The organism is Kitasatospora sp. SC0581 (assembly GCF_048159585.1).
Taxonomy (GTDB): domain Bacteria; phylum Actinomycetota; class Actinomycetes; order Streptomycetales; family Streptomycetaceae; genus Kitasatospora.
In genome coordinates, this window is sequence record NZ_JBLRWA010000010.1 from 164,763 (window position 1) to 221,348 (window position 56,586).

The following is a 56,586-nucleotide window of genomic DNA, read 5'->3' on the forward strand; positions in this document are numbered from 1 at the left end:
CCAGCCGGTGCCGTTCGACGACGGTTGTGAACTCCTCGGGTATCTGTCGCTCATCGACGACACCAGCCAGCGCCATGTCGCCCGTGGGGCCCATGCCGTAGGTCTGCAGCTTTGACCAGCCAAGTTCGCGCGCTGCCTTGCGCATTGCCGATCGGATGAGGGGGACGCCGCCGAGTTCCTCGGCCTCCTGGGCGGTCAGGCGCAGCTCGTACGACCCGCCGTAGCCGCCGGCATCTGCCGGGCACGTGCGGCGCAGGAGGGGGATCAGGACAGCGACCAGCTTCTGGTGCAGCGGGTCATTCGTATAGGAAGCCATGTCGGGAGCGTAGCCGCGGCCTCTGACACGGCGAGTCTCGTCGGCGGTGGGTCGCGCTCGCCGGACGGAAGTCATACACGGCCGATAATGTCATGATTTGTAATATTTAAGAAAAGATCTTCCCAGGTGCAGGCGTGGGTGGTGGTGAGGGGGAGGGAGAGGGGGAGGACGGGCATCCGGGGGTCATGCCGGTCCGTTGACCAGTTGACAGGTGTGGCGTCAGGGCTGATCGGCAACAGGGGGCCGTCCGGGGACTTCCGGCTCGCTCTCCGGGCGAATCCCGCCCGGGTGCTCGCCATCGAAGTCCCCTGGGGCGCAGGCTGCTTCCGTGACCGCGTCGCACGGGCGCGGTGCGAGCGGAAGGACTCACATGACGAGCACGCGCGGCCGCATCGCCGCTCTGCTGGGCGCCGTCGCGGTGGTCGCCGGCACCACCCTGGCCACCCCCGCCACCCCCGCAGCCGCCACGGACAGGCCAGGCGGCGGGATCACCGGGCAGGCACCCTGCCCGGACGCGCCCGAGTTCACCTGCGGGACCCTCACCGTCCCGCTGGACCACAGCGGCGCCGTCCCCGGCACCCTCGACCTCGCCGTGGCCGTCGGCGGCAACACCAAGGCCCCCAAGGGCGACCTGCTGTTCCTCTCCGGCGGCCCCGGCCAGGCCAGCGTCCCGACGGTGCGGCAGATGGCGGGCAAGCTGGAGCCCGTCCTCAAGGACTACCGCCTGGTCATGTACGACCAGCGCGGCACCGGCCGGGGCGCGCTCCAGTGCCCCGGCCTCCAGGAGGACATGGGCTCCTCCGACCTCGCCGTGCCGCGCCGGCAGTCGATCGCCGACTGCGCCGCCGCCCTCGGACCGAACGCCCGCTTCTACAGCACCGCCGACACCGTCGCCGACATCGACCTGCTGCGCCGCGCCCTCGGTGCCCGGCGCCTCACCCTGGACGGCGTCTCGTACGGCACCATCGTCGCCGAGCGGTACGCGTTCGCCCACCCGTCCCGGGTGGCCCGCCTGGTGCTGGACTCGGTGGCGCCGCCAGGGGGTTTCGACCCCCTCGACCTGGCCGCGATGCCCGCGACCGCCCGGGTGCTGCGGGCCGCCTGCCAGGCCACCGGCTGCACCACCGACCCGGCCGCCGACCTCGCCGCCACCGTCCGCCGGTACGGCAACGGGGCGCAGGTCCTGAGCGCGCTCACCGGCTTCGAGTTCATCGACCCGGACTTCGGCGGGGTCCCGGAGGCGCTTCACGAGGCCGCCGCCGGGCAGCCCGCCAAGCTCCAGGACCTCTTCGACCTCGTCCACCAGGTGGTCGACGCCGCCCCGGCCGAGGACCTCAGCCAGGGCCTGCACTCCGCCACCATCTGCGCCGACGCGCGCTTCCCGTGGGGCGGCACCGACACCCCGGTCGAGGGCCGGGCGGCCGCGCTGGAGCGCACCCGGCAGCGGCTGACCGCCGAGCAGACCTGGCCGTACGACCCGGCGACCGCGACCGGGCTCGGCAGCCTCCTGGTCTGCCTGGACTGGCCGCGCGAGCCGGTGCCGCCGCTCCCGCCGGCGCACCGCAAGCTGCCGAACGTGCCGGTGCTGCTGCTCGGCGGCGACCGCGACATCGCCACGCCGTACGAACTGCTCTACGAACAGGCGAAGTTGGCGCACGACCCGCAGATCGTGATCGTCCCCGGGGCGGCGCACTCGGTGCAGAACCGGGCGGCGAACCCGGCCGGGCGGCAGGCGGTGTACGACTTCCTGCTGAAGTAGCCGAAGCAGCGGGGGAACGGAAAGCCCGGGGCCCGGACCGCAGCCACCGCGGTCCGGGCCCCGTCGGCGTCCGCGGGCCGCGCTACCTATGCCCGGACGCCTACGGTCCGGCCAGGTCGCCGACTTAGGTCACCGGCGCCGGTTCCCCATGCAGTCGGATGACCGATGCGTCCTTTCTGCCCTCGCCGCCACAGTGGTGCTGCTCCGCGAACGAACGTCGGAGCGCCCCCTGGGCAGTTGAAGAGCAGAGGAGACCATCATGATGAACCTGCGGCGACTGGCGACGAGGCTCGCGGTGGGTGCCGCCACGGTGGCCGGGGTGCTCGCCGCCACGACGACGACGGCGAGCGCCGACATCCTCACCTCGATCGAGACCGGTCCCGGCAAGTGCCCCGCCAACTGGGTGTGCCTGTGGAGCGAGAACAACTACATCGTGGGGAACCCGAAGGGCGGGGTCGACTACGGGGCCGTGGGCGCGAACGAGAACATCGCGGACCTGGCGTCGTTCAAGTTCGAGAGCAAGCTCTGGCGCTGGAAGGGCATGGCGGACGAGGCCTCCTCGGTCGTGAACAACACCGGGAGCAGCATCTGCTTCTACGAGCACAGCAACTACGGCGGCCTGGAGTTCAAGATCGGCCCCCGGGAGAAGTGGGCCTCCGTCCCGTCGTGGATCAACGACAAGATCAGCTCCTTCAAGTTCTGCTGACCTGCCCCCTCCCTTCCTCCCTTCCTCCCTTCCCTCCTTCTCCTTTCCTCGACCTGAACGGATCGTCATGAAGCTCTCCAGGAACCTGGCCAAGCTGGGCCTGTCCGCCGCCGCCGCCGTCGGCCTGATCGTGACCGGGGCGACCTCCGCGAGCGCCACCAACGTCTACGACATCGGCCACGGGGCCGGGTCGTGCCCCGACGGCTACGTCTGCCTGTGGTCGGAGGCCAACTTCATCCGGGGCGGGACCATCAACGACGCGAAGTTCGGCTCCTTCGCGTCGAACCAGGACACCGGCGACATGGGCAAGCTCCAGAAGCGCAGCTCCGGTGGGGACAAGGGCATGCAGGACATCACCTCGTCGGTGCTGAACAACACCGGGAGCAGCATCTGCTTCTACGAGAACAACTGGTACACCGGCCTGGAGTTCAAGATCGGCCCCGGGGAGCACTGGCCCTACATCCCGTCGTGGATCAACGACAAGATCAGCTCCTTCAAGTACTGCTGACCCCTCATCGCCTCGACCCCCACCTCGACTCCCCACCTCGACCTGAACGGATCGTCATGAAGCTTTCCCAGAAGATGACCAGGCTCGGCCTGTGCGCGGCCGCCGCCGTCGGACTGGTCGTGACCGTGTCGGGCTCCGCCAGCGCCAACACGATCCTCGGCATCGGTCAGGGCGCCGGCGCGTGCCCCACCAACTACGTCTGCCTGTGGACCGAGAACAGCTACGTCGGCAACACGGGCTCCACCGGCAAGTTCGCGGCGATCGCCTCGGACCAGAACATCAGCGACATGGGCAAGCTGGAACGGAAGAACGGCCTGTGGACGGGGATGCAGGACGTCACGTCGTCGGTGGTGAACAACACCGGGAGCAGCATCTGCTTCTACGAGAACAACGACTACGGCGGCCTGGAGTTCAGGATCGGCCCCTGGGAACGGTGGCCCTCCCTCCCGTCGTGGATCAACGACAAGATCAGCTCCTTCAAGTACTGCTGATCCGCCGCAGGACCCGGCCGACCCCCGCGGCCGTGTGAAACCGTAGGCCCGGACCGCGTCCACCGCGGTCCGGGCCTACGGTCCGGAGCGGGATCCCTCAGTCCGCCGGTGGCCGCTCGGTCAGCTTCTGCTGCCGCCTGGCCTGCTTGGCGGCCTTGCGGTCGGCCTTGGTCATCGCGCCGGAATCCGTGCCGGCGGGGGCGTCGACGGCCGCCGGGGCGGCACCGGAGGGGCTCGCCGGTTGCGCCGGGGGCTCGGCCTTGGACTTGCGCAGACCCTTGGCGACCCTCTCCAGGGTCCGTCCGATCTCCCGGAGGCGCTCCCACTCCGCGGGCTCGAAATCGCCCGTGTGGTCCTTCCGGTAGCGGCCCAGTTCCTGCGTGAACTGGGCCGCTTTCTTCAGGCCGTGGTGGATGAGCTCGTCGTTGTCCGCGTTCTCGGCCAGTACGTCCGCCAGTTCCCCCTCGGCGGTGATCTGCGAGTGGAGGGTCAGCAGGTCACGGGCGTCCCTCTGCCGCTTCTCCGCCAGGACCTCTCCCTCCTTCTCCTTGCGCATGGCGAAGGCGGTCACCTTGTCCGTGAACAGGCGCAGCGGCGCCACGACCGTCAGGGGGACCCGGGCGGAGCTCTCGTGCACCTGCATGTCCCGCGTCTCCGTGGGCACTTTGCCCAGCGTGACGCTGACCTCGGCCCCGCCGAACGTGCCCTTCACCGTCGTGCCGTTGGCGTCCGTGCCCGCTTCGTCCTGCAGCAGGGCTTCGAGGTACGCGATGACCTGCCGGCGCAGCTCCGGGTCCTGGCCCTCGGGGTCGGCGATGTGGAGCCGCAGATCGAGGTCCTGGACGGGCCGTGCGGCCTTCAGCGCGGCCACCCCGCCTCCGCCGCCGATGCTCAGGTGCAGCCCGCTGACACCCAGCCGGTCCTTGACGTCGTCGTTGATGACCCGTTCCAACGTGGCCGCGACGCCCAGCCGGAACTCGGATTCGGCGTCGGTGTCCGATCCGCCTTCGGCGCGCTGGACGGCGGCCGGAGGACGGGCCGGGACGTGGCCGACGGTGTGTCGGTGCTGTTCGGGCCGGGCCTGGGAGTGGCCGACCTGGGAGTGGCCGGTCTGGGAGTGGCCGGTCTGGCGGAGCATCTGGACGACCGCGGCGTTGCCGACCGTGGCCTGGAGGCCGAGCAGCCGCGTGGGCGGGGCGGGGCTGGGCTTGCGGGCGGGGGTACGGCGGCCTGTCTCGGTGGCTCTGGTGGTCTCGTGATCGTGCAAGGAAGGCTCTCCACGGGCGCGGGGCGGTCGACTCCTCCTTGATACTGGGCGGGGGCGAACCAGTGCCAGGTACGGGCGGGCAGCAAAGGTTGCCCGGGCGGGCAACGCGCCGGTACGTGCGCGAACTCGCCTGCGGGGCAGGTGGCCACGACTCCGCCGAACAGTGGGCCCGGACCGCGTCCGGCGCGGTCCGGGCCCACGGCTGTTCACGAGCCGGCGGTGGCCGCCTCCAGGGTGGTGGCCATCACCGGGCTGGTGAAGGTGTTCGTCGCGTCGCCCGTGGAGGGGTGGTACGAGCCCCACTTGAGGTAGTTCCGGTCGCCGTCCCAGGTGGTGCCCTTGAACGTGCCCGAGCCCGTGGTGAGCGTCTGCTTCACGCCGTCGAACCAGAAGTCGATGGTGCCGTCCGTGCGGCCCAGGCGGATCTTCAGCGCGTACGAGTGCCAGGTGTTGTTGGCCGTCTGCGCGGTCCACAGGGAGTGCGCCACGTGGGCGGTGTCCCACTCCTGGAGGCGGACGCGCCCGTTGACGATGTCGATCTCGATCGGGTGGTTGGCGGTGTCGGTGCTCGGCGAGCACTTCAGCTGGAAGACGTACCGGCTGTTGGTGTCCTTGATGTCCACCTTGGACGACCAGCCCAGGTAGAAGGTGTCGCCCTCCTTCAGGTCCGGGCTGAGCGTCTCGCAGCGCTCCTCGCCGGCGGCCTGGAAGGCCCGCCACACGCTGCCCTTGGCGGGGTCCTTCACCACGCCGAAGTTGTTCGCCGCGCACTGGACGGCCTTGAACGAGGACGGGCCCGTGCTGGTGCTCGGCGTCCACAGGACCTTGCCCGCGTCGGCGGCGGGGCTGCTGGCGGAGGCCTGGCCGCAGGTGAGCGCCAGCGTGGCGAGGGCGGCGGCCGCGGTGGCGGCCTTGCGGCGGTGGGTCAGAGGGGACATGCCTCTCCCGGGGGGATGAGTGGCCGATACGAGCGAGCAGTGATTCGACCAGCAACCGGCCCGCCCGGCCAGACGAAACGGCCGACGGAAGTGCTTTTCGGTCACTTCCGCCGGCCGTCCTCCGGGGTGAACCCGGCCCCGCTCCCGTCCGTTACGGGGTGCGCGGTGCCCCGGTTCCCCCGGCGCCCTCAGCGCCTTCCGCGTTCTCGTCGTACGAGGAGGTGCCCTCGTCCAGCAGCGGCTCCTGCGTCTTGAGGTGCGCCGGCGCCAGCGCCCGCAGCGCGTGGTAGCCGGTGATGACGACCAGCGTGCCGAGCGCGATGCCGCTGATGCTGAAGGTGTCGGTGAACTTCAGCGACACGTTGCCGATGCCGATGATGATGCCCGCCGCGGCCGGCACCAGGTTCAGCGGGTTGCGCAGGTCCACCTGGGACTTGGTCCAGATCTGCGCGCCGAGCAGGCCGATCATGCCGTACAGGATCACGGTGATCCCGCCGAGCACCCCGCCGGGGATCGCGGCCACGATCGCGCCGAACTTCGGGCACAGGCCGAACAGCAGGGCGAAGCCGGCGGCGCACCAGTAGGCGGCCGTCGAGTAGACCCGGGTGGCGGCCATGACGCCGATGTTCTCCGAGTACGTGGTGTTCGGCGGGCCGCCGACCGCGGTGGAGAGCATGGAGGCGACGCCGTCCGCCGAGATCGCGGTGCCCAGCTTGTCGTCCAGGTTGGAGCCGGTCATCTCGCCGACCGCCTTGACGTGCCCGGCGTTCTCGGCGACCAGCGCGATCACCACGGGCAGCGCCACCAGGATCGCCGACCACTGGAAGGACGGGCCGTGGAAGGTCGGCAGGCCGATCCAGTCCGCCTTGCCGACGCCCGACAGGTCCAGGCGCCAGTGGTCGGTCATGTGCCCGCCGCCGTCCACCGAGTGGATCTTCCCGAAGACCTGGTCGAACAGCCAGGAGATCCCGTACCCGAACAGCAGCCCCAGGAAGATCGCCACCCGCGACCAGAAGCCGCGCAGGCACACCACGGCCAGACCGGTGAACAGCATCACCAGCAGCGCCGTCCACTGGTCCTGCGGCCAGTACGTCGAGGCGGTCACCGGGGCGAGGTTGAAGCCGATCAGCATGACCACCGCGCCGGTGACGATCGGCGGCATCGCGGCGTGGATGATCCGCGCCCCGAACCGCTGGACCGCCACCCCGACCAGGAACAGCACCACGCCCACCACGAACACCGCGCCGGTCACCGTCGCGCTGGTGCCGCCCTGCGCCCGGATCACCGCCGCCACGCCCACGAAGGACAGCGAGCAGCCCAGGTAGCTGGGCACCCGGCCCTTGGTGGCCAGCAGGAAGATCACGGTCGCCACGCCGGACATCATGATCGCGAGGTTCGGGTCGAGCCCCATCAGCACGGGCGCCACGAAGCTCGCCCCGAACATCGCCACCACGTGCTGGGCGCCCAGCCCTACCGTGCGGGGCCAGGAGAGCCGTTCGTCGGGACGGACCACCGCCCCCGGCGCGGGCGTACGCCCGTCACCGTGCAGCTTCCAGCGCACGCCGAGATCCATGGGTGTTTCGCTTTCTCTGTACTTCCGAGGAACTGTCCGCACCATTGTGGTGGCCGCCGGGTGCCCTGGCGATCACCCGGCCCGCGCGTGAGCTGCGCGGACGTGTGGTAACAGCCGTCGGAGTCGGTTCCTCCGCTTGGTCCTGGCCCGCCCGGCGCGGGCGGTTCGTCCGGCCCGCCGGGCTCGGCTTCCGAGGGCTCAGCGCGGCCGGCGCTCCCACTCGCTGCCGCCCAACGGGTAGTCGTAGCCCGGCCGCCCGGTGGCCCCGCTGGTACGGAACGGCGTGTTGCCCGCGGCGACGCGCATCGTGCCCTTGCGCCCGCCGCTGGACCAGTCCAGGGTCAGCTCCCAGCGCACGTCGTGCGCCCGGGTGTGCGCGGTGACGTAGAAGACCTCGGGATCGGACTCGCTGACCTTGCGCGGGAAGGAGCGCTGCCCGCCCCGGGCGGTGACCGTCGGACTGCCGCTGTCCAGGTCGATGTCGAAGGAGGCGCTCTCCACCCCGCCGCCGCAGCCCACCCCCATCGCGTAGTCGTTCCAGGGGAGCGGCGCGCCCTTGGTCACGACCCGTACGTGCAGCGCCTCCAGGACGACGGTGTCCTTCCCGGTGCCCTGGACGGTCAGCGCGACCCGCTGCTCCCCGGAGGCGACCGCGCCGTACGCGGCGGCCCAGCGCGGCGCCTCCGGCTCGTTGGCGGGCGGGCCGACCTGCTGGGGCGGGCTGTCGACGAGGAAGTGCTGGTAGCACGGGTTCTCGTAGACGTAGGGGCGGGTCGCGATCCTCAGCGGCGCCGGGTCGGTGGTGGCGGTGGGGGAGGCGCTCGCGGAGACGCCCGGGCCGGCCTCACCGGCCCCGCCCGGGTCGGAGCTGGTGAGGCCGGAACCGGCCGCGGTGCCGGGAACGGAGTCGGAGGACGAGGGGGAGACGGAGGGCGCCTGGCCCGCGCCGCCTGGGGGAGTGGACGCGGAGGCCCCCGGCGTCGAGGGCCCGGCACTGCCCGGCTGCCCGGTGTCGGTGGCGGCCGCCTCGGCGGCGCCGGCCGGGCGCTGGTCGGCGGCCGCCTCCGCGCTCCCACCGTTGGCCCCGTTCCCGTGCCCGCCGGAGGGGACGAGGCTGAACGCCACCGCCCCCAGCACGGCCGCCGCGGTGACGGCGGCCAGCAGCACCCGGCGCCGGCCCCGCCCCGGCGCGGGGCCCCCGGCCGGCACGCCGACGGCGACCGGCTCGTCCTCCTCGCCGTCCGGCGGCCCGTCCGGCGTCGGCTCGGACGGCGCCGGCCCGGACGGCGCCGGCCCGGTGTCCGCCTCCCGTACGGGCTCCGGGACGGGAGCGGGTACGGCCGCAGGTACGGCGGCGGCCGCGGGAGCGGAAACCCCCGCCTCCTGCCCCGGCCGGGCCCGGCGCGCCCCGTCGGCCAGGATCCAGCGCCGGTGCAGCTCCATCAGCTCCTGCGGCGTCGCCCGGCAGAGCCGCGCCAGGCGGTCCAGCGGCGCGAACTCGGGCGGCACCACGGCGCCGATGCAGTAGCGGTGCAGCGTCGAGGTGCTCAGGTGCAGGCGCTTGGCGAGCGTCCCGTAGCTGAGCCCCGAACGCTCCTTCAGTTCCCCCAGCAGTGCCGCGAGATCGTCCGCCGCCGGGCTCCCCGTCGCGTGCGGCATTCCCATCGTCCAACCCCCATGTCTCATCCCCGTGTTCCAGGGCCCCGGCATCCCCCCTGCTCAGGGCCCCTCCCAGTGTCCCAGCGTCCCTGACCGGCCGTCGACCGTGGCGGCTGGGACGGGCCACCGGGCAGGCTCCGGTCATCCAAGCACCACACCGAACGATCTTCGAAGAGGCCACGCCCACATGCTCGGCATCCGCACCGCCCGTACCTCCCGCACCCGCCTCCTGGCCGCCGTCGCGACCGCCGCGCTCGCCGCGCTCACCCTGACGGCGTGCAACGACGACGCGGGGGACGCGGGCGGCAAGGGGACCTCCGCGAACTCCCCGGCGCCCACCGCCCCGCCCGCCGCGAGCGCCCCCGCCCCGGCGGCCCCCGCCCCTGCCCCCGCACCCGCCACCGGCGCCCCGGCCCAGACCGGCTCGCCCGCCTCCGCCAAGCCCTCCGCGAAGGCGCCCGCCGCCCCGAAGCCGCCGAGCCCCGCGGACGGCAAGGCCGTCACCTGCGAGGGTTCCGTCACCAAGACCGTCGCGGCTCCGCTGACCCGCCCGGTCAACCATCTGCTGCTGACCGTCACCAACACCGGCAGCGCCCCCTGCTACCTCTACGGCTACCCGGCCGTGCGCTTCGGCGAGGCCCAGTCGGTGCCGCCGGTCATCGAGGACTCCAAGCCGCAGGCCGTCGTCACGCTCAAGCCCGGCGAGTCCGGCTACGCCTCGGTGAACCTGTCCGCCACCGATGGCAGCGGCGCCCACGGCCGCACCGAGACCTCGCTGGCCGTCTACTTCCACGGCCCCTCCGGCAACGAGAGCGTCGGCGCGGGAAGCAACCCTTCGCTGCCCGCCAAGGGTCTGTACATCGACGACTCGCTCAAGGTCGGCTACTGGCAGCAGTCCATGGACGACGCCGTCACCTCGTAGTCCCCGGACCAGGCGGGGCGGGGCCGGTGCCCGCCGCCCCGCCGTCCGCGGTGCGCCGCCCCGCCCGTTCGTGGGCGACGCTCCGCGACCGACGGATCGCGTGCTGTCATATGCTTGTCATATACATCTGATCCAAGGGGGGTGCGTGGAGTTCCGACTGCTGGGCTCGGTGACCGTGGTGGCCGCGGACGGCCGCGAGCTTCCGGCCGGATCGGCCAAGCGCCGCAGCCTGCTGGCCATGCTCCTGCTGAACCCCGGAGCACCGGTCACGGTCGAACGGCTCACCGAGACCCTCTGGGACGAGGAACCGCCCCGGCACTCGCGCACCGTCATCCACAACCACGTCTCCGGGCTGCGCTCCCTGCTCACCGCCCACGACGCCCCCGCCGCCGGCGTCGAACTCGTCACCGACAACGGCGCCTACCGGCTGCGGACACCCGACCAGGCCGTGGACACCATACGGTTCGACCGCCTGGTGGCCCGCGCCCGCTCCCTGGACGACGCCGCCCGGGCCGCCGCCGACCTGCGCGAGGCACTCGCCCTGTGGCGGGGCCCCGCCCTGGCCGGCACCACCGCCGGCCTGCCGCTGCAGTCCGCCGCCCGGGCCCTGGAGGAACGGCGACTGGCCGCCGTCGAGGACCTGGCCCGCGCCCACGGCCGGCTCGGCGACCACTGCGCGGCCGCCGGCCTGCTGCACACCGAGGCCACCGCCGACCCGCTGCGCGAACCGCTGGTCGCCCACCTCATGCACGCGCTCGGCCGCGCGGGGCGCCGCTCCGAGGCCCTCGACTGGTTCCACCGCACCCGCCGGGCCCTCGCCGAGGAACTCGGCATCGACCCCGGACCGGAACTCACCGACGCCTACGCCCGCCTGCTGCGCACCGACACCCCGCCGAGCCGCCCCGACGCCGCCCCGCGCCCCGCCCTGCCGCCGGGCCGCTCCGACCGGGTGCCGCCCGCCCGGCACCCGAGCGACCAGGAACCGCCGGACCGCCTGGCCTTCGACCGGCAGGCCTTCGACCCCGTGCCGCCCACGCGGGTCCCCACCGTCGGCGGCCTGGCCTCCGTCCCCGACCAGCGGCCCGCACCCGCACCCGCCCCCGCACCCGCCCCCGTACCGGTCACCGCCCGCCCCCCGGCAGCACCCGCCGCCACTGCCGCGCAGCACACCCCCTGGCCCTTCCCCCGCCGCCCGCGCGGCTTCGCCGGCCGGGAGGACGAACTGGCCGCGCTCGACCGGGCCACCGCCGCCCCCGGCGCCGTCGCCCTGCTCACCGGCGGCGCCGGCGTCGGCAAGACCACCCTCGCCCTGTCCTGGGCGCACCGCCGCCACCAGGACTTCCCCGACGGCCGGCTCTTCGTCGACCTGTGCGGCCACAGCCCGCTGCCCGAGCGCGACACCGCCGCCGTCCTGCGCGAACTGCTGCTCGCCCTGGGCCTGCCCGTCGAGCGGATGCCCGCCACCGCCGAGGCGATGGGCGCCCGCTACCGCGAACTGACCGCCGGGCGCCGGATGCTGATCGTCCTGGACAACGCCCGCCGCTCCGACCAGGTGCGCCCGCTGCTGCCCGACGGCGACGACTGCGTCACCCTGGTCACCAGCCGCGACCGGCTCGGCGGCCTGGTCGCCTCCGACGCCGCCCGCCCCGTGCCGCTCGCCGAACTCTCCTCCCCGCAGGCCGTCACCCTGCTCGCCGCGACCCTCGGCCCCGACCTGGTCGCCGCCGAACCCGAGGCCGCCGCCCGCCTGGCCGACCTGTGCGACGGCCTGCCGCTGGCCCTGCGGCTGGCCGCCGCCCGCCTGGCCACCGGCCCGGCCCGCGCGCTGGCCGCCCTCGCCGACGAACTCGCCGACGAGCAGGACCGCCTGGACCTCCTCGACGTCGAGGACACCAGCGTCGCCGCCGCGCTCGCCCTGACCGTCCAGCACCTGGGCGAACCCGCCCGCCGGACGTTCCGCAGCCTCGGCGCCCACACCGGCGCCACCCTCGACAGCCGCACCGCCGCCGCCCTGGCCGGCTGCCGCCCCGACGAGGCCGCCGCCGCCCTGGCCCAACTGGCCACCGCCCACCTGATCGTGCAGATCGGCCGGGACGCCTACACCCTGCACGACCTGGTCCGCCTCTACGCCCGCAGCCTGCCCGGCGACACCGACACCCAGGTGCTGCCCCGCCTGCTCGACCACCTGCTCAACACCCTCCTCACCGCCTGCGCCGCCGCCGAACCGGGCAGCGAACCGTGCTGCGCCCTGCCGCCCGGCACCCGCCGCCCCGCCGAGGTCCGCCCCTTCCCCGACCGGGCGAGCGCCCTCGCCTGGTACGCCGCCGAACGCGACACCCTGCGCGGCGCCGTCGAGGCGGCCGTCGCCGCCGGACTGCACGACCGCGCCTGGCGCCTGGTGCTGCTCCAGTGGCCGCTGATCGTCTGGCAGGTCCGGGACGGCTGGGCACCGCTGCTCGAACACGGCCTGGCCGCCGCCGAGGCCGACCGCGACCCCGGCGCCCAGTCCCGCGCCCGGGCCCTGCTCGGCTGGGTCCTGCTGGAGGAGGGCCGCCCCGACCAGGCCCTCGACCACCTGGAACGCGCCCCCGACCTCGCCGCCCGGGCCGGCGACGGCTGCGCCCAGGCCGTCGCCCTGGTCAACCACGCCGTCGCGCTCGCCCGCCACGGCGACCACGCCGGCCGGGCCCGGGTGCACGGCCTGCTGCTGAAGGCCCTGTCCCTGGCCGAACGGGCCGGCCGCGCCGACCTCGTCGGCCTCGCCCGCCAGCACCTGGCCCACGAGTGCCTGGCCGCCGGCGCCCACGAGGAGGCCGCCCAGCACGCCGCCCGCGGCCTGGCCGTCGCCGAACCGCCCTTCCCGGTCACCCGCCGGGTGGTCCTGCAGACCCTCTACGGCCGCGCCCTGGCCGCCACCGGCCACCCCGAGGAGGCCGCCCGCCACCTCGGCGCCGCGCTGCGCACCGCCCGCGCCCACCAGTACGGGGAGGGCGAGTCGGAGGCGGGCGCCGCGCTGCGCGCCCTGTCGGACGGCGGCGCCGCGGTGGCCGGCGCCGTCGCGCCCGCCGCCGCGCCGCCCGCCGCCGTCGCGCCCGGCACGGCCGTGCCCGCCACCGCCCCCGGCGGCCCGGCGTACGCGCGGCCGTCGACCTACCCGCGCTGACCGGACCCGCGCTGACCGGACCCGCGCCGACCGGACCCACCGCCGGCGGCCGGGCACCCCCGCGCAGCACTGGCGGGCCCGCCCGAAGGGAAGGATGGACACAACGGGGGAAGCCCGGGCAGCGGGCGAAGCCGGCACACCACCTGCCCGAGGGGGATGCGCGATGACCACGCCGCCGGAGCCGAACCGTCGGTCCGAACTGCTGGAGCTGTACCTGCTCGCCGTGGAGATGGCCGACCGGGTCTCGGCCCGCCGGGGCAGCGCCAACACCTTCTTCCTGTCCGTGCAGACCGCGCTGGTCACCCTGATCGGCTTCGGCATACCGAAGTTGTCCGAGTCCCCGTGGTGGGTGCCGACCGCCGTCGCGCTGGCCGGCATCACCCTGTCCGGCGCCTGGTGGATGCAGCTGCGCAGCTACCGGGACCTCAACGGCGCCAAGTTCCAGGTCATCAACAGCCTGGAGGAGAAGCTGTCCGCGCGGATCTACACCGACGAGTGGGACGCCCTCAGGAACACCGCGGCGGCCGGCCGGCGCCACCGGCACTACACCGAACTCGGCACCACGGAACGGCTCGTGCCGATGATATTCGCGGCGGCCCATCTGATCCTGCTCACCGGCACGCTCGTCAGCGGCACACTGGCCGTATGAGCCACCTCGACCCCATCGCCGACCTGATCCGCTCCTGCCTGCCCACGGAGGCCAGACCCCCCGAGGGCGCCGACGACCTGTTCCGCCTCTACGCCGTGCTGCTCCAGGCCAAGGGCGAGCAGGTCACCGACGAGGACGTCCACAACGCCTGGACGGCCTGGACCCAGACCACCGACGACACCCACCGGGCCCTGGTGCCCTTCCACGACCTCGACGCCCGCACCCGCGCCCTGGACGCCCCGTACACCCTCGCCATCCGCACCGCCGCCCGCCGGCTCCACCGCCCCGCCACGGCCTGAGGACGGCCGCGGCCCGAGGACGGCCGCAGCCGGGGGACGGCGACGGGCCCGCGGCGGGGGAGCGGCCCCGGCCGCGGGCCCGGCACCGTACGCGGGATCAGGCGCCGGGCATGCCGGGGGCGGCGGCCGCCAGCTCGTCGACGGTGCCGGACATGACGGTGCGCAGGTGGCGGGTGAGGTGCTCGGCGGGCCAGTGCCACCAGGCGAGGTCCAGCAGGCGGGCGATGTCGGCCTCGTCGTACCGCAGCCGGATCACCTTGGCCGGGTTGCCGCCGGCGACGGCGTAGTCGGGGATGTCGGAGGTGACGACGGATCCGGCGGCGACGACGGCGCCGTGGCCGATGCGCACCCCGGGCATGACGGTGACGCGGTAGCCGAGCCACACGTCGTGGCCGACGACGGTGTCGCCGCGCCCGGGCAGGCCGGTGATCAGGTCGAGGTGCTCGGCCCAGGAGCCGCCCATGATGGGGAAGGGGAAGGTGGAGGGCCCGTCCATCCGGTGGTTGGCGCCGTTCATGACGAACCGCACCCCGGTGGCGAAGGCGCAGAACCTCCCGATGACGAGCTTCTCCGGCCCGTAGTGGTAGAGCACGTTGCGGGTCTGGAAGGCCGTCGGGTCGTCCGGGTCGTCGTAGTACGAGTACTCGCCGACCTCGATCAGCGGCGAGGTGAGCAGCGGCTTGAGGAGCACCACCCGCGGCTGTTCGGGGAAGGGGTGCAGCACGGTCGGGTCGGGCACGGCGGGGATCACCAGGGGGCACCGCTCTCGTGTTGACGGGACATCAGGGGTTCCATGATCCATCGGACGGCGCGGCGGTCCGGCGGTTTTCCCCGCACCGGCCGCCTTCCTTGATCAAATGACGTCAAGTTGTCTGTACAGCTCGGAGCCTCCTGACGGTCATCGGCCGGTCATCGGACACCACGGCCGCGTCCACTTCGGTCTCGTACACATAACGGGTCCGGTCCGAACCGCGCGGCCGGCCCCCGTACCGAACACTCGCGGTCCGTCAGCAAGGAGCCCCACCCCCATGAGTCCGAAGCCCGAACTGTCGCGCCGCAGCGTCCTCGGCGGCGCGGCGGCGGCCGCGGTGCTGTCCGCCCTCCCCATCAGCGTCCAGCAGGCCCTCGCCGCACCGGCCCGGCCCGGACGGCTGGCGGACATCCAGCACGTCGTGGTGTTCATGCAGGAGAACCGCGCCTTCGACCACTACTTCGGCACCCTGGCGGGCGTGCGCGGCTTCGGCGACCGCACCGCCGTACGCGGCGTCGACGGCCGCTCGGTGTTCCACCAGCCCGACCCCGGCCGCAAGGAGGGCTACCTGCTGCCCTTCGCGATGAACGCCGCCCACACCAGCGCCTACCAGCAGGGCGCGCCGTCCTTCGGCTACGGCGACTCGATGAGCGCCTGGAACGACGGGCGCGCCGACGGCTCCGTCACCCGCCGCTCCTCCGGCTGGCTCGGCCAGGGCTACTACGAGCCCGCCGACATGCCCTTCTACCACGCCCTCGCCTCGGTGTTCACGGTCTGCGACGCCTACTACTCCTCGACGCAGTGCAACACCAACACCAACCGCGACCACGCGATGACCGGCACCAGCGGCGGCACCGTGCGGGACACCCCGGTGACCGACAACACCGAGATCCCCGGCGGCTACGAGTGGACCACCTACGCCGAGCGCCTGGAGAAGGCCGGCGTCAGCTGGAGGACCTACCAGGCCCTCGACAACTTCGACGACAACGCCCTCGCCTGGTTCACCCCCTTCGTCAAGGCCAAGCCCGGCGAGCCGCTGTACGAGCGCGGCATGCGCGCCGTCGGCGACCCGGCCAAGGCGAAGGACCCGTTCGCCATGGGCGACGCCCTCGTCGAGGCCTTCACCGCCGACGTCCAGGCCGACCGCCTCCCGCAGGTCTCCTGGATCGTCGCCCCCGCCGCCCTGTCCGAGCACGCCAACTACGCGCCGCCGAACGGCGAACACCTCACCGCCCGGCTGCTCTCCGCGCTCGCCGCCAAGCCCGAGGTGTTCCAGAAGACCGTCTTCATCCTCAACTACGACGAGCACGGCGGCTTCTTCGACCACCAGCTGCCGCCCGTCCCGCCGCTGGCCGACGGCCGCGGCAAGTCCAACGTCCCGGTCGACGGCGAGGTCGTCGTCCGCGTCGCCAAGGGCGGCTCCACCTACCACCGGGTGGTGGGCCAGGACGGGAAGTACCGGGTCAAGGCCGCCGACGGCACCCTCGGCTGGTCCGCCACCCTCCCCGCCGGCGAGACCCTGGTCTCCGGCCCCTACCCGATGGGCCTGGGCGTCCGGGTGCCGATGGTCGTCGTCTCCCCGTGGACCCGCGGCGGCGTCGTCGACTCCACCGTCTACGACCACACCTCCGTCCTGCGCTTCCTGGAACAGCGCTTCGGCGTGCAGGAACCCAACATCAGCCCCTGGCGGCGCGCCGTCTGCGGCGACCTCACCAACGTCTTCGACTTCTCCGGCCGCAACCCCGCCTGGCCGCAGCTGCCCGACACCAGCGGCAACCGCCGGAAGGTCGACGACACCGGCAAGCTCCCCGCCCCCACCGTGCCCAGCCCGCAGACCTTCCCCCTGCAGCAGCGCGGCACCCGCTCCTCCCGCCCCGCCCCCTACAACCTGCTGGTCAAGCCCCGCCTCAAGGGCGACGAACTCACCCTCGACTTCGTCAACCAGGGCCGCCAGGGCGCCGTCTTCGCCGTCTACCCCGCCCCCGGCGAGGCCCCCAAGCACTACACCGTCGCCGCCAGGAGCCGCCTGTCCGACGTCTGGAAGGTCGGCCCGGCCGGCTACGACCTGCGCGTCCACGGCCCCGACGGCGCCCTGTGGCACCTGCGCGGCGACACCGCCTCCGGCTACGAGGTCTCGCTCTCCGAGGAGGGCGGCGGCAAGGTCCTGGAGGTCGACGTCATCAACCGCTCGCGCACCGCCCAGACCTTCCTCGTCGGCGACCTCGCCTACGGCGACGGCCTGCGCGAGGTCCGGGTCGCGGCCGGCGACGACCGCACCGTCAACCTCAAGGTCGGCCCCGAGGGCTGGTACGACGTCGCCGTCGCCGTCCAGGGCGACCTCGCCTTCCGCCGCCGCATCGCCGGCCGCTTCCCCTGGGACGACCGCACCGTCACCGACCCCGCCCTCGGCCTGGCCGACCCCCTCACCGTCGACCTCGCCCTCGGCGCCGCCTCCACCACCATCGACGAACCCGTCCTGCTGCCCGGCCGCCCCGCCACCGTCACCGCCACCCTCACCGCCACCACCGCCCTCACCCGCCTGGAGACCCAGCCGCTGCTCCCGCCCGGCTGGACGGCCACCACCGTCACCGCCGCACCCGACAAGCTCGCCGCCGGCGCCACCGCCACCGCCGTCTGGCAGGTCACCCCGCCCGCCCAACTGCCCGCCGGCGCCACCCACCGCCTGCTGGTCACCGCCCGCGCCCAGGCCGACGGCCGCCTCGCCCTCGCCGACGGCGAACTCGCCGCCCGCCCCGCCCCGGCGATGACCGGCCACCTCCTCGACGAGGACTTCGAATCCCTCGCCGGCGCCCTCAAGCCGGAGTCCGGCCTGCTCGGCTGGACCGCCCAGGCCCCCAAGGGCTGGACGGTGGTCAACGCCCCCGCCATGCCCCAGGGCACCGTCCGCCTCCAGGGCTGGACCTTCCACACCAAGCGCGAATGGGCCGCCCTCGGCGCCCAGGACCGCGGCAACTTCACCCGCGCCCTGGGCGTCGTCGCCGTCGCCGACCCCGACGACTGGGACGACACCGGCTCGCCCTCCCGCAAGGGCGTCTTCGACTCCACCCTGGTCTCGCCCGCCGTCGCCATCCCGGCCGGCACCGACACCCTCCACCTCGCCTTCGACTCCCACTACCGCCAGGAGGCCCCGCAGAAGGCCTCCGTCACCGCCGTCTTCGACAACGGCACCGAGACCCGCCTGCTCGCCTACAGCTCCGACGCCACCGGCAACGACAACGCCGGCAAGGACGTCCAGAACACCCGGATCACCCGCAGCCTCGCCGTCCCCGCCGGAGCCCGCTCGGTGACCCTCAGGTTCCGCATGTACGACGCCGGCAACAACTGGTACTGGGCCGTCGACCACATCCGCCTCGACACCCGCCCCGTCACCGACTGACCCCGCCGGCCCCTCCAGCCCTACCGGGCCCGCCCGAGCCACCGCGCCCGGGCGGGCCCGACCCGTACCGGCGGCCCCGCGTGCCAGGTAGAACTACTGCCACGACCCCAGGGGAGGAAACCGAAGGTGACCGACACGACGACCCCGGCCGGCCGGGCCGCCCGACTCCACGACCGCTACCCGAGCCTCGACGAACTCACCGCCACCGCCCACCAGTTGGCCGCCCACCGGCCCGACCGCTGCCAGGTGCGCACCGTCGGCACCTCCCGCGCCGGACGCCCCCTGACCCTGCTGACCGTCGGCCCCGCCCCGCACGGAACCGGCCGCGCCCCGCACAACCTCCTCGTCGTCGCCGGCGCCCACGCCGACGAGTTCGCCGCCCGCGCCGCCGTCGACGACCTCGCCCACCACGCCCTCACGGCCCAACACCCGTACCTCGCCTGGCACTTCCTGCTCTGCCTCGACCCCGACGGCGCCCACCTCGCCGACGGCAGCCGCCACGCCCGCACCCTGCCCGACTACTTCGACCACTACTACCGCCCCGCCGCCGAGGAACAGCCCGAATGGGCCCCCGCCGCCGGCGCCGACCTCCCCGAGAGCCGCACCCTCCTCGACCTCATCGACGAACTGCGCCCCACCCTCCAGTTCTCCCTCCACAGCACCGACGTCGGCGGCACCTTCCTCCAGGCCACCAGCGACCCCGCCGCCCTCGCCCACCCCTTCGCCCGCTCCGCCGCCCACCACGGCATCCCCGTCGAGACCGGCAACTTCGACACCTTCCGCCTGCACGAATCCGGCCCCGGCGTCTACCTCATGACCCCCCACCACATCGACCGGCAGGAGACCACCACCGGCGTCCTCACCCCCCACCACGGCGCCGACGAAGCCCGGGCCGGCACCTGGTTCGCCCCCCAGCGCCACGGCGGCCAGACCGTCCTCGTTGAAGTCCCCGCCTTCACCAGCGCCCACCTCGGCGACAGCCGCCCCGCCACCGGCGTCCGCCTGTACCTGCGCACCTGCGCCGACCGCCTGCGCCACCGCGGCACACTCCTCACCGCACTCCTCGACGCCGCCCTGCCCTACGTGCGAAACCCCGACACCCCCCTGCTGCGCGCCGCCCGCACCCCGCTCACCGCCCTGCGTCAACTCGCCGACGCATGGGACCCGGACGGCCACGGACAGGAGCTCCTGCAGACCCCGATCACCCGCGCCCGCCTCACCGGCATCGACCTGTGGGCCCACCGCGTCCCGGTCCGCGCCGCCGCCCTGCTGCGCCGCGCCGTCCGCGTCGCCGGCGCCCCCGCCGCACCCCAGGCCGCCCGCCTCGACCACCTCCTGCGCGACTGGTGCGCCCAGTACCAGCGGACCTTCCAGCCCGTCTGGCTCCCCGTCGCCCGCCAGGCCGCCCACCAGGCCGCCACCGTCCGCGCCGCCGTCGCCCTGCGCCACCCGGCGAGTTAGGCGTTGGTGCCCTCGGTGTCGATGTGCGGCAGCACCCGGTCCAGGAACCGCGGCGTCCACCAGGCCGCCGAGCCCAGCAGCGTCATCACCGCCGGCACCAGCAGCAGCCGCACCACCGTCGCGTCCACCAGCACGCTCACCGCCAGGCCCAGCCCCATCATCTTGATGACCACGTTGTCGCTGACGACGAACGCCGCGAACACGCTCACCATGATCAGCGCCGCGCAGGTGATCACCCGCGCGGTGATCTCCAGCGCGTGCGCCACCGCGTCCCGGCTGTGCCCGGTGCGCAGCCAGGCCTCGTGCACCCGGGAGAGCAGGAAGATCTCGTAGTCCATGCTCAGCCCGAAGACGATCGCGAACATCATCATCGGCACGTAGCTCTCGATCGGGACCTTCCCCGCCACCCCCAGCGCCGGCCCGCCCCAGCCCCACTGGAACACCGCCACCACCACCCCGTACGAGGCCGCGATCGACAGCAGGTTGAGCACCGCCGCCTTGACCGCGACCAGCACGCCGCGGAAGACCAGCAGGATGATCAGGAAGGCCAGCCCGACCACCACCGCGATGATCGGCACCAGCCGGCTCGACACGATGTCCAGGAAGTCGACCTGCGCCGCGGTGTTGCCGGTCACGTACGTCCGCGCGCCGCTGCCGGCCACCGCGCCGGGCAGCACCGTGTCCGCCAGCCGGTTCACCAGGTCGGTGGTCGCCCGGTCCTGCGGGGCGCCCGCCGGGACGACGGTGGCGAACAGCACCGCCCCGTCCGGGCTGGTCTGAAGAGGGGTGCTGCTCGCGGCGCCGGGCAGGCCGGTGAGCGCCCGCTGCACCGAGGCCTGCACCCCCGCCCGCGCGTCGGCGGGCACCGCGCCCTGGTCGACCACCACCGTCAGCGGCGCGTTCGAACCCGGCCCGAAGGCCTGCGACATCAGGTCGTAGGCCCGCCGGTCGGTGAAGTCCGTGGAGTCCGCGCCGTCGCCGATGTGGCCCAGCTGGATGGAGAACAGCGGGACGGACAGCACCGCCAGCACCACCACCCCGGCCACCAGGTACCACCACGGCCGCGCCTCCACCCGCCGGGCGTAGCGGTGCCACGCCCCGCCCCGCCCGTCCCCGCCCTGCCCGTCCCCGCCCGCCTCGGCGACCGGACGGCGCACCGCGAACCGGTCCATCCGGCGCCCGATCAGCCCCATCAGCGCCGGCAGCAGGGTCAGCGCCCCCAGCACCGCCGACACCACCGTGACAGCCGCCGCCGCCCCCAGCTTGGCGATGAAGGAGATCCCCGACACCGACAGCCCGGACAGCGCGATGACCACCGTGCAGCCGGAGACCAGCACCGCCCGCCCACTGGTGGCCACCGCCTGCCCGGCCGAGGCCACCGGATCCACCCCGTCCATCAGGTTCTGCCGGTGACGGGTCAGCAGGAACAGCGCGTAGTCGATCCCCACCCCGATGCCGATCATCGTCGCCAGCGTCGGCGCCACGGTCGCGAACGTCGACAGCGCCGCCACCAGCCCCAGCACCCCCAGCCCGACCACCACCGCGACCAGCGCCGTCAGCAGCGGCAGCCCCGCCGCGATCGCACTGCCGAACCCCACCAGCAGCACCACCACCGCCACCGCGAAACCGATCACCTCACTGGACCGGTCGTCCGCCGCCGGCCGGGCCAGCTCGCCCAGCGGCCCCCCGTACTCCACCTGCACCCCGGCCGCCCGCAGCGGCGCCACCGCCGCGTCCACCCCCGGCAGGTAGTCCTTGCCCAGCAGCGTCGGATTGGTGTCGAACCGCACGGTCAGGTACCCGGTCAGCCCGTCGGCGGACAGCGGCCCGCCCGGCACCGGGCCCTGCCCCGGCGGCGGCAGCGGACTCTGCACCGACAGCACGTGCGGCAGCTGCTGCAGCGCCGCCACCGCCTCGGCGATCTGCGGCTGGAAGCCCGTCAGCTGCGCCGCGTCGTGCAGCACCACCTGGGAACTGGTGCCCGCCGCGGCCGGCTCGTGCGCCTGCAACACGCTCCGGCCCTGCTGCGCCTGGGTGCCGGGCAGCGAGAAGTCGTCCGAGTAGGAGCCGCCGACGGCCCGGTTGGCGGCCTGGACGCCGGCCAGGGCGACGAGCCACAGCAGGACGACGGTCAGCCAGTGGCGCGCGCACCACTCGCCCAGGCGGCGCAGCGCCGAGCGCCGGGCCGGTGGCGCGGCGGCCGAGGGGGCGGGGCGGGCGGACGGCGGCATGGAAGGCTCCCGGGTCTCCTGCACGGCGGTGCGCCGATTCGGCGCAGTGTCCCCGACGGCCCGCGGCCCGCCACGGGTACCGGCGGGTAGTCGCCCCTACGGCCCCGGGGGCCCGGGGCCGACGGCCCGACGGTCCCGCGACCTGCGGCCCCAACCCGAAACCCCCGACGGCGTCGGCCCGTGGGACCGCGCCGCCGGGCGTAGGGGCGGCCGGCCCCTGGTCAGGGCCGGGCGGCGGCCCCGCCGAGCCCCGGGGCCGGCACGGGCGCGGCGGCGCCGACCAGGACGACGAGTTCGTGGCCGCCCGGGTTGGTCTGCAGGGGTAGGGTGCGCCAGTTGTTGGCGAGCCAGACGTTGCCGGACGGGTCGATCCGCAGGCCGGTGTTGCGCTCCAGCCCGTCGCTCGGGTAGCCGGTGTCGGGCGGGGACAGCGGCTGGCCGGTGGTGAAGCCGGGCGGGCAGGCGGTGAGGTCGACGCCGCACAGCCGGGCGACGCGGTGGCCGCCGAAGTTGGCGATCCAGACGGTGTCCTCGCCGTCGACGGCGACGCCCCAGGGCAGGAACAGGCCGCCGCCGGTGAAGGGTTCGGGGGCCGGGGTGCCGTCGGAGCGGATCAGGGTGACGGAGGCGCCCGGGCGCGGGCCCGTGTCGCCCGCGACGGCGGCGTCCGCGAGGTCCCCGGGGGTGGTGTCGCCGCAGGGCACCGGCAGGATGCCGCTGTTGGCGACCCAGGCGTTGCCCCGGCTGTCGGTGGCGATGCCGAGCGGGCGGCGCAGCCCGCCGCCGGTCACCGCCCGCTCCAGGGTGCCGTCGGGGCCCAGGACCTGCACGCTGTCGCTGCCGTTGCCGCTGACCCACAGCCGCCCCGCCGGGTCGACGGCGGCGCCGAAGGGCTTGTGCAGCGCGGGGGTGGGGACCTCCCGGGCGCGGGTGGCGTCGCCGTCGGGGACGCGGGTCACGCTGTCCGCGCCGCAGCCGGCCGCCCACACGGTGCCGGAGCGGTCGGCGGCCAGGCCCTGGGGCTGGACGATGCCGTCGGCGCGCCAGCCCTCGGGCGGGGAGAGCGGGGTGCCGTCCGGGGCGAACTGCGAGAGGCTGCGCTCCAGCGGGGCCGGGTCGATCGGGCAACCCCGGCCCTGGAAGCCGAAGTTGGCGACCCAGGCGGAGCCCCGGGCGTCGACGGTGACGCCGAACCCGGCGCCGTACAGGCCGCCGCCCCGGTAGGGGGCGCCGGGGGCGTCCCGGCCGTCCGGGGTGAACTTCAGGACGGTGTCGCCGCCGCAGACCGGCACGGTGGGGTCGGCGCCGTAGCGGTAGTTGTTGCTGACCCAGGCGTTGCCGTCGGCGTCGAAGGCGATGTTGCCGGGGCCGTCGAGCTCGTGGCCGTTGCCGTCGTAGCGCAGGGCCACGGTCCAGGCCTCGGGGGCGGCGGGCAGGGCGGGCCGGTAGCGGGGGGCGGTGGCGGCGAGGGCGAACAGCTCGGCGGCGTTGTGGCCCGGGTCGTGGGCGATGTCCACGGCGGCCCGCAGGGTGTCGCGGGGCCGCTCCCGGCCGGGGCGCCGGGCCAGGTCCAGCAGCCGGTCGCAGGAGTCGCCGCTGACGCCGTCGACGCAGGCGGCGAGCAGGTTGGCGAGGGTGTTGAACTCGGCCAGGGTCGAGGTGAGCGCGCCGTTGGGCGGGGCGGCGAGCGGGGCGGCGATGCCTCCGGTGCCGGTGTCGGCCAGATTGTGGGCGACGGCGGCGGCGTTGCGCAGCCCGGGGTCGGGGCCGGCCACGCCGTCCGGGCCGGTGAAGCGGGCCAGGGCGTAGGCGACGGCCACGGTGGTGCGCTCGTTGACGACGAGTTCGGGCGGCGCCCCGGCCCCGCTCAGGACGGCGGCGAGCACCGCCGGCCCGCCGGCGCCGCGCGCGCCCCCGGGCCCGGGCAGGCCGGCCAGCACGTACAGCACGGCGCGCGGGTCCTCGGGGCGGCGGTAGTCCAGGACGAAGCGCCCGTCCCGCGCGCTGCGGGTGCGGGCCAGCACCCGGGGCGCGGCGCCCGCGCCGTCCCCGGCCTGGTAGAGCGTCACCTCGGCGCCGCCCAGCGGGGTGTCGCCGCTGCGCACCACCCCGCACTGGCCGGTGGGGGCGGCGGCCGTGGCGTGGGAGGGTCCGGCGGCGAGCTGGGCCAGGAGGGCGGCGGTCAGCAGGACGCCGCGGCGTCGGCGCATGGGGGCTCCGTTTCGGCGGTAGGGGGACGAACGGCGGTTCGTCCCCCTACCTGCCACACCGGCCGGCCGCCCGGGCGCATCCGGCGGCGGGACGCGGCGGAAATTGCCCGGTACGGGCGAGCCGGCGCGGGGCCCGTCCCCGGCTCAGCCGCGCCGGCCGGCCGCCGGGGCGGAGGGGACGGCGGCGGGGGCGGCGAAGCGGGGCAGGACCTCCTCGGCGAGCTCCTGGAGCAGCTCGTCGACGGGGCGGTCGTTGGGGCGCAGGTTGAAGGAGACGTGGGCGACGCCGAGTTCGGCCATCAGCTCCAGGTGCTCGATCAGGGCGGTGCGTCCGGTGCTGAGGCCGAGCCGGATGGGGCGTGGCGCGGCGGCCGGGTCCTCGGCGAGGGTGAGGACCATCGGCGTCAGGTAGGGCTTGTCGCCGGCGAGGTCGCGCCACTGGCGCAGCCGCGTGCGCAGCGCGTCCGGGTCGCGGGGGTAGTTGAGGGAGGCGTCGGCGTGCTCGGCGATCCACTCGGGGCTCTGCTGGGCGCCGCCGGCGACGGCGATCGGGATGCCCCCGGGGTGGACGGGCCGGGGCAGGACCTCCAGCTGCTGCTCGGCGCCGAGGCCCGCGGCGGGCAGTTCCAGCGGGCCGGGGCGCCAGGCGGCGCGCAGCGTCTCGACGCCGGTGCGGAAGGCGGCGCCACGGCCGTGGAAGTCGCGGTCGAACAGCGGGTACTCGACGGGGCGGTCGCCGCTGGCCAGGCCGAGCAGCAGGCGCCCGCCGGAGAGCACGTCGACGGTGGCGGCGGCCTTGGCGACGAGCAGCGGCTCGCGCAGCGGCAGGACGACCGCGCCGGTGGCGAGGACCGCGTCGCGGGTGAGGGCGGCGAGGTGGCCGAGGTGGGTGAAGGTCTCGAAGACGCTGCCGGCGTCGCCGAACCGGACGGGGTCGTAGAGCGGGACGTCGCGCACCCACAGGGCGGCGAAGCCGAGGCGGTCGGCGAGGGCGGCGAGGCGGGCGTGCCCGGCGAGGTCGGGGACGCCGAAGGGGCGGCCGGCCGCGCGGTCGGCCCGGCCGCGGTCCTGGCCCCAGTCGTTGTCCAGGGGCAGTTCCAGGCCGATGGTCAGCCGGCCGTTGGCGGGGGCCAGTCGGGCGAGTGCGGGGTGGGACGGGGCCATGGCGGGTCCTTCACAAAAGATCCCGCCCCGGGCGGCGGTGCGACCGCCCGGGACGGGAGAGTGGGGCGGGGTCAGCTCGCGTTGAACTGGTCCGGGTGCGGGCCGGTGCGCAGGTCGCGGTCGCCGGCGGCGATCGCGGCCATGTCCTGCTCGGTCAGCTCGAAGTCGAAGACGTCGAGGTTCTGCCGGATGCGGGCCGGGGTGACCGACTTGGGGATGACGATGTTGCCGAGCTGCAGGTGCCAGCGCAGGACGACCTGGGCGGGGGACTTGCCGGTGCGGGCGGCGATCGCGGTGATCGCCGGGTCGTCCAGGACGGCGCCCTGGGCGAGCGGGCTCCAGGCCTCGGTGGCGATGCCGTGCTCGGCGTGGAAGGCGCGCAGCTCGGCCTGCTGGAGGCCGGGGTGCAGCTCGACCTGGTTGACGGCGGGCACCAGCGCGCTGGTGTCCAGCAGGCGCTGGAGGTGGGCGGGCTGGAAGTTGGACACGCCGGCGGCGCGGATGCGGCCCTCCTCGACGAGGCGCTCCAGGGCGCGCCAGGTGTCGAGGTAGAGGTCGCGGGCCGGGGTGGGCCAGTGGATGAGGTAGAGGTCGACGTGGTCCAGGCCGAGCTTGGCGAGGCTGGCGTCGAAGGCGCGCAGGGTGGCGTCGTAGCCCTGGTCGGCGTTCCACAGCTTGGTGGTGACGAACAGGTCCTCGCGGGCCACGCCGGAGGCGGCCAGGGCGCGGCCGACGCCGGTCTCGTTGCCGTAGATGGCGGCGGTGTCGATGCTGCGGTAGCCGGCCTCCAGGGCGGCGGCGACGGCGGCGGTGGTCTGGTCGTCGGGGACCTGGAAGACGCCGAAGCCGAGCTGGGGGATCTCGACGCCGTTGTTCAGCTTCACGGTGGGGACGGTGGGGGTGGTCATGTGCTGTCTCCTTCAGGCGGTGCGGTCGGTGAGGGTGTAGTGGACGGTCTGGGCGCTGATGAGGCCGTCGCGGAAGACGAAGGTGTCGACGCCGTCGGCGACCTCGTGCTCGGCGGTGCGGGCGCTCCAGCGCAGGAGCAGGACCTCGCCGGCGAAGCTCGGGGTGAGCTGCCAGTCGGCGTCCGGCAGGTCGGCCAGCAGGCGGCCGATGGCCTGGCGGACGCCGGCCCGGCCGTGGAAGGTCCCGGCCGGGGTGATGGCGACGGCGTCCTCGGTGTAGTTGCCGCTGACCAGGTCGAGGTCGCCGGTGCCCAGGCGTTCGCCGTGGTCGGCGAAGACCTCCCGGGGGCTGCGGGCGGCGGTGCTCACCGGGCGAGCCGGGCGAGCCGGTCGAGGGCGGCGGTGGCGAAGGAGTGGTCCTGCGCGGGGGCGCCGCCGCCGACGCCGAGGGCGCCGACCAGCCGGCCGTCGCGGTGGACGGGGATGCCGCCGGCGATGAACAGCAGCGGGCGGTCCAGCGCGGTGGGCAGGGTGTGGAACGGCCCGTCGGGCTTGACCAGGTCGACCAGGTCGGCGGTGGGGGCGTTCAGCTGGAGGGCGGTGTAGGCCTTGCGGGTGCTGGTCTCGCCGGAGATCAGCACGGCGCGGTCGTCGCGGCGGAAGGCGAGCAGGTGGCCGCCGGCGTCCAGGACGGTGACGCTGACCGGCACGCCCGCGGCCTCGGCGGCGCTGCGGGCCGCGTCGACCAGGAGCTCGGCGTCGGCGGTGGTCAGCGGGGCGACTGCGGTGGTGGTGCTCATGGTGGTGCTTCTCCCGGGGTGGGGTGGGTTCCGGTCGGGGCGGTGGCCGGTGGTGTGCCGGTGGTGTCGATGGTCAGTGCTGCAGGGCCGCGTGGCGGGGAGCCGCGCTCGTGGTGGCGGTCTCCCGGGTGCGGTCGCGGCGCTCCAGGGCGGCGGACCAGAAGGCCAGCAGCAGGGCGGCCGCGGCGAGGACGGCGCCGACCCAGTTCGGGGCGGTGTAGCCGAGGCCGGCGCTGATCACCATGCCGCCGAGCCAGGCGGCCAGCGCGTTGCCGAGGTTGAAGGCGCCGATGTTGACGGCGGAGGCCAGGGTGGGGGCGCCGTGGGCCTGGTCCAGGACCCGCTTCTGCAGCGGGGGGACGGTGGCGAAGCCGAGGGCGCCGACCAGCAGGACGGTGACGGCGGCGGCGACCTTGTTGTGGGCGGTGAGGGTGAACAGGGCGAGCACCACGGCGAGGCCGCCGAGGGTGGTGTAGAGCATCGGCATCAGCTTGCGGTCGGCGTAGCGCCCGCCGAGCAGGTTGCCGAGGAACATGCCGACGCCGAACAGGACCAGCAGCCAGGTGACGGAGCCGTCGGCGTAGCCGGCGACGTTGGTCATCATCGGGGCGATGTAGGTGATCGCGGCGAAGACCCCGCCGAAGCCGAGCACGGTCATCGCCATGGCGAGCAGCACCTGGGGGTTGCGGAAGGCGGTCAGCTCGCGGCGCAGGTGGGCGCCCTCGGCGCGGGGCATGGCGGGCACGAGCTTGGCGATGCCGAGCAGGCCGACCACGCCGAGCGCGGCGACGCCGGCGAAGGTGGTGCGCCAGCCGACGGCCTGGCCGATGTAGGTGCCCAGCGGGACGCCGACGATGTTGGCGACGGTCAGCCCGGTGAACATGGTGGCGATGGCGCCGGCCTTCTTCTGCGGGGCGACGAGGTCGGCGGCGACGACGGAGCCGATGCCGAAGAAGGCGCCGTGGGCGAGGGAGGTCACGATGCGCCCGGCGAGCATCACGGGGAAGGACGGGGCGAACGCGGAGAGGAGGTTGCCGGCCACGAACAGGCCCATCAGCAGCATGAGCATGGTCTTGCGGCTGATCCTGGTGCCGAGGACGGTCATCAGCGGCGCGCCGATGACGACGCCGAGGGCGTAGCCGGTGACCAGCAGGCCCGCGTTGGGGATGGAGACGCCGTAGTCGCCGGCGATCTGGGGCAGGAGTCCCATGATCACGAACTCGGTGGTCCCGATCCCGAATGCGCCGATGGCCAGGGCGATGAGAGCGAGAGGCATGGGCCCGAACCCTTCTGTGATTGCTTGAGCTAGCGCCTTGCGTGCCCTAACAATAGTTGCAGACGCGCGATAAGTGCAAACGCGGATAGGTGGCACGCGCCATGGGGTCGGGGTCGGGGGGCCGGAAACGCGGCCGGGCCCGGGGGAGTGGCGGCGCGGGGCCGGCCGGGGTCAGCGGGTGGGCGCGGCGGCGTCCACGGCCTCGACCGCCTGGACCAGCGAGGCCAGCGCGGGGGTGCGGGCGGCCTCGTCGAGCGCCTCGCGCAGCGCGGCGTCGTTGGTCGGCCGGGCCTGCTCCAGGAGCCTCAGGCCGTCCTCGCTCACGTTGGTGTAGATGCCGCGGCGGTCGGTCGGACACAGGTAGCGCGACAGCAGCCCGCGGTCCTCCAGTCGGGTGACCAGGCGGGTGGTGGCGCTCTGGCTGAGCACGACCGCGTCGGCGACCTGCTTCATCTGCAGGTGCCCGCCCTCGTCGTCGTGCTGGCGGCTGAGCACGTCGAGCAGCGAGTACTCGCGCACGCTCAGGTCGTGCTTCGCCTGCAGGGCGCGTTCGATGTGGGACTCGATCCTGCCGTGCAGGAGGGACAGGGCGCCCCAGCCGTTGGCGAGCGCGGTGAGCGCGGGGTCCGTGGCGGTCATGGGCCCCTCCTTCCGGGTATGGCTGGGTCCAGGATAAGCCATGAACAGAAATATCGGCCAGAGCTTGTATAGCGCTTGTGCAAATAATCTCCCGTGCGATTCGGGCGCGGGTGGGGCCGCGGGATGCCGGTCGGAGCCCAGTCATCACGCGGCTTTGGCGCAAATGGTTCAGACCATTGACGCGGAGGGAAGGCAGATCCTACGGTGTCGGGCAACCGGTCTGGCGCGGGCATGCCATGTCTCGGGCAGACCGCCGTGCGCACCCCCACGCGCACGCGCACGCCCCGCGCCGGGCGCACACTCCATCCACCCCCACGGAGGAGCACCATGCGCAAGCGCCACCTGATCGCCGCCGCCGCGGCCGCGATCGCCCTGCCGATCGCGGCGGCCCTGCCGGCCCAGTCGCACGGCTTCATCAACCTGCCGCCGAGCCGCTCCGCGCTCTGCGGGGCCAACGCCGTCCCGTGGGACTGCGGCGACATCCAGTGGGAGCCGCAGAGTGTCGAGGGCCCCAAGGGCTTCCCGACCCGCGGCCCGGCGGACGGCACCATCTGCGCCGGCGCGGACGCCCGCTGGGCCCCGCTGGACAACCCCCGGGGCGGCAGCTGGCCCACCACCAAGGTGACGGCGGGCCAGCAGCTCACCTTCACCTGGGAGATCGAGGCCCGGCACTCCACCAGCAGCTTCAGGTACTTCCTGACCAAGCCCGGCTACGACGCCAGCCAGCCGATCACCCGGGCCTCCCTGGACCTGACCCCGTTCCTGACCGTCCCCTACAACGGCCGCCAGCCCGCCGCCACCACCACCCACACCGCGACCCTGCCCACCGGCCGCACCGGCCACCAGGTGGTCGTCGCCGTCTGGGACGTCGCCGACACCGGCAACGCCTTCTACTCCTGCACCGACGTCCAGTTCTGACCGCTCCCCGCCCGTCCCGACGGCCCCGGCCGTCGCGTGCCCGCCCCCGTGCTGAAGGCCCCTCCCCGTCCGTGCTCGCGCGCCGCAGAAGCCGCAAATAGGTACATTGGCGACATTTGGCAGCAGTGCCAAGGCTCCGCGCGTCCACGCAAGAAGGCCGACCGCCTTCGGAAAGGGTCTCCATGCGCCCCGACCTCAGCCCCGCCGTCCTCGCCGAGCTGCGCCGGCCGCGGCCCTACCCGGCGGTGTCGATCCTGATGCCCACCCACCGCCGCGAGCCGGACAACACCCAGGACCCGGTCCGGCTGCGCAACCTGCTGGCCGAGGCGAAGGAACGCGTCCAGGCCGACCCGGAGGTCTCCCGCGCCGACCGGATCGACGTGCTGGAGCAGCTCGACCGGGCCCTGACGGAGGTCGACCTGGTGCACGCCGAGGACGGCCTGGCGGTCTTCGCCGCGCCCGGCGAGCACCAGGTCTGGTCACTCGGGCGCACCGCCCCCGCCCGGGTGGTCCTGTCCGACACCTTCCTCACCCGCAACCTGGTCGCCTCGCACGCCGCCGAGCGCCCGCACTGGGTGCTCGCGGTGGCCGCCGACAAGGTGGTGCTGTGGGGCGGCACCGAGGAGCGGGTCACCGAGGACAAGGGGCACGGCTTCCCGCTGACGCGCGTCTTCGACAACCCCGACCCCGAGCGGCAGGAGCAGATCGGCGACACCCCCAGCACCTTCCGCGACGAGGCGACCAAGACCTTCCTGCGCCAGGCCGACACCGAGGTCGGCAGGCTGCTGGCCGCCGCCCCCCGCCCGCTGTACGTGGTCGGCGAGGCCGCCGCGCTCGCCCTGCTGGACGCCGTCGGCCCGATCGCCAAGGAGGCCGCCGCCCAGCTGCCGCACGGCGGCCTGGCCCAGGCCGACGCCGAGACCGTCCGCAAGGTGGTCGAGCCCGCCGTGCGCGCCCACGCCGACCAGGAGGTCGCCGAGCACCTCGCCCAGCTCGACAAGGCCCGCGGCGCCCAGCAGTTCGCGGCCGGACTGGACGAGGTCTGGCAGGCCGTCGGCCAGGGCCGGATCGCCCGCCTGGTGGTCGAGGAGAACTTCCGCGCCACCGTGCGCGACGACGGCGAGCACCTCGTGCCCGCCGAGGCCGGCGAGAGCGGGGCCCGCGAGGACATCGTCGACGAGGTGATCGAGCGCGCCCTGGACACCGGCGGAAAGGTCGGCTTCGTCCCCGACGACACCCTCGCCGACGCCGGCCGGATCGCCGCCGTCCTGCGCTACTGACCCGCCCCCGAAGCGCCCCGCCACCGCAGCCGCCCGTCCGGTCACCACCCCGACGGGCGGCTGCGGCGCACCCGGCCCGCCGCGCGTCCGCCACGCTCGTACGGAAACGAACCGGCCAACCGGCGCACGGAATCCGCCATCTTCGCGCACCGCACGTGCAACGGCCACGAACGGTTCCCGGAATCGTGGCGCCCGGTTCGGCAATCGCCCCTAACCTGCGGCGCATGACACAGAGTCACCGCCCCCGCTCGGCCCGCCGCACCGGCCTGCTCGCCGCCGCCGTCGCCGCCTCGCTCGGCCTCGCCGCCGTCGCCCTGAACGTCCCCAGCGCCGTCTCCGCCGAAGCCGCCCCCGCGGCCGCCGCGGCCGGCGCCGCCCCGGCCCCCGGCGAGGTCGTCCTCGACGAGCACTTCTCCGGCCCCGCCCTGCCGGCCGGCTTCACCGCCGTCGAGGGCGACTGGAAGGTCGAGGGCGGCCGCCTGGTCGGCACCTCCGCCAACTCCGGGCAGCAGAGCCGGATCACCTTCGGCCGCCACCTGGACGACTTCCGCATCGAGGCCACCGCCCGCTTCGAGAGCGTCCAGGACAGCGCCCGCTGGACCGCCCTCGGCCTGGACGTCCCCGCGTCCGGCGTCACCCCCTGGTCGATCGCCACCATGCGCACCGGCACCACCGCCGCCAACGGCCTGGAATTCGCCCAGCGCACCCCCGCCAACGTCTGGAACGTCACCAACACCGCCGCGGCCCCCACCGCAGCCGGTACCGGCCGCGACGTGCGCATCGCCGTCGAGGTCCACGGCACCACCGCCCTCTGGATATTCGACGGCAAGGAGGCCCTGCGCACCACCCTGGTCGCCCGCAGCGCCGACGGCGGCCAGGCCCTGGTGGTCAACGGCTCCACGGTCTCCTTCGACGACCTCAAGGTCACCGCGCTCGCCCCCGGCGGCTGGCTGCGCCCGGCCGGCGCGCCGCTGACCGTCTTCGCCCACCGCGGCGCCTCCTCCGCCGCCCCCGAGAACACCCTGCTCTCCGACGAGATCGCCCGCCGCGGCGGCGCCGAGTGGATCGAGAACGACGTCCAGCCCAGCAAGGACGGCGTCCCCTACGTCCTGCACGACGACACCGTCGACCGCACCACCAACGGCAAGGGCCGCGTCCGCGACCTGACCGCCGCCCAGATCGACTCCCTGGACGCCGGCTCCTGGTTCGGCCCCGCCTACGCCGGCGCCCGCGTCCCCACCCTGGCCGCCCAGCTGGAGGACCTGCGCACCCGCGGCGGCAGCCTGCTGCTGGAGATCAAGGGCCAGCACAGCCGCGACGAGGTCGCCCGGATCGTCAAGGAGGTGCGCGACCACGGCATGACCGGCCGGGTCTTCGTCCAGAGCTTCGAGGTCGACGCCCTGCGCTACACCCGCGAGCTGGCCCCCGAGCTGCCGCTCGGCCTGCTGCGCGGCGACTTCGACGCCGACCCGGTGGCGGTCGCCAGGGACCTCGGCCTGTCCGCCTACAACCCGTCCGACGCCGGCCTCGCCGCGCGCCCGAACGTGGTGAAGGACCTGCACGCGGCCGGCGTCGCGGTCAACGTCTGGACGGTCGACTCGGCCGCCCGCTGGAAGGCCCTGGACGCCGCCGGCGTCGACGGCGTCATCACCAACCGCCCGGCGGAGCTCGCCGGTTGGAACAGCGCCTGGCTCCAGGGCGGCACCCCCGTCCGGCCCGCCGCGCCCACCGTGGCGATCACCTCCCCGGCCGCCGGCGCCACCCTGGACCGCGCCGCGCGGCCGGTGACCGCCGTCCAGTCCACCGGCGCCGACACCGTCCGCCTCACCCTGGACGGCAAGGAGCTGGCGCCCGGCACCGCCCTGGACACCACCGCCCTCCCGCTCGGCGGGCACACCCTGCGCGCCGAGGCCACCGGCCCCGGCGGCCGCGCCGAGACCACCACCGGGTTCACCGTCGCCGCCACCCCCACCGGCCTGGCCTCCCTGGTGCTCACCTCCGGCGCCGACCCCAACGCCGTCGCCACCCTGACCACGATGCTCGGCCAGGGCCAGTACCGGCCGCTCGCCGCCTGGGCCGAGGACCAGGCCGGCCGCGGCGTCGTCGCCGACCGGGCCGGCCTGATCGCCGCCGACGCCCGCGCCCTGGACAGCGCCCCGCGCGGCTGACCGGCGCCCCGGCCCCGTACCGCCCCGGCCCCGCAGCGCCCCCGTCGGCGGTGCGGGGCCGCGGCGTGCCCGGTGGCGGACGACAGCACGGGGCCGCGCCCACGCGGGGGGCGTGGGCGCGGCCGTGGGGTCGTGCGGGTGCGGGGCTCAGCGGGTGCGGCGGCTCCTGCGCAGCAGGAGCAGGCCCGTCGCGACGGCGCCGAGCGCGGCGAGGCCGACGAAGGGCAGGACCGTGGCCGCGTTGCTCCCGGTCTCGGGCAGCTGGCCGCCGTGGCCGGGCGGCGGAGTGTGGCTCGGGCTCGGGCTCGGCTGCGGCGAGGTCGTCGGGCCGGGGCTCGGCGAGGACGTCGGGCTCGGGCTGGGCGACGGGCTCGGCGACGGGCTCGGGCTGGGCACGGTGACCGGGACCTCGGTGCGGCAGCGCGCGTCGGTCGAGCCCTGCGCGCAGTTGTTCGCGTAGGTGGTGGAGGTGACGGCGTTGCGCAGCACGGCGTCGGCGGTCAGCGTGGAGCGCACGGTGACGGAGTAGGTGATGGTCGCGGTGGCCCCGACCGGCAGGTCCCCGCTCCAGGTCAGCGTGGTGCCGGTGACCTGGACCTGGCCGCGGTCGGCGGCGGCGTCGTTGTCGTAGGCGGCGGAGTTCAGCACGCCGGCCAGGTCGTCGGTGAGCGTGACGCCGGGGGCGTCGACCTGGCTGGTGTTGGTGACCTGGATCCGGTAGCGGACGGTGTCACCGGGCTTGGCGGTGGTGGGGGTGGCCGTCTTGAGGACGGTGTAGCCGGGCACCGCGGCCACGGTGTTGCGCACGGTGTTGCTGGTGCGCTCCTGGGCCCGCCGGGTCTGGCTGCCCTCGAAGCGCAGGGTGGCGGTGTCGTCGAGGTGGGTGCCGACGGCGGTGGAGGCGTCGACGGTCACCTGGAAGGCGACGTTGGCCTCGGCGCCCGGGGGCAGGTCGGGGACGGTGCAGGTGACGGTCTGCCCACTGGCCTGGCAGGCCGGGTTGGAGGCGGGGACGAAGGTGGTGCCGGCCGGGATCGTGTCGGTCAGGGTGACGCCGGTGGCGGTGTCGAGGTCCGTGCTGCTGCCGTCCTGGCGGCGGTTGGCCACCGAGAAGGTGTAGGTGATGGTCTCGCCGGGGCCGACCAGGCCGGGCGGGTTGTCGTCGGGGCTGCCCGGCGGGGTGTTGGCCTTGGTGATCCGCAGGTCGGGTTCGAGGGCGTCGAGGGCCAGCCAGGCGGCCTGCGGCTCCAGGGCGTCGCCGGCGCCGCTGATCCGGACCAGGGCCTGCTCGCTGCCGGCCGGGATCTTGCCGGTGACGTCGATCATCCGGGCGTCGTAGCCGTAGTTGTTGACCGGGTCGGGGTCGCGGGTGGTGATGTTGGTGCCGGTGCCGTCCGCGGCGACGTGGTCGATCCGGCTGGTGAACGCGTTGTCGGTGCCGACCCCGTTGGGGCCGGGCATCGGCAGGAGGGTCAGGTTCTCCGGCGTGGAGCCGACCGCCAGGGTGTCCCCGGCGATCGGCGCGTCGCCGTCGCCCACGGTGATCCCCATGGTGGCCCGCGGGGCCGTGGTGGCGGGGGTGCGGATGCCGCCGAGCGTCAGCGTGGTCGAGTTGTCGGGGTCGCGCAGCAGCTGGTAGCCGTCCCAGACCTGGAGGTAGCGCAGCGGCTCGGCCTGGTCCTCGTACGCGACGACCAGCGACCAGCCGCCCCAGCAGCCGACGTTGTTGCCGCCGTAGTTCTGCGCGGAGGAGCGGCCGGCGCACGCCTGGATGTCGGCGACGGTGTAGCTGCCCGGGCCGGCGGCCCGGACCTCGGCCGTCACGTCCTTGACCGCCCCGCCGGCCAGCAGGGGCTCCGGCGGGTTCCCGCCGACCTTCTGGTCGAACCAGTCGTAGGTGTCCGCGGTCACCTGCTGGTAGCCGCTCGCGCCCGGGACCTTCCAGGACACCTGGTTGCCCTTGTTGATGTCCCCGGAGGTGCCGCCCGCGGTACTGGTGTTGGTCGGGTTGAACTGCCAGTACAGCCGGGCGGACAGCACGTTCGCCCCGGCCGGCAGCAGCAGCTGCGCGGAGGCGGCGTTGGGGCCCGGGGCGTTCGGGTCGACCTTGATGAACTTGGTCCGGCCGTTGTTCGAGCCCTCGGTGTCCGAGCAGACCGTGCCGTCGCTGTCGTCGCAGGTCAGCACCGAGTTGGAGGCCATCGTGAGGTTGCCGTGCGCCAGCAGGTCGACCACCGGGTCCGGGCCGATCGGACGCTGCGTCCCGGCCCCGCGCGGCTTCGGCGCGGCGGCCTCGGCGGCCCTGGCCGCCGGTTTCGCGGCCGCCCGGGCGTGCCCGGTGTGCGGCGCCCCCGCGGCGAGCGGCGGCGCCAGGGCCGCGGCGCCCGCACCGAGCACCACCGCCAGCAGCGCGGACAGGACGTGCGGTGGACGCGGCCGCAGCCGTCGGACAGGTGACACGGGAACCTCGCTGTCGGGAGGCGACACGGACAGCAGAACCTCGTACCTGCGCCGGCGGGAATCGAAGCCTGACGGGTGGTTTCTTCACCCGCCCGGGTCAGCACCGGTGGCCGGACGGCCCGGGGTGTGCCGTCCGCCGGTCCGGGGGAGCGGTGGGTACCCAGGATTCGGTACGGGGGATTGGGTAGCGGTACGCATTGTTCCCGCCCCGGCCCAGCCGGTTTCCTGGAACCCGCCCAAGCCGACGACCCCTCACCCCCCGGAGGTCGCCCCCATGACCCGTCGCGAACGCCTGCGGCTCTACGCCGACGCGCACTTCACCGCCCCGGACCCCGGACTGGTCCTGCCCGCCCGCCGCAGCGGCAGCGGCCTGCGCCGCCCGGGCCTGGCCCGCCTGGCCCGGCTCTCCCGGCTCGTCGAGCGCGCCGGCCACCACCGGCACGGCTGACCGGCCACCCACCCACCACCGGCACGGCCGACCGTCCACCCACCGGCCCGGCCGACACCACGGACAGGGTCCCGCCTCTTGAGGGAGCGGGCGGGACCCCTTTTCCTCAGGAGGCCCCGTCCTCCGCGGCCAGCGCCTCGCCCAGCCCCGCCCGGCCCACCCCCAGCTTGCGCAGCGCGCTCGCCACGTGGTGCTCGACCGTACGGGTCGACAGGAACAGCGCCCGGGCGATGTCCTGGTTCGCCGCACCCTGCGCCGCCAGCGCCGCGACCTGCCGCTCGCGCGGCGACAGCCGCTCGCCGTAGCCGCGCCGCCCCGGCGAGGCCGCCCGCCCCAGGCCCAGCTCGCGCCGCAGCCGCTGGCAGCGGGCCGCGTCCCAGGCCGCGCCCAGCGCCAGGTAGGCCCGCTCGGCGGCGCCGATCAGCTCCCCGGCCACCGCCCGGTCGACCCCCGCCGACACCGCGGCGCCCCGCTCCTCGGCCCGCGCCGCCTCGTACGGTCGCCCGATCTCCCGCCACAGCCCGGCGCAGCGCACGAACTCCGCGCCCGCGCCCGCCGGGTCGCCCCCGTCGGCCAGCAGCAGGCCCCGGGCGAAGGCCAGCGCCGCCAGGGGGGCCGGCGCGTCCCGGCCCTCCAGGCCCGCCCCCGCCTGCCCGGCCAGCTCCGCCGCGCCCGCCCGGTCGCCCCCGGCCAGCAGCACCTCCACCGCCACCGGCAGCAGCTCCGCCGCCCGCGGCCAGGCCCCCGCCGCGCGCAGGGTGTCCAGCGCCGGCGCGACCACCGCCGCCGCCCGCGCGACGTCGCCCTCCGCCAGCAGCAGCGCCGCCGGCCCGGCCGCCACCCGCAGCGCCCCGGTCACCTGCGACTCCCGCTCCCCGTACGGCTCCGCCTCCGCGAACCGGGCGTACGCCACCGCGAGCTGCCCGCGCGCGGCCGCCAGCCGGCCCAGCAGCAGCGCCTGCTCGATGCCGGCCATCGCGAGGTCGGGGAACTCGGCGCCCAGCGCGGCCAGCCGTTCCTCCAGCCCCTCCCACCGCCCGGCCAGCCCGTCCAGCCGCGCCAGCGCGATCCGGCTGTAGCACTCCAGGTACGGGATCGCCGCCTGTCGGGCCAGCCGCCGGCTCTCCTCCAACAGCCGCGCGGCCCGCCGGTCGTGGCCCAGCTCGACGGCGATCTCGCCCACGTTGTACAGCGCCCGGGTGGTCTGCCGGACGATCTCCGGCCGCTCCGAGCTGCGCGGCAGCGCCTCCAGCCGCTCCCACACCGACGGGTCGCCCTCGCGGGCCAGGAAGGTCAGCCGGGTGGCCCGTACGGCCGCCGCGACCTCCTCGTCCGGGCTCGCCGCCAGGACCCGCTCGGCCCGCTCCAGCCACTGCCAGGCGCGCTCGCCGGCGCCGTCGCGCTCGTTCATGGCCAGCGCCACCATCGCCCGGGCCGCCCGGTCCGGGCGCTGCTCCAGCTCCTCCAGGGACTCCTCGATCCGGTCGAAACCGGCCCGGTCCCCGCCGTGCACGGCCATCAGGAAGCCCAGCGACAGCCGGATCTCGCCCCGGTCGGGCACCGGCAGCCGCGGATCGGCGATGATCGCGGTCAGCGTCGCGGCGCTCGCCAGCGAGTCCACCCCGTCGGCGGCGATCCGCGCCAGCGCCAGCGCCGCCCGCCCGCGCCGGCGCGGGTCCAGGTCCGGCTCGTCCAGCAGCCGGCGCAGCAGCGGCCCGGCACTGCCGCTGTCCCCGAGCGCCACCGCCTGGTCGGCGGCGGCCTCCGCCACCTCCTGCCAGGCCGCCCGGTCGCCCAGCGCCAGGGTGTGATGGGCGATCTGCACCAGCGGCCTCGGCTCGCGCGCGCCCAGCGCCGCCACCGCGCGCCGGTGCAGGGCGCCGCGCCGCGGCCCCGGCAGCCGCCGGTAGGCCACCTGCTGCGCCAGGACGTGCCGGAAGCCGTACCGGGCCAGCGGCTTCTCGTTGAGCACCGCCGCCCGCAGCGCCTCGGTCAGGCCGTCCGCCGCGGCCTGCGCGTCGAGGCCGGCCACGGCGGCGAGCAGCTCCTCCCCGGCCGGCACGCCGAGCACCGCGGCCGCGCAGGCGATCGCGGCCGCGTCCGGGGACAGCACGGCCAGCCGCTCGGTGACGGCGTCGCGCAGGCCGCGCGGCACCTCGGACTGCTCCAGGTCGGCGGCCAGGTCCGCGGCGGTGGTCAGCGCGTCCGCGCCGCGCCGCTCGCCCAGCGTGATCAGGTCCTCCTCGGCGACCAGCGGCAGGCCCTCGCTGCGCTCGAACAGCACCCGGGTGAGGGCCGCGGTCGCGCGCGGGCCGAGCGCGGCCCGGGCCAGCTCGTGCACCTCGGCCTCGGCGAGCGGGGACAGCCGCAGCAGCGCGCCGCCCACCCCGGCCGGGCGCCGGTAGGCGGCGCCGAGGACGGGGGTGTCCGGCGGCAGGTCCTCGGCCCGGTAGGTGAGCACCAGGGCCAGGCCGGGCGGCACGTCCCGGGCCAGCAGCAGGAGCAGCTCGCGGGTCGCGTCGTCCACCCAGTGCAGGTCCTCGACGACCAGGACGGTCTCGCCGAGCGCGCCCAGCAGCGCCCGCACCGCCTGGACCAGCAGCCGCAGCCCCGGCGGGCCCTCGCCGGGGGCGCCCGGGGGAGGGGGCGGGAGCCGGTCGGCGAGGTCCGGCAGCAGCGGGCGCAGCGCCCCGGCACTGGCCGGGATGCGGTCCGCGGGCGGCAGGAACGGGCCGACGCCGCGCAGCGCGTCCACCACCGGGCCGAAGGGCAGCGGCTCGCGCAGCGGGTGGCAGAAGCCGGTCAGCACCCGGCGGCCCGCGGCGGCGGCCCGGGCCGCGGCCTCGGCCACCAGGCGGGACTTGCCCAGGCCGGCCTCGCCCTCGATCAGGACGACGGCGGGCGGGCGGAGCATGGAGTCGGTGAGACGGTCCAGTTCAGGTTGACGTCCCACGAACGCGAATCCGGCGCCGGGCGATCCCGGCTCGACCGGCCGGCTCACGGCCGTCCGGCGAGTTCACGTGCGCGGCGCTCGCCGAGGAGGGGTGCGAAGGCCATGGGCACATCATGCCGTGGCCGCGCCCGGGGCTCGCCGCCGGGGCGCCGTCGCCGCCGCCTGCCTCCCACCCCGGCCCCCACCCGCAACCCGGGCCCCCTCGCCCCCACCCGGTCCTGTCCGGCCCGCTCCGGCGGGGCCCCGGGCGCCACCCGTGCCCCGGCCGTCCCGGGGTGCTGCCCACGGCACCCGGCGGCGGTCCGGTACGTTGACGAACCGTCAGTTCATGCTCCCGGGCGGCATGTTCGCGAAGGCGGAGGAACCGGAATGATCGACAGGCGCACCTTCACCAGGGCCGTCGGACTCGGCGCGGGCACCACCGCGCTGTCCCTGGCCGCCCTGCCACCGGCCGCCGGGGCCGCCGGGGTTGCCGGGGCCGCTGGTCCGGCCGGGTCCCCCGTGCCCGGCCGGACCGGTTTCTCCCGCCTGGCCCGGGTCCGGGCAGGCGTGCTCGATGTCGGCTACGCCGAGGACGGGCCGGCCGACGGCCCCGCCGTGATCTGCCTGCACGGCTGGCCGTACGACATCCACAGTTAGGGCCTGTCTTCACACTCGCGTCTGCGGGGCGACGCTCCCCCAGCCTTCGGCCGGGAGGTACCCCCAGGGCACAAGCGCACCTCGCCGCGTTGTCGTCGGTCGCCAATGGCCCCCAGCCTTCGGCCGGGAGGTGCCCCCACCGCAGTGGCTCCCTCCTCCGCCTTGCGATGCACGCACCCCAACGCCGCCCCGCCCGCCCTCCGGGCGGACGACGGGAGTTTGAAGACAGGCCCTACATCGACGTCGCCCCGCTGCTCGCCGCCCGGGGCTACCGCGTGATCGTCCCCTACCTGCGCGGCCACGGCAGCACCCGCTTCCTGTCCGAGCGCACGGTGCGCAACGCCCAGCAGTCCGCCGTCGCCCTCGACGTGCTCGCCCTGATGGACGCGCTGGGCATCCGGCGGGCCGTGCTGGCCGGCTTCGACTGGGGCTCGCGCACCGCCGACATCATCGCCGCGCTGTGGCCCGAGCGGGTCAGGGCCCTGGTCTCGGTCGGCGGCTACCTGATCACCGACGTCGAGGCGCAGAAGGAGCCGCTGGCACCCGCCGCCGAGCACACCTGGTGGTACCAGTTCTACTTCGCCACCGAACGCGGGCGCCTCGCCATGGAGGACCGGGACAGGCGCCGCGAGCTGTGCCGCCTGGTGTGGCGGCAGGTCTCGCCGACCTGGGCCTTCGACGACGCCGTCTTCGAGCGCACCGCCGCCGCCTTCGACAACCCCGACTACGCGGCGATCGTCATCCACAACTACCGCTGGCGCCTGGGCCTGGCCGACGGCGAGCGCCGCTACGACGAGCTGGAGCACCGGCTCGCCGCCCGCCCCCGGATCGCCGTGCCCACCGTCACCCTCGACCCCGGCCGCGACCCCTTCACCGCCCCCGGCGACGGCGCCTCCTACCGCGAGCTCTTCACCGGGCCGTACCTCCACCGCACCCTGCCCGACGTCGGCCACAACGTCCCCCAGGAGGCACCCGAGGCCTTCGCCCGGGCCGTCCTGGACGCCGACCGCCTCTGACGGACGGGCAGCCGCCCGCCGGGGCTACGTCGGGCCGGGCCGCGTCGGGCAGGGTCTCGCGGCTTCGTGGGGGAGAAGCCGCGAGACCCGGTCACCGGCGGCCGTCCGGTCGTCCGGCCGTCAACCGGACGTCGTCCACCGCTGCTCGGAGCCGCCGGTGCAGGGCCACTGGACGACCGGGGCGCCCGGCGTCGTGCTCGAACCGCCGACCGCGGCGCACAGGCCGCTCGCCCGGTTGCTGATCTGCGCGAAGCCCGTGTCCGGGTTCGAGCCGAAGTACCAGGTCTGCTCCGGCCCCTTGTCGCAGCCGTACTGGATCAGCTGGACGCCGGCGTTCGGTGAACTCGCCGGATCGGCCAGGCACTTGCCGCTGTTCTTGTTCACGATCTCGTAGCCGCCACCGGAGTTCGGCATCGGGTAGAGGCCCCAGTACTGCTCGGCGCCGCCGTAGCAGGACCACTGGATGATCCCGGCCCCGCCCGCCGTGCTCCCGGCCCCGACCGACAGGCAGTGCTGGCTGTTGTAGTTCCAGAGCTCCACGATCTCCCCGTCCCTGACCGAGGGGGACGAGGCCGCGCCGCCCCGCTGCGTCGTGGTCGGCGCCGACGCCGAGGCCGGCGTCGCCCCGACGGCGAACGCGAGCGCGGCGAGGAGCCCGAGGGCCCCCGTGCCGAGCCTCGTCCGGGGGCGGGCCGCTGTGCTGTGGCCGGTGGTTGGCATGGGTGGTCTCCTCCGGGTCGGCGTCACGCGGTGCGGATGTCCCACCACTGCTGGGACTGGAAGTTCTTGACCCACAGCTGGGTCTGGGCGCCGTTGCCGGCGACGTTGATGTCGCGGTCCAGCACGGTGTTGTTGCCGTTGTTGTAGCGGACGTTGTAGATGGCCAGGTCCCCGGACGGGTGGTACCACTTCTGCTGGGTGGTGCCGTTGCACTGCCACAGCTGCACCCGGGTGCCGTTGCCGCCGCCGCCGTTGGTGTCGGCGTCCAGGCACATGCCCGGGAACCGCACGTTCTCCAGGCTGCCGTCGGTGGACAGGAACCACTCCTGCTGGGTGGTGCCGTTGCACCCCCACACCTGCACCCGGGTGCCGTTGCCGCCGTTGGTGGCGTCGGCGTCCAGGCACTGGCCGGTGGTCCCCCGGTACAGGCTGTAGATCCGGACGTAGAGGCCGGCGGTGAGTGCGCCGGCCTGGGTGCCCGCCTGGGTGCCGGGCGCCTGGCCCTGGCTCCAGGCCACGTGACCGGCACCACCGGTACCACCGGCGGACTCGGCGCCCTGGGCGGACGCCGCGCCCGTGGCGCCGACGACGAGGGCCGCCGTGGCGGCCACGACGGCGGCCAGCTTCTTGTGAACGATCACGGGTCCTGTTCCTCTCGGGGCTGGACTGTGCGGTGAATCCAGCAAACGCCAAGCCGATCGACCGATCGAATGATTCGATTTCTTTCGAAGGGGCTGGCGAAGGGGGAACGCGCGTGATCCGGATCCGCCTGGGGGCCCGGGGGTTGGGGGGCGTCAGGTTCGCGGTCTCACCGGTGGGCGCGGCGAAGGACCTGCTGCGCCTCGTCGGCTTCAGCCCGGGCACGCTCACCCCGCAGTGGCGGGCCAGGGCGACGGAGGCGCTGTCCCGCAACCGGCTGGGGCTGCTGGCCGTGGTCGGCGGCGGCGGTCCGCTCGGGTACGCGCCGGACTTCATCCGGCCGGAGCCCCCGGCGTTCCTGACCGACATCGACACGGCGCTGCACCAGATCGCGACGACCCCGCGGGAACGGGTCCACTACGAACTGGCGGGAGCCGTCAACGGGCACGCGTGGGACCGGGGTTCCGGCCACCCGCCGCCGCGGCAGCTGCTGCGGGCCCTGGAGCGGGGGGAGGAGTACGTCGCGCGCCGCCTCGCCGACGAGATGGCGCGGTTCTGGCACGGGGCACTGGCGACGTCGTGGCCGGGGATCCGGGCCAGACTGGAGGCCGACGTCACCGCGCGGGCGTCGGAGATCGCCCGGTCCGGGCTCGCCGAGGCGCTCAACCACCTGGCGCCGAACCTGGAGTGGCGCGAGGGCGAGCTGATCGTGCACCTGCGGACGGGCAGCATCCACCGGCTGACGGTGGACGCGGACGGGGTGATCCTGACGCCGAGCGTCTTCGTCGACTGGGCGCTGTTCTGCGCGGGCGAGCCGCCCGGTGTGCCGGCGCCGCGCACCCCGCTGATCGTCTACCCGGCCGGGCCGGCGGACTGCCTGGCACCGGAGCGGGACCACCCGCTGATCGGCGCGATGCGGCGCAGGCTGCTGGCGGAGCTGAGCCAGCCGCGTTCCACGACGGAGCTCGCGCAGCGGCTGTACCTGAGCCCGGCCACGGCCTCGTACCACTTACAGATCCTCCACCGGGCCGGCCTCGTGACCCGGACGCGGCAGTCCCGGCACGTCCTCTACCAGCGGTTGGGGGGAGCCGTGTAGACGTACGCCCGGTCGCGCCCCCGCCCGGTCGCGCCCCGCCCGGGGGAGGGCGAGGGGTGCGGAGTGGGAAGTCGGCCGGGCCGACTTCCCACTCCGGTCAGTGCGGCGCCGGTACGGGGTTGTCCGGCCTGTCCAGCCACACCGTCTGCCCCTCGGGCGTGGCGGTGAGCCCGAACCGCTCGAAGCCGGGCTGCCCCCGGCGACGCCACCAGCGCCAGGCCGCCTCCACCTCGTCCCACAGGCCGCGGGGGCCGGACTGCACCACCGCGTAGGCGGTCCGGCCGGGCTCCCAGTCGGCGGTGGCCCAGGACGTGACGGCCGTGTCGTGGAGCCACAGCGTGTACGTGCCGTCGGCGTACCGCTCGGTCAGCGGGAACGCGCCGGGCACCTGCACGCCGATGGCGAACATGGCCGGCCACCCGCCGACGGCGTCGGGGGAGAGGGCCGTCGACGAGACCGCCCCGTCGGCCGGCCACGGCCCGGACAGGTACTCCAGGCTGCCGGGCCGAACGGTCCGCTGCCGGCGCAGCCGCATGAAGGCGGACGACCTGACGAACCGGCCGCTCGCCGTGCCGTCGTCGCCGACCGTGAGCCGGACGACGGCCTCCCCGCCGTACTCGGGCGCCCACGGGGCGACGATCACGGCGCCGGGCCGGGACTGCTCGATCCAGGCGTACGGAATCCGGTGGACCGAACAGGTGGCGATCACCCGGTCGAACGGCGGGCCGTCGGCGAAGCCCTCCGAGCCGTCGCCCACCACGAGCCGGGGCCGGTACCCGGCGCGGGCGAGCCGGTGCCGTGCGGCGGCCGCGCTGTCCTCGTCCACCTCGACCGAGACGACGTTCCCGGCCCCCGCGCGGTGGGAGAGCAGAGCGGCGTTCCACCCGGTGCCGGTGCCGATCTCCAGCACCCGGTCGCCGTCCGCCATGCCCAGGGCGGCGAGCATGGAGAACACCATCGTCGGCATGGAGCTGGACGAGGTGGGCACGGTGCCGCGGTCGAACCCGCTGTGCTCGCCGTCGTCCCACTGCGTGGTGAGCGGCGCGTCGGAGTAGACGGCGCCCAACCACCCGTCCGGATCGGCGAAGCGGTGCACGGACTCGCCTTGGCGCACCCCGTCCGCCCGGCCCGGCCAGATCAGGTCAGGGACGAACCAGTGGCGCGGAACGGCGTGGTACGACGCCAGCCAGTCGGGGGCGAGGGACCCGTTCGCGATGAGCGCGGAGGCCAGCCTGGCCCGGCCGGCCTCCGCTTCGTGCCGGTCGCTCATGCCTCAGTGCCCGGACGCCGGGCCGCTGCCGTCCGAGGTGTTCCCGCCCTCGTCGCTGCCGCCGCCACCGTGCTTGTTGCCGCTGCTGGAGTCGTCCTGCTGACCGCCGCCCTGGCCGTTGCCCTGGCCGCCACCGTGCTTGCCACCGTCGAACTCGGGCATGCGCTTCCCCTTTTTGCTGTCGGTCGACTCCCGTGCCGCTCACGGGTGTCAGTGAGCACGTTAGGCGTGTCCGATGCGAGGGCGGGCGCGTGATTCTCGGGTATTCGAGCCGCTGGGAGCGGAGTTCGCGGGGATTCCTCACCCGCCCCCGAGAGCCCGGCGGCACCGCGCGATGACCCGGTGGGCGTCGGCGCCGTAGACGGCGGAGTCGGCCAGCGTGTCCCAGACGCGCCGGTACAGCGCCACGTTGTCCGGCTGGTCGAGCCAGAGTTCGGCGTGCCAGTCCTCGACGACGACGAGCCGGTCGTCGTGGATCCAGAAGCCGTTGGCCGGCGGCAAGGTGAGCGAGGCCTCGAACGGGACGATGCCCAGGGAGACGGTGTCCAGCCCGATCACGCCGCTGAGCCGGTCGAGTTGGGCGGCCATCACGGCCGGGGGGCAGATCAGACCGCGCAGCGCGGATTCCCACATGACGATGTGGTACTTCCGGCCCGGCCGGTACAGGCTCTCCTGCCTCTGGACGCGGGCGCGTACGGCTTCCTCGACGTCGCGCGGTGACCGGTGGAGGTCGACGAAGGCGCTGAAGACATGCCGGGCGTAGTCGGGCGTCTGGAGCATGCCGACGATCGTGGAGTTCTGCCATGCGCGCATGACCGTCGAGCGGTCGTGTTCGGCGGTCAGCGTGTCCTGCACCGGCTTGTGCCCGGCGGCCAACTGCCGCCGCCAGGAGCGGGTTCCCGATTCGAAGGCGCGCAGCCTCGCCGACAGCTCGGCCGCCGCCCCGGGCTGCCCGACGCCTTCGGCCCACGCCTTGAGGTCGTCGTGGGTGGCCGTCTGCCGGCCGGTCTCCAGCTTGCTGACCTTGGACTGCGTCCAGCCCAGCCGGTCGGCCAGTTGCCGGCCGGTGAGACCGCCCCCGGCGCGCAGCTCACGGAGCCGCAGGCCGAGGGCGGTTCTGGCGTGCTGGAAGTCGGTGCTCACATGCCGGACGGTACCCCAGCGGCGAACTCGCGGTGCGGGGTGGCGTAGTGCCAGGCGGCGTCCCGTTCCTGGCAGGCGCGGGCCACCTTCACCGGGTCGGTGATCACCTCGATCTCGGTGATGTCGTCCTCGGCGTCGAAGTGCAGCAGGGCGAGGTAGCGCGAGTCGAACAGCCAGGCGTCCTCCGCCGGGAGGCCGAGCCGCTCGGCGTCGGCACGCCAGAGGTAGCGGATGTCCTCGCCGACCAGGCCGTTCCGCTCGGAGTTGTTGAGCAGGTACCGCTGCCCGACGGTGGGCGGGTTGTCCATGATGCGCACCCGCTCGAACCGCTTGCCCAGGTCCGACTGTTCGCGGCGCGTGCGGCACCAGGGGTGGTCCAGGTCCCATGCGGGGGCCTGTCCGGCCACGAACTGCCGGTAGGTCTCGGACTCCTCGTCCGACCGGTAGCGGCGGCGGGTCTCCAGCCGGAAGGCCGTGTGCTGGAAGGTCGTGAACATCTCCTCGAACTCGTCGTAGTCGACCAGCACGCGTTCGCGGTCCACGTCGCGCGGCGCGAAGTCGGCGAGCAGCGTGCGCGGCACGGTCACGAATCCCTCGCCGGGCTTGACGGCGCGGAGCTGGGCGATCTCGTCGGGGTCGGTCACCAGGTCTCCCTGCACGATCACCTCCCCGGTCTCCGCGTCCTCGTAGAGCGTCGGGCATCCACTGTTGTCCGAGGTGCTCCCGATGTACCGCAGTCGTCGGCTCATGGCCACTCCCCTCGAAGTCGATCAGGCTGACTCAGGATGCCCGGAGGATCACGTGGAGTGAGTGATGATTCTCGAATATTCTCCTGCGGTGGGCGGTTGGTGTGGTGCTCTCTCGCGCCTGCCAGGCCCGTGACGCCGCCTGGCACCACGCGGTGCGCTACGCGGAGTTCCGGGCTCAGGTAGTTTCCGTCATGTGAGCACCGACTTTCAGCAGGAACGGGTTGCCCTCGGTGCCCGGATGCGTGAACTCCGCGCCGAGAGCGGCTTGTCCGGCCGCGCCCTGGCCGCGTTGTTGGGTTGGCCGCAGTCCAAGGTCAGCACGTTGGAGAACGGAAGGCAGTCGCCCGGCACGGCGGATCTTGTCGCGTGGGCGGAGGCCGTCGGCAAGCCTGACGCCGCTGCCGAACTCGTGGGCCGACTACGGACGCTGGAGACGCAGTACCGGTCGTGGAGGCGCCAACTCGCGGGTGGCGCGCGACCGGTGCAGGAGGCGCATGCCGCACTGGGAAAGAAGACCGGGCATCGTCAGTCGTTCGATCCGACTCTCATTCCCGGCCTGCTGCAGACGGCTGCGTACGCTCGGGCGGTCCTTGCCCGATACACCAGGGTTCATCCCTCGATCAGTGATGTCGAGGCGGCGGTGGCGGCTCGGATGGAGCGCCAGAGGGTGCTCGCCGATCGCTCGCGTTCGTTCCACTTCCTGGTGTGGGAAGGGGCGCTCCTGTCCCGTCTCTGCTCGCCGGCCGTGATGGCCGCCCAGATGAAGGCTTTGATGCCGTGGCTGGCGGGTGGGAACGTCCGGTTGGGAATCGTTCCTTTCGAAGCCGATCTGCACGTGCCTGCGGGAGTCGGGTTCTCGATCCATGACGGCACGTTGGTGATCACCGAGTCCTGGCACGCGGAGATGTGGCTGGACGATCCGGCGGACGTCGCGCTCCACATCCGGGCATGGGACGCGCTGGCGGAGAGCGCCGTGTACGGTCCGGCGGCACACCGGGTGATCGTCAGGTCCTGGCGGGTGCCGCGTGATGATCACTGAGGAAGCAGGGTCCCTCTGTCGGCGGGTCCTTGCGGAGCGCAAGAACCCGCCGGGTGGCGGACAACGGTCTCCGGTTCCGGGGACGACGGTGTCGGAGCGGTTCGGTGGGGTGTCTGCGCAGGAAGTCGGGCGGGCCGACTTCCTGCGCACAGGGTTCAGGCGTGGTGGTCGAACTCGCCGGCCTTGATGCCGTGGAGGAGGGCGGCGAGGGCGGTTGGGGTGGTGCGGAGGATGAGGTGGCCCTCGTCGGACTCGCGGAGTTCGACCGTGCTGTTGACCGTGCGGACCTCCACGCACTCATTGCTTGAGGCGCTGTATCTGGACTTCTGCCATGCCGACTCAGGCATACGTATCTTCCAGTTCCTTCTTGATGGATCGGATGAAGTTTCGAGACCCATCTTCAGGGAGAGCTGTGGTGTCAAGACGTGCGAAGATCACCCGATACCTGGCAAGGTCTGCTGGAGAGTCGAAGAACAGGGCTCCCTGCGAGACGTCCAACTGGATCGTGTCGAGTTCGGGGACCGATCCTTCCGCGAACGTCAGGTTCTCTCCGGCGCCGGGGAACGTGTCGACCGCGAAGGGGACGACTCGAACGGAGATGCCGGGCTGTTGGGAGTCTTCGAGTAGGGCATCAAGCTGGTCCACGAGTACCTTCGGCCAACCGAACTGCATCCTTAGCGCGGCTTCGTGGATGAATGCCCGGAACGGTGTTCGGCCCGATCGGATGACCTGCTGCCTCTGGATGCGGAACGCGGTTCGGATGTCGACATCCTTGCGGGGGAGCGGTGGATAGATCCTCTTGAAAACAGCCGAGGCGTAGCTGGCGGTCTGAAGGGGCCCAGGGATGTACGTGGTGGTGCACATGGAGAGCTTCTCCGCGTGGCCCTCGATCTCGGCGACCTCAAGGTAGTCCGATGTGAGGACCTCGCTGTACTCCTCCCACCAACCCTTTCCCCTCTCCGTGATTATGGCGGCGAGCGCATCGATCAAGGGTCGATTGGCGCAGTTGCATGCAGCCGCGATGGTGTGGAGCCGTTCGACACTGATGCCGATCCGGCCTGATTCCATCTGAGTCACCTGGGCTGGACTCATGCCTACGGAACGACCGAGCTGCGAGCCACCGAACCCGGCCTGCTCGCGAATTCTTCGCAGCTCAGTGCCAAGCCTGCGCTGACGGAGCGTTGGGTTCGATCGTGGCGGCATAGCTTCCTTCCAGGCGTGCGTGTGGCCAGTGTGCCGCGCGTGTCGATCGGCGGTCCACCAGTTGCCACCCTAGGGTGAACTTCCCCAAGGAGTGGAAAATTGGATACTGGCCTGCGCTAGGGTCGATCTCACATCGATCCGACGGATCGTCAGTAACGCCTGCTAGCAAGCACCGCAGAGCAGCCATGTCCTTCTCCACCGGCCTGGCTCACGGCGACACATGTTCCGCCGGTTCCCCCTCACTCACGCCTCGGGAGAACTCCCATGCGTCACATCAACACCCCCACCATCGCGGTCGCGCGGCAGACGCTCCGCAACACCATGACCCGCGTCGGCTGGCCTGCCTCGCCGATCTTCGACGCGCAGCTCGCGCTCTGCGAGCTCCTCGTCAACGCGTGGCGGCACACCGAAACCCCCGCGCCGCTGGTCGAGATCATCTCCGAGGGGGACGTCCTCCGGGTCTCCGTCACGGACGAGAGCCCGGTGCTGCCCTCCGCCCCGCCGCTGTCCCTGCTCGCCGAGTCCGGCCGGGGCCTCCAGCTCGTCGCCGCCCTCACCCACGGCTGGGGTGTCGACCCGCACGAGCGTGCCAAATCCGTCTGGTTTGAGCTGCGGAAGGGCGCCGTCTGATGATCTACCGCCCCGGCCGTCACCCGATGCTGCCGACCGACCCCCGGATCCGCTACTACACCGAGGACCACATCAGCGCCCTCCTGGACGAAGTCGTGGAGCGGGGACGGGAGTTCGGCCTGATCTTCCCCTCGATCGGCACCGACCGGACCATGGACGGCCGCGTCCTCGTCCGCTTCAACACGGCGCCGGCCTCAACTCTCCTGAACCTCCTCACCCTGCTCCTCGACGCCGAGCGCAGGACCTCGTGCGATACCTGATCGGGACGGCCTTCGCCGTCCTCCTCGCCCTCGCGACCGCCATCGTCGCCCTGGGCGTCGTCACCACCCTCCGCGCGGCCCCGCCCGACGAGGACGCCTGACCCGCCAGCCCCCGCCGCCCACGCGCCGGGGGCTGCGGCACTGCTTCCTTCACGCCCTTGGCGGCCCTTCACCGGAGGGCCGTGATCCAGTTCATCCCCCCGGCCGGACAGTGAGGTCAACGGCGGTTCGTGAGCAGTCGGCCAGGGCGCGGTGCTCGGCGGTGCATCCGGAGATGCGCGACGGCTGCACGCTGGACGACCCCGAGTTCATCGCCTGGCAGCAGGGCAGGTGGCTCGATCCGGCGGACCGCGAGTCCTGGTGGCGGTCGCGGCTGGACGTGGTGGCCGAGGCGACCGGCCGTGGGGTCGCCATGCGCCGACTGCGTGTCGTCTCCGAGCCGGTGACCGACTACATCCGGTACGAGTACGCCGTGACGTTCCCGAACATCGCGGCGGGGGAGGACGCGTGGTGGCTGCCGCGTTCCCGCGCCGGCGACCTGCTCCTGCCCGGCCTGGACGGCTGGGTCATGGACGACGAGGTGGTGATCCTGCACCACTTCGCCGGGAACGGGCAGTGGGCCGAGGCCGGTATGGAGGTCCGGACCGATCCGGACCTGGCCCAGCGGTACCTGGCGGCCTACGAGGTCGCATGGGAACGGGCGACGCCGCACGCGGACTACCGTCCCGCCTGACCGACCGACCGTCCATGGCCGTCCCGGCATCAGCCCCTGCCACCCCGGCAGCGACTCGCACGGACCGGGCTGGTTGCGGTGGTCCCGGCCCGGCCGGGACCACCGCACCACGGACCCGACCCCAGCGCCCGGGTGCGCCGGGCGCGGGGGTCGGGTCCGTGGCCCCGGCGGTGCCGGGAGGTGGGCGGGGCTGCGCGCGAGCGCCGGCCGAGGGCGGGGGGAAATCCGGTTGCCGCGGGGCGCCGTCCCGATCATGATCTCCCGCATGGACTTTTGATGACTGCCACGTAGTACGTACCTGTCGCGCGATCGACCTCGGAGCCTGACGAACCGGCCCCGGGGCGATCGGTCGCGCCCCTCGTGAGCATCCGTCAGAGAGCGGGAGCAGCCGAGTGAGTTCGGCATGCCCTCCTGCTGAGTCCTGAAAGCACCCAACACATGAATACCGACCGCAAGGCCCTGTGGGCCGTGCGTCAGTCCGCCCTGCCCACCGTCGTCCGGCCTTGCCCGGACTGCCCCGGCACGCGGCACCGCGCCTCGGGGAAGATCCGCGTCAACGCGAACGGCAAGCTGCTCGACGTCTGGCTGCTGCTGAGCTGCGCGACGTGCGACCGGACCTCGAAGGCGCCCGTCCACGAGCGCGCCCACGTCTCGACGCTGGAGCCGGCCCGGCTGGTGGCGTACGAGACCAACGACCCGGCAGCGGTACGGGAGTTGGTGATGAGCGCGTCGCTCGCGGCGAAGAACCGGTACCGGCTCGACTGGACCGGGACGTGGGAGCTGGAGGCCCGCATGCCGCTGTACGCGCTCGACGACCCGAACCCGCTCCCGGTGCGGGTGCGCTTCGAGCTGCCCGCGCCGGTCCGGGTGGAGCGGCTGCTCCAGCTCGGTCTCGGCCTGAGCCGGGCCGAGGTGCGCCGCCTGGTCGCGGACGGCCGGATCCGCCTGCCGTTCGCGCCGGACGCCAAGGCGCACCAGGACTTCGAACTCACCATCCACGGCCCCGGTTCCGTCGACGAGGCCAAACGCGCGAAGTCCCCCGACACACCCGCCGCCGAACGCACCGACCCGGCCCGGATCGGGCTGCCGCCCGCACCCGGCCGGGAGTTCCCACGCCGGGCCACGGCGGCTGGGACCCATCCGGTCGGTCATGTGCGGAGCCGGAAGGCGAGGGCGGCCGTGGTGACCGTGCCGAGGTAGACGCACCCGCGTTCGTCGTAGCGGGCCGCGACTGCTCCGGCGTGCCCGAGCTTGTCGACGGCCCGTTCGACGGCGTTCCGGTCCTCGCACCGCTCCTCGCCGAAGCCCGGTAGCCGCCCTCCGCGCGATCCCTCGCGCGGAGGGCGGCCTGGCTGTCCTACCTTGTCGGTGCTCAGACCTGGTACCAGGAGCGGAAGTCGGATCCAGGAGTGGGCTGGTCGATCGCCCAGGTGGCTCCTGCGACGTCGGTGGTCATGACGATCATGGCCCCGTTGTCGAGGAGTGTGACGCGCGGGTCTCCGGCGAAGGTCATGTTCGGGTTGCCGAGGTAGGCGCCGGTGCTGAACCCGGTGGTCGGGCCGCCCTGGCCGAACAGGGCGATGTGCCCGTTGCTCGTGCGGGCGACGATGTTGACGGTACCTCCGGCTCCGGCGGACAGCACGATGCTGGTGGCGCCGCCGGTACCGCCGCTGACGCTGATCCTGTACCACTCGCGGAACGCCGTCCCCGGCGCGGCCTGGTCGATGGCCCAGACGTCGCCGTTGACGTCGATGGCGGCCACGATCATGGTGCCGTTGGAGGCCGTGGTGACGCTCGGATCCCCGGCGAAGACGGGCGAGGTGGTGCCGAGGTAGGCACCCGGGCTGTATCCGCTGGTGGGGCTGCCCTGGCCGAAGTAGCCGATGTGCCCGTTCGTCGTGCGGGCGAACAGATTGGCGGTCCCGCCTCCCGCGGGCGACAGGACGGCCGCGGAGCGACCCGTGAGGCCGCCGCTGGCGCTGACCTTGAACCAGGCACCGAACGCGGCGCCGGGCGCGGGCTGGTTGGTCGCCCACAGGTCGCCGGCCGTGTCGACGGCGGTGACGATCATGCTGCCGTTGGCGGCGAGGTTGACGGCGGGGTCCTGAGCGAACACCGGCGCGGAACTGCCGACCACCGCGGCGGGGCTGAAGGCCGAGGTGGGCCCGGTCTGGGCGTAGTCGACGATCTGGCCGGTACGGGTGCGGGCGAAGACGTGCACGGTGCTACCGGCGGCCGGCGACAGGATCGGCGCGGGGTCACCAGTGTGGACGCCCGGGCCGCTGAGCGCGTACCAGCTGCGGAAGCCACCGGTGGTGCTCGTCTGGTTGGTCGCCCACAGGCTTCCGTCGGCGTTGGTCTTGACCGCGACGAGGGTGCCGTCGGCGGCGCGTGTCATCGCCGTCGCCGGGCTGCGCAGGCTCTGCCCGCCGTCCAGCGCCGTGACGGTGTGCAGGTTGCCCTGGGCTGCCAGGCGCGGCTGCCCGAGCCCGGTGGGCGTGCCCGGGTACATCAGCAGGCAGCCGGTGGGGCAGGTGGTGGTCTGGGCGGTCCCGTCGGCGGTGTAGTAGGTCACCGGGGTGGCGGGATCGGCCGGGGTGGTGGCGAGGATGTCGCCGGTGGTCTGGCCCGGGGTCGGGGTGAACAGCCGGTAGCCCTTGCCGCTGTCGGCGACGCTGCCGTGCAGGTTGCCCGGGGTCGTGATCAGGGGCCGGTGCTGGGGGTCGAAGCCGGTGGCGTAGACCGTGCCGTCGGCGGGGGCGCCGACCTGGTAGCCGCGGCCGTCGGCGTTGCGGCCGCCTAGGACGAGGCGGACGCGTCCGTACTCGGCGTCGTTCGGGTCGGTGGTGCTGCGTCGGGCGAGCAGGTCGGGGATTCCGTCGCCGTTGACGTCGCCGGGGGCGAGGACGTCGTAGTCGCTCCAGCCGGAGGCGGAGACGACGGTGCCGGGCTTCAGCTTGTTGGTGCCGGTATCGGCGGCGAGGGGGCCTTCCACGGTGCCGCTGTAGAGGACGAGAGCGTCGCCGTCCTTGGCGATCAGGTCGTTCCCGGCACGACCGTCGAGGTTGCCGGTGGCGACGATCTGGCTGGTGCCGGACCAGTCGCCCCCGCTGGGGTGGACCAGCTCGGTGCGCTTGGACTCGTCGGGAGCGCCCAGGCCGTTGCCGGGGTAGAGGTAGAGCCGGGTGCCCTGCTTGACGAGGAAATCCTCGTAGCCGTCCTCGGTCTGGCCCGGGTTCTGGTTGGTGAAGTTGCCCCGATGGGTGATCAGAGCACCGGACCAGCCGGGGTTGGCGACGGTCCGGGGCTGGTCGAAGGTGCCGTCGCCGCGACCGGGGTAGAGGACGAGTTCGCCGGTGCTGGTGGCGGCCACTAGGTCGGCGTGCCCGTCACCGGTCAGGTCGCCGAGGCGATCGCGCAGAAGGGTCGGGTCGGTGGCGTCGCGGACGAACTCGGGGAACGCGGTCGTGATCAGCCTGGTGCTGGAGTTGGGGCCGCCGTCCGAACCGTCGTACGGGGAGAGGTTGCCGGCCTTGTCCATGGCCTGGACGGTGAGCCGGTTGGTCGGCCACATGGTGGGTGTGAACGAGACGGTCGCGGTTCCGTCCGGGCCGGCGTCCACCCAGGTGCCGCCGCAGCCCTGGTTGACCACGGGCAGGGGCTTGTTGAGGGAGTAGCAGAAGCCCTTCAGGCCGAACTGGTCGCTGGAGGCGAACTTGACTGTGCGCGGGGTGCGGGCGGGCACGTCCTCGACGTCGATGCTGTGGCCGTCCGCGGCGGTGACGGTCGGCTTGGACGGCGGAGTGCTGTCCACGTTGAAGCCGCAGTCGCGGCCGAAGCCCGAGCCGGCGATGCCGTCCTCGGCCTGGACGCGCCACTTGTAGCGGCCGCCGTCACGCATCTTGGCCCAGCCGAGCCTCGTGATGGCCCAGGTCCCACCGGGGGCAGAGGCGCGATCGACCAGGATGTACTGCCCTGTGTCGTGGTCCCAGGCCTCGAACTTGGCACTCAGGCCGACGTCGCTGTCAGGGTCGGAGATCCTGGCGGTCAGGACGACGTCGTTCCGGCCGACGGTGGGCCAGGCGGCCGGGTCGCTGACGCACGGTACGTTGACGTTGCTGCTGCTGCCCGGCGTCCACTGCCCCTCCCAGGCCGCGTAGTCGTTGAGGATGGGGGGCCGGTTGTAGGTGATCTCCAGCCAGGGGTTGTTCTTGAACCGCTTGTAGCTGTTCTTGTTGCCGAGGTAGTTGTCGGGGGTGCGCAGTCCGAAGGTGACGCTGTTGTCGCCCCGGTCGGCGACGCCCTGGACGACCTGGCGCAGGTTCTCGGTGCTGAAGTCCGCGCCCTGCACGCCGGGGCAGTAGGTGGGGTTGCCATGGGCGAAGGCCTTGGCGTCGAGCTGCCACAGCCAGGGTGCCTGGTTGTTCCAGGTCGGCGTGGTGGTGTCGATGGGGCCGGTGGCCCAGAGCTCGGTGTTGCCCGCCGCGGCCGGGTCGCAGCCCCAGGAGTGGGTCTCCTCGACGTGGAAGGTCGCCGACATGATGGTGGACCCGGCCAGGCCGCGGGTGTTCATCTCGAAGTAGGAGCGGGTGTTGCCGCTGCCGTTGTAGCCGACGCGGGGCTCGTCCGCCGGGTTGTCGGAGTGCCAGCCGTTGCCGTCCGGGTAGGCGTCGTTGGGCGTGGCGGAGTAGACGACCGCCCAGCGGTTGCGCCAGCCGTCGGTGAACGTCGGGTCGATGACGACCGGGAAGACGGTGTCCGGGCCGTGCAGCAGGTCGGCGTCCGGGGTGACCCGCAGGGTGTCCGCGGTGATCTCGGTGGCCATCGTCTTCGGTGCGTGCTCGGCACCGTCGGGGGTGGCCGGGGCCGACGGCGTGGTGCTGTCGGCGGCTGGGGCAGCTGCCAGTGCGGCTTTGGCCTTCAACGGGGAGGCTGCGGCGGTGGGCTGCTGCTGTTGGGCGACGGTGGCGGCTGGGGCGTGGGAGTCCCACATCCGCGGGGCCTCCGCCGTGAAGACCGTGCCGCCGGCGGCGTCGGTCGCGGCGATCCGGCCGTCCTTGTCGGCGTTGAGGGTGATGCCCGAGGTCTTCAGGCCGTAGGTGACCTGGGCCAGGCGGGGATCGTTCGCGGCCTGGCGGGTCTTGACGATCAGCTGGTGGGCGAAGCCGTCGGCCTCGGCGAGGACCTTCAGGTCCACGCCGGGCAGTACGTCGCGGTACAGGGCCGTGCTGCCGTTCAGCTCGGGCTGCGGCAGCGGCGTCGACCAGGTGATGGCGAGGGACTTGCCGTCCTTCTGCATGGTCGCCAGTGCAGTGCTGCCGCCTGCGGAGAACGTCATCGGGAAGACGGAGGCCTTCGGCGCGATCGTCCCATCGCTGCGGCGCTCCAGCGTGGCGTCGGCCGGCTGCCACTGCCCACCGACCTTCGCGCGGACCGGCCGTGCGTGCCGGCGCAGGGTGAAGCTGCCGTCCGGGTTCGCCAGGAGGTCGGTCGTCTCGTCCTGCCGACCCGCGACCTCGACAGGCTTTCCGACCTGATGAGCCTTCAACAAGGCATCTTGTTCGGGGGCGTTCGGCTGGGAAGTGGTGGATGTACGTCCGGTATCCGCGCGGGCGGGAATTGGTCCCATCGCTGCGATTCCGACGGCGGCCGCTGCGATCAGCGCGGCCGCCGACTTCTGAGCCGTTCGCCCTATTCGGTGGGCGTTGTGATGGTGCATCCACTTCACTTTCTGTTCGATTCGAGGGCGCCCCCATCATGCAAGCGAGTGGTGACGATCCGGTGGAGTGTGAGGCGGCTGGTTCTGGAGGGAGGGGGAAATCTGATGCCACATTGTGATCACGCAGTGCGGAGAGTGAGCAAGGATAGAGGACTTTATGAGACAAACCATCCCTATACGTCACGCCGCCAAGGCAGGGGAGTTCCACTGAGTATGCAAAGGAGTTATAAAAGAGAGATAAATGACTCTGAGTCGAGTGCGTGACGAATCATCAACGAGCATCTCGTCAGAAGCCCTTGGTAGCGTCTCGCCGGGTGTGATCGCACCCGCACAAGACGACCAAGAGGAAAGAAACGGATGCATCCATCCGAAGCGGGCGCATTGCCCGGACCGCGAAAGCGACGGTCCGAGGCAAT

The 56,586-nt window shown here is 73.8% G+C and carries 46 protein-coding genes and 2 pseudogenes (1 of these 48 cut by a window edge); 22 read left to right on the forward strand and 26 right to left on the reverse strand.

Annotated elements, in window-relative coordinates:
- On the reverse strand, positions 1-316 hold the 5' portion of the coding sequence (locus ACLWS4_RS18595) for a hypothetical protein (protein WP_049653198.1). 131 nt of this gene lie to the left of the window's left edge; only the first 316 of its 447 coding nucleotides appear in the window; its start codon is at positions 314-316; its stop codon lies beyond the left edge, outside the window.
- A 370-nt stretch (positions 317-686) separates the two neighbouring features.
- Between ACLWS4_RS18595 and ACLWS4_RS18600 the strand changes: the two genes are divergently transcribed.
- From ACLWS4_RS18600 to ACLWS4_RS18615, 4 genes are all read left to right on the forward strand, one after another.
- On the forward strand, positions 687-2,075 hold the full coding sequence (locus ACLWS4_RS18600) for an alpha/beta fold hydrolase (protein WP_416874653.1): 1,389 nt from the start codon (positions 687-689) through the stop codon (positions 2,073-2,075).
- 259 nt (positions 2,076-2,334) lie between these two features.
- The gene (locus tag ACLWS4_RS18605; RefSeq protein ID WP_416874654.1) at positions 2,335-2,781 is read left to right on the forward strand and encodes a peptidase inhibitor family I36 protein; all 447 of its coding nucleotides are present in this window, start codon (positions 2,335-2,337) and stop codon (positions 2,779-2,781) included.
- 67 nt (positions 2,782-2,848) lie between these two features.
- Complete coding sequence (locus ACLWS4_RS18610; RefSeq protein ID WP_375876220.1) at positions 2,849-3,289, forward strand: peptidase inhibitor family I36 protein; 441 nt, start codon at positions 2,849-2,851, stop codon at positions 3,287-3,289.
- A 56-nt stretch (positions 3,290-3,345) separates the two neighbouring features.
- A complete protein-coding gene (locus ACLWS4_RS18615; RefSeq protein ID WP_416874655.1) occupies positions 3,346-3,780 on the forward strand; it encodes a peptidase inhibitor family I36 protein in 435 nt (144 codons plus the stop codon).
- 97 nt (positions 3,781-3,877) lie between these two features.
- Here ACLWS4_RS18615 and ACLWS4_RS18620 read toward each other — a convergent pair whose 3' ends face one another.
- The 4 genes from ACLWS4_RS18620 to ACLWS4_RS18635 all read right to left on the reverse strand — a co-directional run bounded on the left by ACLWS4_RS18620 (position 3,878) and on the right by ACLWS4_RS18635 (position 9,217).
- Positions 3,878-5,047 carry a hypothetical protein gene (locus ACLWS4_RS18620; RefSeq protein WP_416874656.1) on the reverse strand — a complete coding sequence of 390 codons (1,170 nt, stop codon included), beginning with the start codon at positions 5,045-5,047 and terminating at the stop codon, positions 3,878-3,880.
- Positions 5,048-5,253: 206 nt separating this feature from the next.
- Positions 5,254-5,985 carry a heparin lyase I family protein gene (locus tag ACLWS4_RS18625; protein WP_416874657.1) on the reverse strand — a complete coding sequence of 244 codons (732 nt, stop codon included), beginning with the start codon at positions 5,983-5,985 and terminating at the stop codon, positions 5,254-5,256.
- A 151-nt stretch (positions 5,986-6,136) separates the two neighbouring features.
- The gene (locus ACLWS4_RS18630) at positions 6,137-7,558 is read right to left on the reverse strand and encodes a uracil-xanthine permease family protein (protein ID WP_416874658.1); all 1,422 of its coding nucleotides are present in this window, start codon (positions 7,556-7,558) and stop codon (positions 6,137-6,139) included.
- Positions 7,559-7,756: 198 nt separating this feature from the next.
- Positions 7,757-9,217 (reverse strand): helix-turn-helix domain-containing protein, encoded by a 1,461-nt coding sequence (locus tag ACLWS4_RS18635; protein WP_416874690.1) that lies wholly within the window; start codon positions 9,215-9,217, stop codon positions 7,757-7,759.
- Positions 9,218-9,413: 196 nt separating this feature from the next.
- Here ACLWS4_RS18635 and ACLWS4_RS18640 point away from each other — a divergent pair, with 196 nt between their 5' ends.
- The 4 genes from ACLWS4_RS18640 to ACLWS4_RS18655 all read left to right on the forward strand — a co-directional run bounded on the left by ACLWS4_RS18640 (position 9,414) and on the right by ACLWS4_RS18655 (position 14,250).
- Positions 9,414-10,139 carry a DUF4232 domain-containing protein gene (locus tag ACLWS4_RS18640; protein WP_416874691.1) on the forward strand — a complete coding sequence of 242 codons (726 nt, stop codon included), beginning with the start codon at positions 9,414-9,416 and terminating at the stop codon, positions 10,137-10,139.
- Between the two features lie 145 nt (positions 10,140-10,284).
- A complete protein-coding gene (locus tag ACLWS4_RS18645) occupies positions 10,285-13,302 on the forward strand; it encodes a BTAD domain-containing putative transcriptional regulator (RefSeq protein WP_416874659.1) in 3,018 nt (1,005 codons plus the stop codon).
- Between the two features lie 163 nt (positions 13,303-13,465).
- On the forward strand, positions 13,466-13,951 hold the full coding sequence (locus ACLWS4_RS18650; protein ID WP_053112619.1) for a hypothetical protein: 486 nt from the start codon (positions 13,466-13,468) through the stop codon (positions 13,949-13,951).
- Positions 13,948-14,250: a DUF7701 domain-containing protein gene (locus tag ACLWS4_RS18655; protein ID WP_074005344.1), complete on the forward strand. Its 303-nt coding sequence runs from the start codon at positions 13,948-13,950 to the stop codon at positions 14,248-14,250. The genes ACLWS4_RS18650 and ACLWS4_RS18655 overlap by 4 nt, the downstream gene beginning before the upstream one ends.
- A gap of 97 nt (positions 14,251-14,347) precedes the next feature.
- Here the strand turns inward: ACLWS4_RS18655 and ACLWS4_RS18660 are convergent, their stop codons facing one another.
- Complete coding sequence (locus ACLWS4_RS18660; RefSeq protein WP_117491136.1) at positions 14,348-14,998, reverse strand: CatB-related O-acetyltransferase; 651 nt, start codon at positions 14,996-14,998, stop codon at positions 14,348-14,350.
- Positions 14,999-15,278: 280 nt separating this feature from the next.
- Between ACLWS4_RS18660 and ACLWS4_RS18665 the strand changes: the two genes are divergently transcribed.
- Positions 15,279-18,398, forward strand: a complete 3,120-nt coding sequence (locus ACLWS4_RS18665; RefSeq protein ID WP_416874660.1) for a phosphocholine-specific phospholipase C — start codon at positions 15,279-15,281, stop codon at positions 18,396-18,398.
- A 126-nt stretch (positions 18,399-18,524) separates the two neighbouring features.
- Positions 18,525-19,859: a M14 family zinc carboxypeptidase gene (locus ACLWS4_RS18670; RefSeq protein ID WP_416874661.1), complete on the forward strand. Its 1,335-nt coding sequence runs from the start codon at positions 18,525-18,527 to the stop codon at positions 19,857-19,859.
- On the opposite strand, the gene ACLWS4_RS18675 is transcribed toward ACLWS4_RS18670, so the two are convergent.
- The 8 genes from ACLWS4_RS18675 to ACLWS4_RS18710 all read right to left on the reverse strand — a co-directional run bounded on the left by ACLWS4_RS18675 (position 19,856) and on the right by ACLWS4_RS18710 (position 29,087).
- Positions 19,856-22,090, reverse strand: coding sequence for an MMPL family transporter (locus ACLWS4_RS18675; RefSeq protein WP_416874662.1), 2,235 nt, complete (start codon positions 22,088-22,090; stop codon positions 19,856-19,858). The two genes, ACLWS4_RS18670 and ACLWS4_RS18675, sit on opposite strands and share 4 nt — an antisense overlap.
- 221 nt (positions 22,091-22,311) lie before the next feature.
- On the reverse strand, positions 22,312-24,300 hold the full coding sequence (locus ACLWS4_RS18680; RefSeq protein WP_416874663.1) for a hypothetical protein: 1,989 nt from the start codon (positions 24,298-24,300) through the stop codon (positions 22,312-22,314).
- 144 nt (positions 24,301-24,444) lie between these two features.
- Positions 24,445-25,464, reverse strand: a complete 1,020-nt coding sequence (locus ACLWS4_RS18685) for a TIGR03571 family LLM class oxidoreductase (protein ID WP_416874664.1) — start codon at positions 25,462-25,464, stop codon at positions 24,445-24,447.
- 71 nt (positions 25,465-25,535) lie between these two features.
- Positions 25,536-26,372 carry an aldo/keto reductase gene (locus ACLWS4_RS18690; RefSeq protein ID WP_416874665.1) on the reverse strand — a complete coding sequence of 279 codons (837 nt, stop codon included), beginning with the start codon at positions 26,370-26,372 and terminating at the stop codon, positions 25,536-25,538.
- A gap of 12 nt (positions 26,373-26,384) precedes the next feature.
- Positions 26,385-26,741 carry a nuclear transport factor 2 family protein gene (locus ACLWS4_RS18695; protein ID WP_380740273.1) on the reverse strand — a complete coding sequence of 119 codons (357 nt, stop codon included), beginning with the start codon at positions 26,739-26,741 and terminating at the stop codon, positions 26,385-26,387.
- Positions 26,738-27,172, reverse strand: coding sequence for a GlcG/HbpS family heme-binding protein (locus ACLWS4_RS18700; protein WP_416874666.1), 435 nt, complete (start codon positions 27,170-27,172; stop codon positions 26,738-26,740). The genes ACLWS4_RS18695 and ACLWS4_RS18700 overlap by 4 nt, the downstream gene beginning before the upstream one ends.
- 73 nt (positions 27,173-27,245) lie before the next feature.
- Positions 27,246-28,448: an MFS transporter gene (locus ACLWS4_RS18705; RefSeq protein WP_416874667.1), complete on the reverse strand. Its 1,203-nt coding sequence runs from the start codon at positions 28,446-28,448 to the stop codon at positions 27,246-27,248.
- Positions 28,449-28,619: 171 nt separating this feature from the next.
- Positions 28,620-29,087 carry a MarR family winged helix-turn-helix transcriptional regulator gene (locus ACLWS4_RS18710; protein ID WP_049659084.1) on the reverse strand — a complete coding sequence of 156 codons (468 nt, stop codon included), beginning with the start codon at positions 29,085-29,087 and terminating at the stop codon, positions 28,620-28,622.
- A 327-nt stretch (positions 29,088-29,414) separates the two neighbouring features.
- Between ACLWS4_RS18710 and ACLWS4_RS18715 the strand changes: the two genes are divergently transcribed.
- The 3 genes from ACLWS4_RS18715 (at position 29,415) to ACLWS4_RS18725 (ending at position 33,453) form a co-directional block, all read left to right on the forward strand.
- Positions 29,415-30,005, forward strand: a complete 591-nt coding sequence (locus ACLWS4_RS18715) for a lytic polysaccharide monooxygenase (protein ID WP_049659083.1) — start codon at positions 29,415-29,417, stop codon at positions 30,003-30,005.
- Between the two features lie 182 nt (positions 30,006-30,187).
- Positions 30,188-31,285, forward strand: coding sequence for a hypothetical protein (locus tag ACLWS4_RS18720; protein ID WP_049659082.1), 1,098 nt, complete (start codon positions 30,188-30,190; stop codon positions 31,283-31,285).
- 224 nt (positions 31,286-31,509) lie between these two features.
- Positions 31,510-33,453, forward strand: coding sequence for a glycerophosphodiester phosphodiesterase (locus tag ACLWS4_RS18725; RefSeq protein WP_416874668.1), 1,944 nt, complete (start codon positions 31,510-31,512; stop codon positions 33,451-33,453).
- A 147-nt stretch (positions 33,454-33,600) separates the two neighbouring features.
- Here the strand turns inward: ACLWS4_RS18725 and ACLWS4_RS18730 are convergent, their stop codons facing one another.
- The gene (locus tag ACLWS4_RS18730) at positions 33,601-35,913 is read right to left on the reverse strand and encodes an LPXTG cell wall anchor domain-containing protein (protein ID WP_416874669.1); all 2,313 of its coding nucleotides are present in this window, start codon (positions 35,911-35,913) and stop codon (positions 33,601-33,603) included.
- Between the two features lie 274 nt (positions 35,914-36,187).
- Between ACLWS4_RS18730 and ACLWS4_RS18735 the strand changes: the two genes are divergently transcribed.
- Positions 36,188-36,361: a hypothetical protein gene (locus ACLWS4_RS18735; RefSeq protein ID WP_158077773.1), complete on the forward strand. Its 174-nt coding sequence runs from the start codon at positions 36,188-36,190 to the stop codon at positions 36,359-36,361.
- 106 nt (positions 36,362-36,467) lie between these two features.
- Here the strand turns inward: ACLWS4_RS18735 and ACLWS4_RS18740 are convergent, their stop codons facing one another.
- On the reverse strand, positions 36,468-39,314 hold the full coding sequence (locus tag ACLWS4_RS18740; protein ID WP_416874670.1) for an ATP-binding protein: 2,847 nt from the start codon (positions 39,312-39,314) through the stop codon (positions 36,468-36,470).
- Positions 39,315-39,683: 369 nt separating this feature from the next.
- On the opposite strand from ACLWS4_RS18740, the pseudogene ACLWS4_RS18745 reads away from it, so the two are divergent.
- Positions 39,684-39,950: pseudogene (locus ACLWS4_RS18745) on the forward strand (alpha/beta hydrolase); the annotation flags it as partial.
- A gap of 170 nt (positions 39,951-40,120) precedes the next feature.
- Positions 40,121-40,969, forward strand: coding sequence for an alpha/beta fold hydrolase (locus ACLWS4_RS18750; protein WP_416874671.1), 849 nt, complete (start codon positions 40,121-40,123; stop codon positions 40,967-40,969).
- Between the two features lie 120 nt (positions 40,970-41,089).
- Here the strand turns inward: ACLWS4_RS18750 and ACLWS4_RS18755 are convergent, their stop codons facing one another.
- Together ACLWS4_RS18755 and ACLWS4_RS18760 are read right to left on the reverse strand one after the other, a co-directional pair.
- Complete coding sequence (locus ACLWS4_RS18755) at positions 41,090-41,689, reverse strand: RICIN domain-containing protein (protein WP_416874672.1); 600 nt, start codon at positions 41,687-41,689, stop codon at positions 41,090-41,092.
- 23 nt (positions 41,690-41,712) lie between these two features.
- The gene (locus ACLWS4_RS18760; protein ID WP_416874673.1) at positions 41,713-42,330 is read right to left on the reverse strand and encodes an RICIN domain-containing protein; all 618 of its coding nucleotides are present in this window, start codon (positions 42,328-42,330) and stop codon (positions 41,713-41,715) included.
- Between the two features lie 113 nt (positions 42,331-42,443).
- On the opposite strand from ACLWS4_RS18760, the gene ACLWS4_RS18765 reads away from it, so the two are divergent.
- Complete coding sequence (locus ACLWS4_RS18765; protein ID WP_380740289.1) at positions 42,444-43,424, forward strand: ArsR/SmtB family transcription factor; 981 nt, start codon at positions 42,444-42,446, stop codon at positions 43,422-43,424.
- 97 nt (positions 43,425-43,521) lie between these two features.
- Here the strand turns inward: ACLWS4_RS18765 and ACLWS4_RS18770 are convergent, their stop codons facing one another.
- The 4 genes from ACLWS4_RS18770 to ACLWS4_RS18785 form a co-directional block, all read right to left on the reverse strand.
- A complete protein-coding gene (locus tag ACLWS4_RS18770) occupies positions 43,522-44,694 on the reverse strand; it encodes a methyltransferase domain-containing protein (protein ID WP_416874674.1) in 1,173 nt (390 codons plus the stop codon).
- A 3-nt stretch (positions 44,695-44,697) separates the two neighbouring features.
- Positions 44,698-44,856, reverse strand: a complete 159-nt coding sequence (locus ACLWS4_RS18775) for a hypothetical protein (RefSeq protein WP_181970350.1) — start codon at positions 44,854-44,856, stop codon at positions 44,698-44,700.
- Between the two features lie 138 nt (positions 44,857-44,994).
- Positions 44,995-45,837, reverse strand: a complete 843-nt coding sequence (locus ACLWS4_RS18780) for a helix-turn-helix domain-containing protein (protein ID WP_416874675.1) — start codon at positions 45,835-45,837, stop codon at positions 44,995-44,997.
- A complete protein-coding gene (locus ACLWS4_RS18785) occupies positions 45,834-46,586 on the reverse strand; it encodes a DUF6879 family protein (protein WP_416874676.1) in 753 nt (250 codons plus the stop codon). Before ACLWS4_RS18785 ends, ACLWS4_RS18780 begins: the two co-directional genes overlap by 4 nt.
- Before the next feature lie 193 nt (positions 46,587-46,779).
- Between ACLWS4_RS18785 and ACLWS4_RS18790 the strand changes: the two genes are divergently transcribed.
- Positions 46,780-47,625 (forward strand): helix-turn-helix domain-containing protein, encoded by an 846-nt coding sequence (locus tag ACLWS4_RS18790; RefSeq protein ID WP_416874677.1) that lies wholly within the window; start codon positions 46,780-46,782, stop codon positions 47,623-47,625.
- Between the two features lie 155 nt (positions 47,626-47,780).
- Here the strand turns inward: ACLWS4_RS18790 and ACLWS4_RS18795 are convergent, their stop codons facing one another.
- The 3 genes and pseudogenes from ACLWS4_RS18795 to ACLWS4_RS18805 form a co-directional block, all read right to left on the reverse strand.
- The gene (locus ACLWS4_RS18795; RefSeq protein WP_416874678.1) at positions 47,781-48,023 is read right to left on the reverse strand and encodes a DUF397 domain-containing protein; all 243 of its coding nucleotides are present in this window, start codon (positions 48,021-48,023) and stop codon (positions 47,781-47,783) included.
- Complete coding sequence (locus ACLWS4_RS18800; protein ID WP_416874692.1) at positions 47,965-48,615, reverse strand: DUF5753 domain-containing protein; 651 nt, start codon at positions 48,613-48,615, stop codon at positions 47,965-47,967. The genes ACLWS4_RS18795 and ACLWS4_RS18800 overlap by 59 nt, the downstream gene beginning before the upstream one ends.
- Positions 48,616-48,618: 3 nt before the next feature.
- Positions 48,619-48,828, reverse strand: a pseudogene (locus ACLWS4_RS18805) (helix-turn-helix domain-containing protein); the annotation flags it as partial.
- A gap of 264 nt (positions 48,829-49,092) precedes the next feature.
- On the opposite strand from ACLWS4_RS18805, the gene ACLWS4_RS18810 reads away from it, so the two are divergent.
- From ACLWS4_RS18810 to ACLWS4_RS18825, 4 genes are all read left to right on the forward strand, one after another.
- Entirely contained in the window at positions 49,093-49,458 is a 366-nt protein-coding gene (locus tag ACLWS4_RS18810; RefSeq protein WP_074000926.1) for an ATP-binding protein, read from the forward strand.
- Positions 49,458-49,718, forward strand: a complete 261-nt coding sequence (locus ACLWS4_RS18815; RefSeq protein WP_049649547.1) for a hypothetical protein — start codon at positions 49,458-49,460, stop codon at positions 49,716-49,718. Before ACLWS4_RS18810 ends, ACLWS4_RS18815 begins: the two co-directional genes overlap by 1 nt.
- A 211-nt stretch (positions 49,719-49,929) precedes the next feature.
- Positions 49,930-50,451: a DUF6879 family protein gene (locus ACLWS4_RS18820; protein WP_416874679.1), complete on the forward strand. Its 522-nt coding sequence runs from the start codon at positions 49,930-49,932 to the stop codon at positions 50,449-50,451.
- A gap of 438 nt (positions 50,452-50,889) precedes the next feature.
- Positions 50,890-51,651 carry a DUF1062 domain-containing protein gene (locus tag ACLWS4_RS18825; RefSeq protein WP_416874680.1) on the forward strand — a complete coding sequence of 254 codons (762 nt, stop codon included), beginning with the start codon at positions 50,890-50,892 and terminating at the stop codon, positions 51,649-51,651.
- A gap of 172 nt (positions 51,652-51,823) precedes the next feature.
- Here the strand turns inward: ACLWS4_RS18825 and ACLWS4_RS18830 are convergent, their stop codons facing one another.
- Positions 51,824-55,999 (reverse strand): hypothetical protein, encoded by a 4,176-nt coding sequence (locus ACLWS4_RS18830; protein ID WP_416874681.1) that lies wholly within the window; start codon positions 55,997-55,999, stop codon positions 51,824-51,826.
- Between the last annotated feature and the right edge of the window lie 587 nt (positions 56,000-56,586).

Bases quoted from the DNA above. Each gene is read 5' to 3' on its own strand.
- ACLWS4_RS18600 (WP_416874653.1), top strand. From the start codon at position 687: ATGACGAGCACGCGCGGCCGCATCGCCGCTCTGCTGGGCGCCGTCGCG.
- ACLWS4_RS18605 (WP_416874654.1), top strand. From the start codon at position 2,335: ATGATGAACCTGCGGCGACTGGCGACGAGGCTCGCGGTGGGTGCCGCC.
- ACLWS4_RS18610 (WP_375876220.1), top strand. From the start codon at position 2,849: ATGAAGCTCTCCAGGAACCTGGCCAAGCTGGGCCTGTCCGCCGCCGCC.
- ACLWS4_RS18615 (WP_416874655.1), top strand. From the start codon at position 3,346: ATGAAGCTTTCCCAGAAGATGACCAGGCTCGGCCTGTGCGCGGCCGCC.
- ACLWS4_RS18625 (WP_416874657.1), bottom strand. From the start codon at position 5,985: ATGTCCCCTCTGACCCACCGCCGCAAGGCCGCCACCGCGGCCGCCGCC.
- ACLWS4_RS18630 (WP_416874658.1), bottom strand. From the start codon at position 7,558: ATGGATCTCGGCGTGCGCTGGAAGCTGCACGGTGACGGGCGTACGCCC.
- ACLWS4_RS18635 (WP_416874690.1), bottom strand. From the start codon at position 9,217: ATGCCGCACGCGACGGGGAGCCCGGCGGCGGACGATCTCGCGGCACTG.
- ACLWS4_RS18650 (WP_053112619.1), top strand. From the start codon at position 13,466: ATGACCACGCCGCCGGAGCCGAACCGTCGGTCCGAACTGCTGGAGCTG.
- ACLWS4_RS18655 (WP_074005344.1), top strand. From the start codon at position 13,948: ATGAGCCACCTCGACCCCATCGCCGACCTGATCCGCTCCTGCCTGCCC.
- ACLWS4_RS18665 (WP_416874660.1), top strand. From the start codon at position 15,279: ATGAGTCCGAAGCCCGAACTGTCGCGCCGCAGCGTCCTCGGCGGCGCG.
- ACLWS4_RS18675 (WP_416874662.1), bottom strand. From the start codon at position 22,090: ATGCCGCCGTCCGCCCGCCCCGCCCCCTCGGCCGCCGCGCCACCGGCC.
- ACLWS4_RS18680 (WP_416874663.1), bottom strand. From the start codon at position 24,300: ATGCGCCGACGCCGCGGCGTCCTGCTGACCGCCGCCCTCCTGGCCCAG.
- ACLWS4_RS18685 (WP_416874664.1), bottom strand. From the start codon at position 25,464: ATGGCCCCGTCCCACCCCGCACTCGCCCGACTGGCCCCCGCCAACGGC.
- ACLWS4_RS18690 (WP_416874665.1), bottom strand. From the start codon at position 26,372: ATGACCACCCCCACCGTCCCCACCGTGAAGCTGAACAACGGCGTCGAG.
- ACLWS4_RS18700 (WP_416874666.1), bottom strand. From the start codon at position 27,172: ATGAGCACCACCACCGCAGTCGCCCCGCTGACCACCGCCGACGCCGAG.
- ACLWS4_RS18705 (WP_416874667.1), bottom strand. From the start codon at position 28,448: ATGCCTCTCGCTCTCATCGCCCTGGCCATCGGCGCATTCGGGATCGGG.
- ACLWS4_RS18710 (WP_049659084.1), bottom strand. From the start codon at position 29,087: ATGACCGCCACGGACCCCGCGCTCACCGCGCTCGCCAACGGCTGGGGC.
- ACLWS4_RS18715 (WP_049659083.1), top strand. From the start codon at position 29,415: ATGCGCAAGCGCCACCTGATCGCCGCCGCCGCGGCCGCGATCGCCCTG.
- ACLWS4_RS18720 (WP_049659082.1), top strand. From the start codon at position 30,188: ATGCGCCCCGACCTCAGCCCCGCCGTCCTCGCCGAGCTGCGCCGGCCG.
- ACLWS4_RS18725 (WP_416874668.1), top strand. From the start codon at position 31,510: ATGACACAGAGTCACCGCCCCCGCTCGGCCCGCCGCACCGGCCTGCTC.
- ACLWS4_RS18735 (WP_158077773.1), top strand. From the start codon at position 36,188: ATGACCCGTCGCGAACGCCTGCGGCTCTACGCCGACGCGCACTTCACC.
- ACLWS4_RS18750 (WP_416874671.1), top strand. From the start codon at position 40,121: ATGCACGCACCCCAACGCCGCCCCGCCCGCCCTCCGGGCGGACGACGG.
- ACLWS4_RS18755 (WP_416874672.1), bottom strand. From the start codon at position 41,689: ATGCCAACCACCGGCCACAGCACAGCGGCCCGCCCCCGGACGAGGCTC.
- ACLWS4_RS18770 (WP_416874674.1), bottom strand. From the start codon at position 44,694: ATGAGCGACCGGCACGAAGCGGAGGCCGGCCGGGCCAGGCTGGCCTCC.
- ACLWS4_RS18775 (WP_181970350.1), bottom strand. From the start codon at position 44,856: ATGCCCGAGTTCGACGGTGGCAAGCACGGTGGCGGCCAGGGCAACGGC.
- ACLWS4_RS18785 (WP_416874676.1), bottom strand. From the start codon at position 46,586: ATGAGCCGACGACTGCGGTACATCGGGAGCACCTCGGACAACAGTGGA.
- ACLWS4_RS18795 (WP_416874678.1), bottom strand. From the start codon at position 48,023: ATGGGTCTCGAAACTTCATCCGATCCATCAAGAAGGAACTGGAAGATA.
- ACLWS4_RS18810 (WP_074000926.1), top strand. From the start codon at position 49,093: ATGCGTCACATCAACACCCCCACCATCGCGGTCGCGCGGCAGACGCTC.
- ACLWS4_RS18815 (WP_049649547.1), top strand. From the start codon at position 49,458: ATGATCTACCGCCCCGGCCGTCACCCGATGCTGCCGACCGACCCCCGG.
- ACLWS4_RS18825 (WP_416874680.1), top strand. From the start codon at position 50,890: ATGAATACCGACCGCAAGGCCCTGTGGGCCGTGCGTCAGTCCGCCCTG.